This window comes from Streptomyces sp. NPDC031365 (assembly GCF_055569765.1).
The window spans coordinates 54869-111006 of record NZ_JBVIIM010000025.1; the positions used below are offsets into that span (position 1 = coordinate 54869).

The 56138-nt window shown below is 71.4% G+C and carries 49 protein-coding genes (2 of these 49 running past the window's edge); 23 read left to right on the plus strand and 26 right to left on the minus strand.

Annotated features, from left to right (window positions below; translation table 11 throughout):
• The 4 genes in view from ACZ5C2_RS29365 to ACZ5C2_RS29380 are tightly spaced (at most 8 nt apart) and all read left to right on the plus strand, a layout consistent with a single transcriptional unit that may run on beyond the window.
• Positions 1–631 carry the 3' portion of a hypothetical protein gene (locus ACZ5C2_RS29365; protein WP_468797954.1) on the plus strand. 446 nt of this gene lie to the left of the window's left edge, so only the last 631 of its 1077 coding nucleotides appear in the window; its start codon lies off the left edge, out of view; it ends in the stop codon at positions 629–631.
• Positions 632–639: 8 nt separating this feature from the next.
• Complete coding sequence (locus ACZ5C2_RS29370; RefSeq protein WP_468798111.1) at positions 640–1821, plus strand: toxic anion resistance protein; 1182 nt, start codon at positions 640–642, stop codon at positions 1819–1821.
• Positions 1818–3368, plus strand: coding sequence for a vWA domain-containing protein (locus ACZ5C2_RS29375; protein WP_468797957.1), 1551 nt, complete (start codon positions 1818–1820; stop codon positions 3366–3368). Before ACZ5C2_RS29370 ends, ACZ5C2_RS29375 begins: the two co-directional genes overlap by 4 nt.
• On the plus strand, positions 3355–3954 hold the full coding sequence (locus ACZ5C2_RS29380; RefSeq protein WP_468797960.1) for a hypothetical protein: 600 nt from the start codon (positions 3355–3357) through the stop codon (positions 3952–3954). The genes ACZ5C2_RS29375 and ACZ5C2_RS29380 overlap by 14 nt, the downstream gene beginning before the upstream one ends.
• A 67-nt stretch (positions 3955–4021) precedes the next feature.
• On the opposite strand, the gene ACZ5C2_RS29385 is transcribed toward ACZ5C2_RS29380, so the two are convergent.
• The gene (locus ACZ5C2_RS29385; protein ID WP_468797963.1) at positions 4022–4498 is read right to left on the minus strand and encodes an Lrp/AsnC family transcriptional regulator; all 477 of its coding nucleotides are present in this window, start codon (positions 4496–4498) and stop codon (positions 4022–4024) included.
• Positions 4499–4599: 101 nt separating this feature from the next.
• Between ACZ5C2_RS29385 and ACZ5C2_RS29390 the strand changes: the two genes are divergently transcribed.
• Positions 4600–5217 carry a YitT family protein gene (locus ACZ5C2_RS29390; RefSeq protein ID WP_468797966.1) on the plus strand — a complete coding sequence of 206 codons (618 nt, stop codon included), beginning with the start codon at positions 4600–4602 and terminating at the stop codon, positions 5215–5217.
• Between the two features lie 210 nt (positions 5218–5427).
• Here the strand turns inward: ACZ5C2_RS29390 and ACZ5C2_RS29395 are convergent, their stop codons facing one another.
• The 6 genes from ACZ5C2_RS29395 to ACZ5C2_RS29420 all read right to left on the minus strand — a co-directional run bounded on the left by ACZ5C2_RS29395 (position 5428) and on the right by ACZ5C2_RS29420 (position 13350).
• Complete coding sequence (locus tag ACZ5C2_RS29395; protein WP_468797969.1) at positions 5428–6561, minus strand: FAD-dependent monooxygenase; 1134 nt, start codon at positions 6559–6561, stop codon at positions 5428–5430.
• Positions 6562–6603: 42 nt separating this feature from the next.
• Complete coding sequence (locus ACZ5C2_RS29400; RefSeq protein WP_468797972.1) at positions 6604–7173, minus strand: GTP-binding protein; 570 nt, start codon at positions 7171–7173, stop codon at positions 6604–6606.
• Between the two features lie 5 nt (positions 7174–7178).
• Positions 7179–7535, minus strand: coding sequence for a DUF742 domain-containing protein (locus ACZ5C2_RS29405; protein ID WP_468798114.1), 357 nt, complete (start codon positions 7533–7535; stop codon positions 7179–7181).
• A gap of 47 nt (positions 7536–7582) precedes the next feature.
• Positions 7583–8020: a roadblock/LC7 domain-containing protein gene (locus ACZ5C2_RS29410; protein WP_468797975.1), complete on the minus strand. Its 438-nt coding sequence runs from the start codon at positions 8018–8020 to the stop codon at positions 7583–7585.
• Positions 8017–10947, minus strand: a complete 2931-nt coding sequence (locus tag ACZ5C2_RS29415; protein ID WP_468797978.1) for a sensor histidine kinase — start codon at positions 10945–10947, stop codon at positions 8017–8019. Before ACZ5C2_RS29415 ends, ACZ5C2_RS29410 begins: the two co-directional genes overlap by 4 nt.
• Before the next feature lie 570 nt (positions 10948–11517).
• On the minus strand, positions 11518–13350 hold the full coding sequence (locus ACZ5C2_RS29420) for a phosphoenolpyruvate carboxykinase (GTP) (protein WP_468797981.1): 1833 nt from the start codon (positions 13348–13350) through the stop codon (positions 11518–11520).
• Between the two features lie 328 nt (positions 13351–13678).
• On the opposite strand from ACZ5C2_RS29420, the gene trhA reads away from it, so the two are divergent.
• The 4 genes from trhA to ACZ5C2_RS29440 all read left to right on the plus strand — a co-directional run bounded on the left by trhA (position 13679) and on the right by ACZ5C2_RS29440 (position 17464).
• Entirely contained in the window at positions 13679–14383 is a 705-nt protein-coding gene (gene trhA / locus ACZ5C2_RS29425) for a PAQR family membrane homeostasis protein TrhA (protein ID WP_468797984.1), read from the plus strand.
• Between the two features lie 111 nt (positions 14384–14494).
• Positions 14495–16060: a DHA2 family efflux MFS transporter permease subunit gene (locus ACZ5C2_RS29430; protein WP_468797987.1), complete on the plus strand. Its 1566-nt coding sequence runs from the start codon at positions 14495–14497 to the stop codon at positions 16058–16060.
• Positions 16061–16065: 5 nt separating this feature from the next.
• Entirely contained in the window at positions 16066–16698 is a 633-nt protein-coding gene (locus tag ACZ5C2_RS29435; RefSeq protein ID WP_468797990.1) for a TetR/AcrR family transcriptional regulator, read from the plus strand.
• Positions 16699–16732: 34 nt separating this feature from the next.
• Entirely contained in the window at positions 16733–17464 is a 732-nt protein-coding gene (locus ACZ5C2_RS29440) for a Mut7-C RNAse domain-containing protein (RefSeq protein WP_468797993.1), read from the plus strand.
• Positions 17465–17525: 61 nt separating this feature from the next.
• On the opposite strand, the gene ACZ5C2_RS29445 is transcribed toward ACZ5C2_RS29440, so the two are convergent.
• On the minus strand, positions 17526–19559 hold the full coding sequence (locus ACZ5C2_RS29445; RefSeq protein ID WP_468797996.1) for a thioredoxin domain-containing protein: 2034 nt from the start codon (positions 19557–19559) through the stop codon (positions 17526–17528).
• 148 nt (positions 19560–19707) lie between these two features.
• On the opposite strand from ACZ5C2_RS29445, the gene ACZ5C2_RS29450 reads away from it, so the two are divergent.
• The gene (locus tag ACZ5C2_RS29450; RefSeq protein WP_468797999.1) at positions 19708–22908 is read left to right on the plus strand and encodes a tetratricopeptide repeat protein; all 3201 of its coding nucleotides are present in this window, start codon (positions 19708–19710) and stop codon (positions 22906–22908) included.
• Between the two features lie 288 nt (positions 22909–23196).
• On the opposite strand, the gene ACZ5C2_RS29455 is transcribed toward ACZ5C2_RS29450, so the two are convergent.
• The gene (locus ACZ5C2_RS29455; RefSeq protein ID WP_468798003.1) at positions 23197–23448 is read right to left on the minus strand and encodes a hypothetical protein; all 252 of its coding nucleotides are present in this window, start codon (positions 23446–23448) and stop codon (positions 23197–23199) included.
• Positions 23441–24322, minus strand: coding sequence for a mycothiol conjugate amidase Mca (gene mca / locus ACZ5C2_RS29460; protein ID WP_468798006.1), 882 nt, complete (start codon positions 24320–24322; stop codon positions 23441–23443). Before mca ends, ACZ5C2_RS29455 begins: the two co-directional genes overlap by 8 nt.
• Positions 24323–24470: 148 nt before the next feature.
• Here mca and ACZ5C2_RS29465 point away from each other — a divergent pair, with 148 nt between their 5' ends.
• Entirely contained in the window at positions 24471–24869 is a 399-nt protein-coding gene (locus ACZ5C2_RS29465; RefSeq protein WP_468798009.1) for a DUF4307 domain-containing protein, read from the plus strand.
• Positions 24870–25039: 170 nt separating this feature from the next.
• Complete coding sequence (gene greA / locus ACZ5C2_RS29470; RefSeq protein WP_468798012.1) at positions 25040–25537, plus strand: transcription elongation factor GreA; 498 nt, start codon at positions 25040–25042, stop codon at positions 25535–25537.
• Positions 25538–25594: 57 nt separating this feature from the next.
• Here the strand turns inward: greA and ACZ5C2_RS29475 are convergent, their stop codons facing one another.
• The 3 genes from ACZ5C2_RS29475 to ilvA all read right to left on the minus strand — a co-directional run bounded on the left by ACZ5C2_RS29475 (position 25595) and on the right by ilvA (position 28891).
• A complete protein-coding gene (locus ACZ5C2_RS29475) occupies positions 25595–26440 on the minus strand; it encodes an ABC transporter permease (protein WP_468798015.1) in 846 nt (281 codons plus the stop codon).
• Entirely contained in the window at positions 26437–27474 is a 1038-nt protein-coding gene (locus tag ACZ5C2_RS29480; protein WP_468798018.1) for an ATP-binding cassette domain-containing protein, read from the minus strand. The genes ACZ5C2_RS29475 and ACZ5C2_RS29480 overlap by 4 nt, the downstream gene beginning before the upstream one ends.
• A gap of 187 nt (positions 27475–27661) precedes the next feature.
• Positions 27662–28891: a threonine ammonia-lyase gene (gene ilvA / locus ACZ5C2_RS29485; protein WP_468798021.1), complete on the minus strand. Its 1230-nt coding sequence runs from the start codon at positions 28889–28891 to the stop codon at positions 27662–27664.
• Between the two features lie 164 nt (positions 28892–29055).
• On the opposite strand from ilvA, the gene ACZ5C2_RS29490 reads away from it, so the two are divergent.
• The 3 genes from ACZ5C2_RS29490 to ACZ5C2_RS29500 all read left to right on the plus strand — a co-directional run bounded on the left by ACZ5C2_RS29490 (position 29056) and on the right by ACZ5C2_RS29500 (position 30551).
• On the plus strand, positions 29056–29556 hold the full coding sequence (locus ACZ5C2_RS29490) for a MarR family winged helix-turn-helix transcriptional regulator (RefSeq protein WP_468798117.1): 501 nt from the start codon (positions 29056–29058) through the stop codon (positions 29554–29556).
• 197 nt (positions 29557–29753) lie between these two features.
• Positions 29754–30257, plus strand: a complete 504-nt coding sequence (locus tag ACZ5C2_RS29495) for a sigma factor-like helix-turn-helix DNA-binding protein (RefSeq protein WP_468798024.1) — start codon at positions 29754–29756, stop codon at positions 30255–30257.
• A 45-nt stretch (positions 30258–30302) separates the two neighbouring features.
• Positions 30303–30551: a hypothetical protein gene (locus ACZ5C2_RS29500; protein WP_468798027.1), complete on the plus strand. Its 249-nt coding sequence runs from the start codon at positions 30303–30305 to the stop codon at positions 30549–30551.
• Between the two features lie 32 nt (positions 30552–30583).
• Here ACZ5C2_RS29500 and ACZ5C2_RS29505 read toward each other — a convergent pair whose 3' ends face one another.
• Positions 30584–31741 (minus strand): cystathionine gamma-synthase, encoded by a 1158-nt coding sequence (locus ACZ5C2_RS29505; protein WP_468798030.1) that lies wholly within the window; start codon positions 31739–31741, stop codon positions 30584–30586.
• Positions 31742–31872: 131 nt separating this feature from the next.
• Between ACZ5C2_RS29505 and ACZ5C2_RS29510 the strand changes: the two genes are divergently transcribed.
• Positions 31873–32991, plus strand: a complete 1119-nt coding sequence (locus ACZ5C2_RS29510) for a hypothetical protein (RefSeq protein ID WP_468798033.1) — start codon at positions 31873–31875, stop codon at positions 32989–32991.
• Positions 32992–33154: 163 nt separating this feature from the next.
• On the opposite strand, the gene ACZ5C2_RS29515 is transcribed toward ACZ5C2_RS29510, so the two are convergent.
• Complete coding sequence (locus ACZ5C2_RS29515) at positions 33155–34195, minus strand: NAD(P)-dependent alcohol dehydrogenase (protein WP_468798036.1); 1041 nt, start codon at positions 34193–34195, stop codon at positions 33155–33157.
• 175 nt (positions 34196–34370) lie between these two features.
• On the opposite strand from ACZ5C2_RS29515, the gene ACZ5C2_RS29520 reads away from it, so the two are divergent.
• Positions 34371–35288: a helix-turn-helix domain-containing protein gene (locus ACZ5C2_RS29520; protein WP_468798039.1), complete on the plus strand. Its 918-nt coding sequence runs from the start codon at positions 34371–34373 to the stop codon at positions 35286–35288.
• A 73-nt stretch (positions 35289–35361) separates the two neighbouring features.
• On the opposite strand, the gene ACZ5C2_RS29525 is transcribed toward ACZ5C2_RS29520, so the two are convergent.
• From ACZ5C2_RS29525 to ACZ5C2_RS29535, 3 genes are all read right to left on the minus strand, one after another.
• Positions 35362–38619, minus strand: coding sequence for a S8 family peptidase (locus ACZ5C2_RS29525; RefSeq protein WP_468798120.1), 3258 nt, complete (start codon positions 38617–38619; stop codon positions 35362–35364).
• Between the two features lie 435 nt (positions 38620–39054).
• Positions 39055–40305, minus strand: a complete 1251-nt coding sequence (locus tag ACZ5C2_RS29530) for a L,D-transpeptidase (RefSeq protein ID WP_468798042.1) — start codon at positions 40303–40305, stop codon at positions 39055–39057.
• Positions 40306–40541: 236 nt separating this feature from the next.
• Positions 40542–40898, minus strand: coding sequence for a hypothetical protein (locus tag ACZ5C2_RS29535; RefSeq protein ID WP_468798045.1), 357 nt, complete (start codon positions 40896–40898; stop codon positions 40542–40544).
• Positions 40899–41007: 109 nt separating this feature from the next.
• Between ACZ5C2_RS29535 and ACZ5C2_RS29540 the strand changes: the two genes are divergently transcribed.
• On the plus strand, positions 41008–41334 hold the full coding sequence (locus ACZ5C2_RS29540) for an LPXTG cell wall anchor domain-containing protein (protein ID WP_468798048.1): 327 nt from the start codon (positions 41008–41010) through the stop codon (positions 41332–41334).
• A 58-nt stretch (positions 41335–41392) separates the two neighbouring features.
• Here ACZ5C2_RS29540 and hutH read toward each other — a convergent pair whose 3' ends face one another.
• From hutH to ACZ5C2_RS29565, 5 genes are all read right to left on the minus strand, one after another.
• Positions 41393–42946 (minus strand): histidine ammonia-lyase, encoded by a 1554-nt coding sequence (gene hutH / locus ACZ5C2_RS29545; protein WP_468798123.1) that lies wholly within the window; start codon positions 42944–42946, stop codon positions 41393–41395.
• A gap of 75 nt (positions 42947–43021) precedes the next feature.
• Positions 43022–44170, minus strand: coding sequence for a GGDEF domain-containing protein (locus tag ACZ5C2_RS29550; protein WP_468798051.1), 1149 nt, complete (start codon positions 44168–44170; stop codon positions 43022–43024).
• Between the two features lie 65 nt (positions 44171–44235).
• A complete protein-coding gene (locus ACZ5C2_RS29555; RefSeq protein WP_468798054.1) occupies positions 44236–45036 on the minus strand; it encodes an enoyl-CoA hydratase/isomerase family protein in 801 nt (266 codons plus the stop codon).
• A gap of 816 nt (positions 45037–45852) precedes the next feature.
• Positions 45853–46983 (minus strand): adenylate/guanylate cyclase domain-containing protein, encoded by a 1131-nt coding sequence (locus ACZ5C2_RS29560; protein WP_468798057.1) that lies wholly within the window; start codon positions 46981–46983, stop codon positions 45853–45855.
• A 371-nt stretch (positions 46984–47354) separates the two neighbouring features.
• Positions 47355–48263, minus strand: a complete 909-nt coding sequence (locus tag ACZ5C2_RS29565) for a biotin--[acetyl-CoA-carboxylase] ligase (RefSeq protein ID WP_468798060.1) — start codon at positions 48261–48263, stop codon at positions 47355–47357.
• A gap of 110 nt (positions 48264–48373) precedes the next feature.
• Between ACZ5C2_RS29565 and ACZ5C2_RS29570 the strand changes: the two genes are divergently transcribed.
• From ACZ5C2_RS29570 to ACZ5C2_RS29585, 4 genes are all read left to right on the plus strand, one after another.
• Positions 48374–49963 carry an acyl-CoA carboxylase subunit beta gene (locus tag ACZ5C2_RS29570; protein ID WP_468798063.1) on the plus strand — a complete coding sequence of 530 codons (1590 nt, stop codon included), beginning with the start codon at positions 48374–48376 and terminating at the stop codon, positions 49961–49963.
• A 20-nt stretch (positions 49964–49983) separates the two neighbouring features.
• The gene (locus ACZ5C2_RS29575; RefSeq protein WP_468798066.1) at positions 49984–50190 is read left to right on the plus strand and encodes an acyl-CoA carboxylase epsilon subunit; all 207 of its coding nucleotides are present in this window, start codon (positions 49984–49986) and stop codon (positions 50188–50190) included.
• A 135-nt stretch (positions 50191–50325) separates the two neighbouring features.
• Positions 50326–50454, plus strand: coding sequence for a morphogenic membrane protein MmpB (gene mmpB / locus ACZ5C2_RS29580; RefSeq protein ID WP_468798069.1), 129 nt, complete (start codon positions 50326–50328; stop codon positions 50452–50454).
• 32 nt (positions 50455–50486) lie between these two features.
• The gene (locus tag ACZ5C2_RS29585; protein ID WP_468798072.1) at positions 50487–51107 is read left to right on the plus strand and encodes a Maf family protein; all 621 of its coding nucleotides are present in this window, start codon (positions 50487–50489) and stop codon (positions 51105–51107) included.
• On the opposite strand, the gene ACZ5C2_RS29590 is transcribed toward ACZ5C2_RS29585, so the two are convergent.
• Positions 51076–51606, minus strand: coding sequence for a hypothetical protein (locus tag ACZ5C2_RS29590; protein WP_468798075.1), 531 nt, complete (start codon positions 51604–51606; stop codon positions 51076–51078). The two genes, ACZ5C2_RS29585 and ACZ5C2_RS29590, sit on opposite strands and share 32 nt — an antisense overlap.
• A 364-nt stretch (positions 51607–51970) precedes the next feature.
• Here ACZ5C2_RS29590 and ACZ5C2_RS29595 point away from each other — a divergent pair, with 364 nt between their 5' ends.
• Positions 51971–53743 carry an acetyl/propionyl/methylcrotonyl-CoA carboxylase subunit alpha gene (locus tag ACZ5C2_RS29595; RefSeq protein ID WP_468798078.1) on the plus strand — a complete coding sequence of 591 codons (1773 nt, stop codon included), beginning with the start codon at positions 51971–51973 and terminating at the stop codon, positions 53741–53743.
• Positions 53744–54214: 471 nt separating this feature from the next.
• Here the strand turns inward: ACZ5C2_RS29595 and ACZ5C2_RS29600 are convergent, their stop codons facing one another.
• Positions 54215–55150: a DeoR/GlpR family DNA-binding transcription regulator gene (locus ACZ5C2_RS29600; protein WP_468798126.1), complete on the minus strand. Its 936-nt coding sequence runs from the start codon at positions 55148–55150 to the stop codon at positions 54215–54217.
• 182 nt (positions 55151–55332) lie between these two features.
• Positions 55333–56138, minus strand: the 3' portion of a protein-coding gene (locus ACZ5C2_RS29605) for an NAD(P)H-quinone dehydrogenase (RefSeq protein WP_468798081.1). It continues 643 nt past the right edge of the window; the window shows 806 of its 1449 coding nt (coding positions 644–1449); the start codon falls outside the window, past its right edge; its stop codon occupies positions 55333–55335.

The window sequence follows — 56138 nt, forward strand, 5'->3', positions numbered from 1 at the left end:
CGACGCTGCCGGGCGCGACCGCACCTGGCAGCAACTCGACGGGGCCGAGCGGCACGGGGAGCTGACCGGCACCCTCTACATCTCCAGCACCGACCCGGAGAGCTCCAACTCGGGGGCGCTGTACCTGGCCGCCGCCTCCCATGTGGCCAACGGCGGCAAGGTGGTCGCGAGCGACGCCGAGACCGAGCGCGTCGCCCCGCTGCTCGGCAAGCTGGTCCGCGTCCAGGGCGCCCAGCAGAGCAGCACGGACGCGGTGTTCCGGGACTTCGTCAGCGGGGCCGGCAACCCGCTCGTCCTCGTGTACGAGTCCCAGGTGGTCACGCTCCTCGACGAGTCGCAGAGGGCGGACGACCTCGTCGTCCTCTACCCCGACACCACGGTCAACAGCGACCACACCGCCGTGCCGCTCACCGAGAACGGCCGGGCAGTCGCCGACCTCCTCGGCAGCGACCGGACGTTGCGCAAGCTGGCCGTCCGGCACGGTTTCCGCCCGCAGGGCGACACCACCGAGTTCGCGGCGGCCACCGTGGGCCGCACCACCTATCTCAAGCCACGACTGACCGGCGTCCGCCAGGCACCCGTGCCCACCTCCGCGGTGCTGCGCGAACTGGCCCGACAGGCGCGCGGATAAAAGGGGGAATCCAAGTGAGCAGCACTGAAGGCGACTTCGTACTCACACCACCCGAGGCCGTCACACCCGTGCCGCGGGAGAAGGCCGGCGGTCTGGTGCCCGTGAACGACAGCGTGCGCGCCGACATGACGGCCAAGGCCGCCGCGTACGTCGAAGGGCTGGCCGCCCTGGACGCCCGCTCCCCCGAGTTCGCCGGCAAGGTGAGCGAGATCACCGCACTGGGCGCCGGCGAGATGCGCGGCGCGACCGCCCAGTCCAACCGCATGCTGGAGCGGACGGTACGCAGCCTGCCCGACCGGGGCGGGGACGCCCAGTCCATGGTGGCGGGGTCCCTCGTCGAGCTGCGGCGCGTGGTCGAGGACCTGGACCCGCGGGACCTTCCGGCGGCCAAGGGGCGCAAGTTCCTCTCCCGGCTGCCCGGCGGCAACAAGCTGCGCGACCACGTCGCCAAGTACGCCTCCGCGCAGGGCACCCTGAACAGGATCGTGGGATCGCTCAGGGGAGGGCAGGACGAACTGCGCCGTGACAACGCCGCGTTGCAGACCGAACGGGTACGGCTGTGGGAGACCATGGGCAAGCTCCAGGAGTACGTCGTACTCACGGAGGCCCTGGACACCGCGGTCGAGGAGCACATCGCGGGGGTGGAGGCCGCCGACCCCGCGCAGGCCGACTCGCTGCGTGCCGACGTCCTCTTCCCCGTCCGGCAGAAGCACCAGGACCTGCTCACGCAGCTGGCGGTGTGCGCACAGGGCTACCTCGCCATGGACGTCGTACGCCGCAACAACGACGAGCTGATCAAGGGGGTGGACCGGGCGGCCACCACGACCGTGTCGGCTCTGCGGATCTCCGTGATGCTGGCGTCCGCTCTGGACCACCAGAAGAAGGTGGTCGAGCAGGTCAACGCCCTGCGCGGCACCACCGAGGACCTGATCCGGGGCAACGCGGAGATGCTGGCGACCCAGAGCGGGGAGATCCAGCGCATCGCCGCCGACCCCGCGGTCGGGGCGGAGACCCTGCGGTCCGCGTTCCAGCAGATCTACCGCACCCTGGACGCCATCGACACCTACAAGGTGCAGGCGACCGAGGCGATGGCGGCGACGGTGGAGAACCTCACCTCCGAGTTGCATCACGCGAGCACGTACCTGGAGCGCAGCCGGGCGCAGGGCGCGCTGGAAGGGGGCCTCGGATGAGGCGGCGGGCACCGGCCGCGCTGATCGCCGCCGTCGCCGTGCTGCTGAGCGCCTGCACGGCCGGCCCGGAGTCCCGTGAGGACGCGGACACGGGCCCGCACACCGCCGAGCCGGGCACGCTGCGGGTCCTCGCCTCCAGCGAACTCAGCGACATGACACCGGTGTTCGAGCGGATCGAGAAGGACACCGGGGTCACGCTCCGCCCGACCTGGATCGGCACGCTCGACGCCGTGGACCTGCTGGCCTCGGGGAAGACGGACGGCAGGTACGACGCCGTGTGGCTGTCCTCCAACGACTATCTGCGGCTGCGCCCGGAAGCGGCGGAGAAGGTCGTCTCGGAGACACCCGTCATGTCCAGTCCGGTCGCCATCGGCGTCCGGCCGGCCACCGTGGAGAAGCTGGGCTGGAAGCCGGAGGAGGTCACCTGGTCCGCGGTCGAGCGGGCTGTGCGGGACGGCGAGCTCACCTACGGTATGACCGACCCGGCACGCTCCAATTCGGGCTTCTCCACCCTGGTCTCGGTCGCCTCGGCGCTCTCGGGAGCCCAGTCCGCGCTCAGCGACGCGGACGTGGTGAAGGCCGGTCCGCGGATGAAGGAGTTCTTCCGGGGACAGGAGCTGACGTCGGGTTCCTCCGGCTGGCTGGCTGGCGCGTACGCCCGGCGGGGGGACGTCGACGCGCTCCTCAACTACGAGTCCGTCCTGAAGGGGTTCGAGGACCTCACGGTGATCCGTCCGAAGGACGGTGTCGTCACCGCCGACTATCCGCTGTCCTCCCTCGCCGCCACCGGCACCGCCACCCGTGAGACCGTGCGCCGCGTCGCCGAGGCACTGCGCACGGACTCCGTCCAACGGCTCATCACCGACCGCACGCACCGCCGTCCGGTCGTCGCCTCGGTCCCACCCGCCTCCGGCCTGGACCCGGAACGACGGCGCGAACTGCCCTTCCCGGGCAGCCGCTCCGTCGCCGACGGTCTGCTGGACGCGTACGAGAACGAGCTGCGCCGCCCCTCCCGGACGGTGTACGTCCTGGACACGTCCGGCTCGATGGAGGGCGAGCGCCTGAGCCGGCTGAAGAAGGCCCTCACCGGACTCACCAGCGACTTCCGTGAGCGCGAGGAGGTCACCCTGATGCCGTTCGGTTCGCGGGTGAAGCGTGTGCGCACGCACGTCGTCAGCCCCGCCCAACCGGGGGCGGGGGTGTCCGCGATCCGCCGTGACACCGCGCGGCTGGTGGCGGAGGGCGAGACCGCGATCTACACGTCCCTTCGGAAGGCCTACGACCACTTGGCCACCGGCGAGGACGCGTTCACCTCGGTCGTGCTGATGACGGACGGCGAGAACACCGCGGGCGACGAGGCCGCCGACTTCGAGGACTTCTACCGCGGGCTGACCGGTGACCGGCGGAACACCCCTGTCTTCCCGATCCTGTTCGGCGACTCCGACCGTACGGAGCTGGAGCACATCGCGGAGCTGACCGGTGGCCGGCTCTTCGACGGTCGGGGCTCGCTCGACGACGCGTTCGAGGAGATCCGTGGCTACCAGTAGGGCGCTGGCGTATCTGGAGTCCCGGAAGAACCTCGTCGGGAGCGCGGGCGGGGTCGCGGGGCTGCTGCTGACGTTCACGGGCGTGGCGGGACCGTACTGGCCGGTCGTGGTGGCGGGGCTGTACGGGGCGGGCGCGCTGATCGCCCCGCCGGAGCGTCCCGCGCTGCCCGACTTCCCGGACCCGTCCGCGCAGCTCGACGAGGTACGGGCGGACTTCGAGCGGCTCCGGGACTATCTCGCGGACGCCGAGCTGCCGCCCGCCGCCCGGGGCCGGCTCACCGGGCTGACGGAGCTGCTGGAGGCGTTGCTGGACCCGGGGTGGGTGACGGAGATCGCCCATGACCCGGACGCCGTGCACGTCCTGTCCCGGGCCGTGCGGCGGGACGTGCCGGAAGCCGTCGACGCCTACGTGCGGACCCGCTGGTGGACGCGGCTGGCACCCGGGCAGGAACCTCCGGAGCAGCACCTGGTGCGTCAGCTGGAACTGCTGCACGCGGAGGCGGAGCGGCTGGCGCAGGGCCTGCGGGAGACGGAGGCACGGCGCCAGGAGTCCCACACCCGGTACCTGGAGGACCGGTCGCCGTGAGCCCTGCGGGGGCGGGCGGCCCTACGGGCCCGGCGCGGGAGCACGATGACGCCGGCCCGCACCGCGCTCAGGTGTCGCCGTGTGCGACGGATTCGAGGAGGGCACGGGTCCGGTTGGGCATCGTCTGCCACAGGGAGATGGCCGTGCTGGAGCGGACCATGCCGTCGAGGCCGAGAATGGACGTGGTGATGCGGTGCAGGTCCGCGGGGTCCCGCGCCACGACCTTGACGAGCAGATCGGCCTCGCCGGTGGTGGCGTGGACCTCGATGACCTCCGGGATGGTCTGCAACTGGTCCAGCGCGGCGGTCCCCTCGCTCTGGCTGATCGCGAGCGACACGAAGGCGACGAGGTCGTATCCCATGACCGCGGGCGGGACGCGCTGGCTGAAGCCGAGCAGTACGCCGTCCCGGTCCATGCGCTGGAGTCGGGCGTGCACCGTGTTGCGGGAGACGCCGAGGACCTTCGCCAGGTGCAGGATCGTCGCGTCGGGGCTGTCGTCGAGCGCCAGCAGGATGCGGGCGTCGAGGGCGTCGATGGACTTCATGCTGGGCATTCTGACGCAGATCCGGGGCAGTGGTGTGCATCCGTCCCAGTCGAATGGCGCCAGGTTGTAATTCCGTCCGTCGTGCTTCGACCATCGCTGCCATGACCAGTGCAGCCGTGTCCGTCGTCCCGAAGCATGGTGTGGCCGAGGATCTGCTGGCGATCCTCACCGGAACCTTCGTCGCCTCCCTCGGGCTCTTCCTCGTCCAGACCAGCGGGACCGTCACGGGCGGCACCGCCGGTCTCGCCCTGCTGATCGGGTACGCGGTCGGCCTTCCGTTCGGGCTGATCTTCGCCCTCGTCAACCTGCCCTTCTTCGTGCTCGCCGTGGCGAAGAAGGGGTGGGACTTCATGCTCCGCACCGGGGTGGCGATCGGGATCTTCTCGCTGCTGGTCTCGCTGCATCCCGTAGAGATCTCCGAGATCGCCATCGACCCGGTCTACGCCGCGCTCACCGGCAACCTGCTCGCCGGGATGGGGCTTCTCGTCCTGTTCCGGCACCGGTCCAGCCTCGGCGGCTTCAACATCTTCGCCCTCGTCATGCAGGAACGTCTGGGCCTGCGCGCGGGATACGTCCAGATGGCACTCGACGTCGTCATCGTGGCCGCGTCCTTCACGGTCGTCTCCGGCCCCGGCGTGCTGCTGTCGGCCGCCGGCGCCGTCGTCGTCAATCTCGTCCTGGCCTTCAACCACCGGCCGGGGCGCTACACGGGCACCTGAGACGGGCGCATGGCCCGGCCGGCGGCGTGCCGACCGGGCCACGGGTGCGGGCACCGCGGGTGCGGGCACCACCGGTGCGGGCACCACCGGTGCGGGTGCCACCGGTGCGGGCACCACCGGTGCGGGTGCCACCGGTGCGGGCACCACCGGTGCGGGTGCCACCGGTGCGGGTGCCACCGGTGCGGGCACCACCGGTGCGGGTGCCGCGGGTCAGTAAGGCTGGACCAGGGCGTGGGCGGCGCCCGGGATGCCGATCTTCAGGAGCGCGTCCTCCTCGGGGGTGGTCTCGCCGCCCGTCTCCTGCTTGAGCACCGCGCGGGACAGGGCCTGGACCCACAGGGCGCGGGGCCGGCGCCGCTCCTCCCACGCGGTGAGCGCCGCCGGGACGTCGGCGTGCGCGTCCAGGGACTCCGCGAGCACGATCGCGTCCTCGACGGCCATCGCCGCGCCCTGTGCCAGCTGCGGGGCGCTCGCGTGGGCCGCGTCACCGGCCAGCACCACCCGGCCCACGTGCCACGGCGCGTCCACCGTCACCTGGGAGATCCGGGAGTACACCACGGCCGCCGGGTCGGTCACGCCGGCGAGCGCCTCGGCGACCGGGCCGGAGAACATCGCCAGCCGCTCGGCGAGCTGCTCGTGTGCCCGCTCGGGGTCGGGCCGGAAGTCCTCGGTCTCCGCGAAGACCGCGCCCAGGTACATCGTGTCGTCCGTGATCGGCGTGAGCAGCGCCTTGGCCTCCGGGCCGGCGGTGGCCATCAGCACGCCGTCCAGACCCGGCAGGCGCGGCAGCGTGACCCGCCAGTTGGCGAAGCCGGTGTACTCGGGGCTGTAGCGGTCGCCGTACAGGCGGGTGCGCAGCGGGGAGCCGATGCCGTCGAAGCCGACGACCAGGTCCCATCGGGCCGACGAGCCGTCCGAGAGGGTGACGTCCACACCCGAGCCGTCGTCGGTGAGTTCCGTGACGGTGGCGGAGAACCGGATCTTCGCGCCGGCTGCCACGGCGGCGGTACCGAGCACCCGTGCCAGCGCGGGGCGCGGGATGCCGTTGTTCGGGGGCACGTCGCCCATCCGCGGCTGCGGGATGCGGGCCAGGGCGTTGCCCGCCGGGTCGGCGATGGTGAGGAACTCCCATTCGGAACCGGCCGCCAGGCACTCCTCGAGCACGCCGATCTCCCGCATGACGTGCAGCGCATTGGAGGGCTGGATGATGCCCACGCCGAGGGCCTCCAGCTCACCGCGGACCTCGGCGATCTCCACGGTGTGGCCGCGCCGGGCCAGCGCGGTGGCGAGGGTGAGTCCGCCGATGCCGCCGCCGTGAACGAGTACGCGCAACTGTGGGGCCATGCCAGTGTCTCCGGGGGAGTGTCGGGAAGGGTGGCCTGGGGGTCAGGCGACCGGGGCGTTCAGGCGGGCCAGGAGGTCGACCAGGGCGAGGAGCGTCTCCTTGCCGTACGCGCGCTCCCTGGCGTCGCCGAGGAGCAGCGGCACGTGCGGGTCCAGGTCGAGGGCGGCCCTGATCTCGTCGGGGGTCCGGGTGTTGTGGCCGTGGAAGCAGTTGATGGCCACCACGAACGGGATGCCCCGGCTCTCGAAGAAGTCGATCGAGGCGAAACTGCTGTCCAGGCGCCGGGTGTCGGCGATGACCACGCCGCCGAGCGCGCCGTGGACCAGGTCGTTCCACATGAACCAGAAGCGTTCCTGGCCCGGGGTGCCGAAGAGGTACACCACCACGTCGTCGTTGATGGTGATGCGCCCGAAGTCCAGGGCCACGGTGGTGGTCGCCTTGGCGCCGACTCCGGCGAGGTCGTCGACGCCGACGCTGGCGTCCGTCATGTACTCCTCGGTGTGCAGCGGGGCGACCTCGCTGACCGCACCCACCAGGGTGGTCTTGCCGACGCCGAATCCGCCCGCGACGAGGATCTTGAGGGCGGCGGGCGCCGCCTGACTGGTGATCATGTTTTCTACAGTCTCCGGAGTCCGTCACGAACGGCGGCCAGCAGGTTCGGGTCGATGCCGCCCGCCGCCCGGGCCACCGTGATCGGTGCGCGCGCGGCGAGCAGGCCCTGGCCGACGAGGTCGGCCAGCAGGATCTTGGTCACCGACACGGCGAGGTCGAGCTCGGCGGCGACCTCGGCGACGGCGGCGGGCCGCCGGCAGCGCTGCAGGATCCTGCGGTGCTCCGGCTGGAGCCTGCCCGGCCGGACGGGCGTTCCCTGCTCGTCGCGCGGGTCCTCGACGGTGGCGAGCACGGTGATGAGGGTGAGGTCGTCTCGAGCGGGAGCGGTACGGCCGCGGGTGATGGTGTACGGGCGCACCATGCTGTCCGCGCCGTCCTCGCCCGCGTCGTCGTACTCCCAACCCGGGTTCACGCGCCGGTTCCCTGCCCCGCGCCGAAGGCGTCGAACTCACCGCGGACCGCCGTCCCGAGCCGCTGCCCGACCTGCAGCACCAGGTTGTGCATGGCCAGCGACATCACCTCCGCGTCGACCTCCTGGGAGGCGACCACGGCCAGGTGGGTGCCCTCTCCGGCGGCGATGATGAACAGCCACAGGTCGGCGAGTTCGACGATCACCTGGTGGACGACACCGCCGTCGAAGATCTGCCCCACGCCGCGGGCCAGGCTCTGCTGGCCGGTGCAGATCGCGGCCAGCCGCTCGGCGTCGGCGCGCGCGATGCTCTGCGAGTGGCTCACGACCAGTCCGTCGTCGGACAGCAGAACCGCGTTCCTGGTCTCGGCGACCGAGTCCACGAGGCCGTCCAGCAGCCAGTCCAGGTCCTGGTGAGTCGCGGTGGTACGTGTCATGACTGTTCTTCTTCTCTCATCGGGGGGCGCGGGGCGGTGGATTCGGGCGCCGTCGGGGCCCGGCCCTCACGTGCGGCGCGCGACCGGCGCTGGAACGCGCCGATCGTCGCCCCGGCCCGGCGCGGTACGGGGCGCAGCATCGGATCGTCCTGCCAACGGGGAGGCCTCCTGGTCTGCGGGCTTTCGGCCGTGGGGCCGACGCGCAGTTCGTCGGCCAGGCTGGCCTGCCGCACCCGCCGCGGCAGCGGGGCGCCGTCCTCGGTCAGGGGGGAGCCACCGGCCTCGGCACGGGGACGCGGTCCCACGTCGCCCTCGCCCCCACCGAGGGCGGAGGCCGGGTGCGGGTGGGGCGCGGGCCCGGTTCCGTGGAGGGCGTGGCCCGGGTCGTGGGGCCGGTCCGTGCCGTACGCGGTGTCGCCCGGAGGGTGGCCGGTCCCGTACGGGACGACATCCGTGCCGTGGGGCCGGTCCGTGCCGTACGGGGCGTCGCCCGGTCCGTGCGGCCGGCCGGTCCCGTACGGGGTGGCGTCGTGCGGCGTCCGGTCGTCCGGTGGCACGGGGATGCCGGCGGTGTCGTGGGCGGGCATGGCCGGGTGGGTGCCGTGCGGGGCCTCGGACGGCCGGGGAACGCCGTGGCCGTACGGCATGGGGGCGACGTGCCCCTGCCCGCTCCCGTACGACGCCGGATCAGCGTGCCCGTACGACGCCGGATCAGCGTGCCCGTACGACGCCGCATCAGCGTGCCCGTACGACGCCGCATCACCGTCCTCGTACGACGCGTCCGGTGCCGGGGCGCCCGTCGAGGGCCAGAGGGTCTCGACGCTGTGCGGCTGGGCGGGGTGCGGGTGCTGCGACTCGTGGGACCCGGCCGGGATCAGCGGCGTGACGTCGGCCAGCGCCCGTCCCTGTACCCGTGTGGGCAGCGGCCCGTCGGCGCCGTGGGCGGGAGCGGCCGGGGCGTACGCGTCCTCGAGGGCGGAACCGGGGGCGGGCACCGCCACCGGGCCCCGCGGCGGCGCCGGGACGGTGAGTTCGGCCGGGACGAGGACGACCACCCGGGTGCCTCCGAAGGCGGAGGCGCGGAACTCCACCCGCAGTCCGTACTGGTGTGTCAGGCGCGCGACCACGTGCAGGCCCAGACGTACGTCGTCGGACTGGGCCAGCACGTCGAGCCGGTGCGGACGGGCCATCAGTTCGTTCGCCTCGGCCAGGGCGTCGGCGTCCATGCCCAGTCCCCGGTCCTCGACCTCGATGGCCAGGCCACGGCCCACCTCGGCCGCCCGGACCTCGACCGGGCTCGCCGGAGGGGAGAACGTGAGGGCGTTCTCGACGAGTTCGGCCAGCACGTGCGCGACCGGACCGACGGCCCGCGCCGCGAGCCAGGAACCGCTCTCCTCGTCCAGGAGCACCCGCCGGTAGTCCTGCACCTCGCCCTGTGCCGAGCGCATCACGTCCAGCAGGGCGACCGGCTTGCGCCACCGCCGGTGCGGGGTGCCACCGGAGAGGATGACCAGGTTCTCCTCGTAGCGGCGCAGGCGGGCGGTGAGGTGGTCGAGGTCGAAGAGGCCGTCGAGGACCTCGGCGTCCTCGTGGCGGCGCTCCATCTCGTCGAGCTTCTTCAACTGCTGCCCGATCAACTGCTGGGTGCGCCGGGCGATGCGCTGCAGCAGCTTCTCGAATCCGCGGTGCTGGTCGGCCTGTCGGACGGCGGCCTGGATCGCGCTGGCGCGGGCGAGGTTGAGCGCGGAGCCGAGCCGGCCCAGTTCGTCGTCCTCGCGGCCGTACGGGTCGCTCGGAATGGCCTTCGCATCGGCCTCGACGTCGATCCGCTCGCCCCGCGCGAGCCGTTCGACGACGTCGGGGAGCGCCGCTTCCAGCATCTCGGCCCGTTCCTGGAGGCCTCCGATACGCCGGCGGAGGCCCCGGGTGAGGCGCCAGGTCGTCCAGATGACGGCGAGGACGGCCGCGAGACCGACGGCGGTGGTGAGCACCATCCTGGAGAGCAGCGCCATCACACTGGCCTTGCCCTCCTCCGTCACCAACGCGGTGCGGTGCTCGAGGAGTTCCTCGAGCTCGGGGGTGAGGGTGTCGATCGCGCCGCGCCAGGCCCTCCGGTCGGCGTCCAGGGTGACCCTGTCGCCCGCGGCGGGCTCGCCCGCGTCCAGCACGGTCCGCTCCACACCGGTCTTGCTCTTCCAGGCGTCGCTGCCGGTGATCCGCCGCCACATGGCGCGTTCGTCGGCGGGAAGTTCGGGTGCGACCTTGACCGTGGCGAGGAACGACTGCGCCTCGACCGCCTCACGGACCTGCCGCAGCTCCTCGGCGGTCAGTCCGCCCGCCCCCCATCCGCGGGTCAGCAGCGCGTCCGAACGGGAGATCATCTCCTTGGTCCAGAAGAGGTCGACGAGCGGCTGGGAGAGCAGCGTGATCCGGCCGTTGTCCACCTGGCTGAGCGAGGTGAACAACTCGAGGTCGACGGCGATCAGTTCGGTGTAGTACCGGTAGACCGCGCGCTGCTGGTCCTCGTCCCCGCTGTCGACCAGGGACCGCTGTGCGGGCAACCCGTCGATCGCCGCGCGTGCCTCGCCGACGGCGTCCCTGACCTGCCGGGGCGCCTCCCCGGCCGAGGACAGGTCGTCCGACAGCGTCCTGAACTTCTCCACCGCCTTGTCGGTCTCGGCCCGTTGGCGCGCCAGCGCCGGGGCCGCACCGTCCTGGCCGGCGAGCACCTCGGCGCTGAGACGGCGTTCCTCCTGGAGGTTGTAGTACACGATGTTCGACGGCTGGCCGGCCTTCTCCGCCAGCAGACCCTGGTCGGCCTGCCGCTGGAAGTCCAGAAAGGTCTGGCCACTGCTGACGGCCCACAGCGCGATCAGCGCGACACCGGGGATGAAGGCCAGGACGAGAAGTGCCGTCCGCAGCGACATGTTTCTCGCAATGGGCTTTCTTGCTCGCGAGCGCAGGGGTAACTCCCTAGGGCGGACCGGGCTGCTCGACCGGCCGGACGTGAACACGATGACACCGGGCGGCATATTAGTCACACTGCGCGTTCGATTATCCACGCGCAGCGACCGGCAACCATCCGGAATCACACACTCCGGGCATCACCGACCGGAACGATCAGTTCCGCAGCAAGGCGACATCCATCGGACACTGCCGGTTCACCTGGGAGAACACCCGGACGTACCGTCGGCGCGAGGCCGCACGGGCGGCAGACGACGGAGCGCTCCAGCCGCCCGGAAAAAGGCGGCTGGAGCGCTCCGTCGTCCCTCGGCACGTTCGTGAGCCCCCTTGGGGGCCGCGCCGAGGGGGCGGGGTGGGACCGCCGACGCCGGGTTCCGTCGGGGCGGACGGAGAGGGCGACGACGGACCCGGAAACCCCGTACGCCGTTGTACGGGGCCCCGCCGGTCCGTTCCGCGGCCGGCCGTGGCGTGACGATCGCTGGTCAGGGCATCCTCATACCGAGTACCGACCGGCCGCGGGGTCCGTGCGGGCGTCAGCCCAGGCGCTTCACCAGCGCGTGGTACTGGTCCCACAGCTCCTTGGGCGTGTGGTCGCCGAAGGTGTTGAGGTGGTCGGGGACCAGGGCGGCCTCCTCGCGCCACACGTCCTTGTCGACCGTGAGCAGGAAGTCCAGGTCGGACTCGGACAGCTCCAGGCCGTCGGTGTCCAGCGCGGCCTTCGCCGGCAGCACGCCGATCGGGGTCTCGACGCCCTCCGCCTTGCCCTCCAGACGCTCCACGATCCACTTCAGGACGCGGGAGTTCTCGCCGAAGCCGGGCCAGACGAACTTGCCGTCGTTGTTCTTGCGGAACCAGTTGACGTAGTAGATCTTCGGCAGCTTGGACTGGTCCCCCCTTTGCGAGGCGGACTTGCCCACATCGATCCAGTGCGCCATGTAGTCGCCCATGTTGTAGCCGCAGAACGGCAGCATGGCGAACGGGTCGCGGCGCAGCTCGCCGACCTTGCCCTCGGCGGCGGCGGTCTTCTCGGAGGCCACGTTGGCGCCGAGGAAGACGCCGTGGTTCCAGTCGAAGGACTCCGTCACCAGCGGTACTGCGCTGGCGCGGCGGCCGCCGAAGAGGATCGCGGAGATCGGCACGCCCTTGGGGTCCTCCCACTCCGGCGCGATGATCGGGCACTGCGCGGCGGGGGTGGTGAAGCGGGCGTTGGGGTGGGCGGCGGGCGTACCGGACTCGGGGGTCCAGTCGTTGCCCTTCCAGTCCGTGAGGTGGCCCGGGGTCTCCTCGGTCATGCCCTCCCACCAGACGTCGCCGTCATCGGTGAGGGCGACGTTGGTGAAGACGGAGTTGCCCCACAGGGTCTTCATCGCGTTGGCGTTGGTGTGCTCGCCGGTGCCGGGGGCTACGCCGAAGAAGCCGGCCTCCGGGTTGATGGCGTACAGGCGGCCGTCCTCACCGAAGCGCATCCAGGCGATGTCGTCGCCGATCGTCTCGACCGTCCATCCGGAGACCGTGGGCTCCAGCATGGCGAGGTTGGTCTTGCCGCAGGCGGACGGGAAGGCGGCGGCGACGTACTTGGACTCACCGGTGGGAGGGGTGAGCTTGAGGATGAGCATGTGCTCGGCCAGCCAGCCCTCGTCGCGGGCCATGACGGAGGCGATGCGCAGGGCGTAGCACTTCTTGCCGAGCAGGGCGTTGCCGCCGTAGCCGGAGCCGTAGGACCAGATCTCGCGGTCCTCGGGGAAGTGGGAGATGTACTTCGTGCTGTTGCAGGGCCAGGGGACGTCCTCCTGGCCGGGTTCCAGCGGGGCGCCGACCGAGTGCACGGCCTTGACGAAGAAGCCGTCGGTGCCGAGCTCGTCGAGGACCGGCCGGCCCATGCGGGTCATGGTGCGCATGGAGACGGCGACGTACGCGGAGTCGGTGATCTCGACACCGATGGCGGACAGCGGCGAGCCGAGGGGGCCCATGCAGAAGGGCACGACGTACATCGTGCGGCCCTTCATCGAGCCGCGGAAGACGCCCTTCTCGCCCTGGAAGATGTCCCGCATCTCGGCGGGGGCCTTCCAGTGGTTGGTGGGGCCGGCGTCCTGCTCCTTCTCGGAGCAGATGAACGTCCGGTCCTCGACGCGGGCGACGTCGGTGGGGTCGGAAGCCGCGTAGTAGGAGTTGGGGCGCTTGATCGGGTCGAGTTTCCGGAAGGTGCCCTTGGCCACGAGCTCCTCGCACAGTCGCTCGTACTCGGCCTCTGAACCGTCGCACCAGACCACGTTGTCCGGCTGGGTCAGCTCTGCGATCTCGTTGACCCAGGAGACCAGTCCCTGGTGGGTGGTGGGGACGCCGGGTTCCGCGATGTCGTGCGCCACGTTTGCTCCTAAATGAGGGGGTTTTTTGTTGGGAGGCCCCGTGGGGGCTGCGACCCGGACGCTTCACGGTGGTGCGTGGGGCGCTCATCCGGTGTCGACCGCACTCATTTGATCATCCGACGAGAGTGCCCATCTGTCCAGAGGGCCGCACAAGTGAGCAACGTGACGCTGACCACGGTTTTCGGCGGGGTTTTACCGCCACCTTGGGGAGACGTGACGGATTCTTTGCGTGACCCGTCCGCGGGGTGACGTGAGACGATGGCCACCTCGCGGAGCCAATGCGGTACGGGAATCCATAACTTACGGTTGCGTAGGTACGATGTAGAGCATGACTGCGTTCGTCCCCGACGCCCCCGCGGACCCGCCGGCCGACGGCCCGGGCCCGGTGGCGACCTCCCTGCCGCACCCCGTCAAGCCCAAGCTCCGCGGCTGGCTGCACCTCGGCATGTTCCCCGCCGCCCTGGTCGCCGGTCTGGTCCTCACCGCCTTCGCCGACTCGCCCCGCGGGCGCCTGGCCTGCGGGGTCTACGCCCTGACGGCCTGCCTGCTGTTCGGCGTGAGCGCGCTCTACCACCGGGGCGACTGGAGTCCCCGCATGGACGGGGTGCTGCGCCGCCTCGACCACGCCAACATCTTCCTGATCATCGCGGGTACGTACACCCCGCTGACCATCCTGCTGCTGCCCGGGTCCAAGGGACGCTGGCTACTGTGGGGCATCTGGGCGGCGGCCGCGGCCGGGATAATCTTCCGGGTCTTCTGGGTCGGCGCCCCCCGCTGGCTCTACACGCCCTGCTACATCGCGATGGGCTGGGCGGCCGTCTTCTTCCTCCCGGACTTCATGCGCGCCGGCGGCATCGCCGTGCTCGTCCTGGTGATCGTGGGCGGCCTGCTCTACAGCGCCGGCGGGATCATCTACGGCCTCAAGAAGCCCAACCCCTCACCCCGCTGGTTCGGCTTCCACGAGGTCTTCCACTCGTTCACACTGGCCGCCTTCATCGCCCACTACGTGGGGATCTCCCTGGTGGCGTACTAACCCCCACAGAGCTCACCCACCCCTTGAGAAGGCCGCGGCATCCGTGCCGCGGCCTTTCTCATGCCTGCGCAATGTTGACAGTCAAGCGTTTTTGATAGTTACTCTCATTTCATGGCCACTGTCACTTCACGGGATCCCGCGCACACCGACCCCCGCCGCTGGTGGGCCCTGGCCGCGCTGGTCGCGAGCATGCTCACCCTCGGTTTCGACCTCACGATCCTCAACGTGGCGCTGCCGACCATGGCCGCGCGGCTGGAGGCGAGCACCGGTCAGCTCCAGTGGATCGTGGACTCCTACATCGTGGTGTTCGCGGCACTGATGCTGCCCGCCGGCCTGCTGGGCGACCGGTTCGGGCGGCGCCGCATGCTGGTGGCGGGGCTCTGTGTGTTCCTCGCCGGGTCCCTGGCCGGCGCGCTGTCCGGCACACCGGAACTCGTCATCGCGTCCCGCTCGGTGATGGGTCTCGGGGCCGCGCTGGTCATTCCGCTGGGACTGTCCGTACTGCCGTCGATGTTCGGCGAGGAGGAGCGCGGCAAGGCGGTCGCCGCGGTCACCGCCTCCATGGCCGCCGGAATGCCGCTCGGCCCCCTCGTCGGCGGACTGTTGCTGGACCACTACTGGTGGGGCTCGATCTTCCTGATCAACATCCCGATGGCCGCCGTCGGCATCACCGCCTGTCTGTTCCTGCTGCCGGAATCCCGCGACCCCTCCTCGCCCGGGGTCGGCGCGCTGTCCACGGTGCTCAGCGCGTCCGGACTCGGCGCACTGGTCTTCGGCATTATCGAAGGACCCGTGCACGGCTGGAGCAGTGGCCGGGTGCTCGGTTCGTTCGCCCTGTCCGTACTGCTCCTGGCCGGGCTCGTGATGCGCGAGCGTCGTGCGGCGCGGCCCATGCTCGACCTCGCGCTGCTCGGGCGGCGCGTCTTCCTGTTCAACGTCCTGTCCGCCACGCTCGGCACGTTCGTCTTCGCCGGGCTGCTGTTCCTGCTGCCGACGTATCTGCAGCAGATCGGCGGCAGCGACGCGTTCGGCACCGGGCTGCGGCTGGTGCCGATGATGGGCGGTCTGATGGTCTCCGCGCGGGTGAGCACGGCCCTGGTGCGGCGGTTCGGGCCGCGCCCGGTGGTCGCCGTGGGACTGGTGGTGCTGTGCTTCGCCGCGCTGCTCGGCTCCCGGACCGAGCCGGGCAGCGGCTACGGATTCACCGCCACCTGGCTGACGATCGCGGGCCTGGGCTTCGGCCTGGCGATGGTGCCCGCGATGGACGCGGCGATCGGCGGCATCCCCGCCGACGCGGCGGGCAGCGGATCCGCGCTGCTGATGACATTGCGCCAGGTGGGCGGCGCGGTCGGCATCGCCCTGCTCGGCAGCCTCGTCGCCGACGCCTACTCCGGCCGGCTCGACACCACCGGGCTGCCCGAACCCGCCGCCGAGGCCGCCCGGGAATCGCTGAGCGGGGCCCACACCGTCGCCGACCGGCTCGGCCTGCCCGCCCTCGCCCGCTCCGCCGACGCGGCGTACGTGGACGGGATGTCGCTGGCGCTCGTCGTCTGCGGGTTCGCGGCGCTGGGGGCCGCGCTCCTGGTGGCGGCGTTCCTGCCGAACACCCGGTCCGCCGTCGCCCAGGGGACCGTGGACGGCGGCATGGCCGCCGTGGAGGCCGATGGCCGACAATGACCGGCATGAAGGCCGCACGTTCTCCCCTCGCCCCCGCCGACCCGCCCCGCCCGGGGCTTCGTGAGCGGAAGAAGATCAAGACCCGCGAGGCGATCCGCGCGGCCACCTACGGACTGATCGAGGAGCAGGGCTACGACGCGACGACGGTCGAGCAGATCGCCGGGCGCGCCGAGGTGTCGCCGTCGACCGTCTTCCGGTACTTCCCCACCAAGGAGGACATCGTCCTCACCGACGAGTACGACGAGCCGCTGCTCGCGGAACTCGCGGCGCGGCCCGACGACGAACCCTGGATGGACTCGGTCCGGTACGTGATGCACAAGGCCATCGGCCTGACGATGGCCGAGCAGCCGGACGTGCTCCTGCTGCGGGCACGGCTGATGACCGAGGTGCCCGCGATGCGCTCCCGGATGCTGGAAGGACTGTCGGCCACCGGCCGCCTGCTCGCCGAGGCGATCGCCGCGCGCACCGGGCTCGACCCGGACGGCCTGGAGGTGCGGGTCTTCGCGATGGCCCTGGCCGGCGGCGTGCTGGAGGCCATGCGCTACTGGGTCGAACACGGTCACACCGACGACCTCACCGACCTCGTCGACCGGACCCTCGACGTCTTCGAGCACGGCCTGACCACCCCGAAATCCTGAGGCCCCGGGCCCCGGACATGACATCCTTGACCGGGTGAACGGTCCCGAGATCCACGTCGAGTTCGACTCCGAGCTGCTGCTCTTCGTGCCCCAGGCACGACCCACGGGCGCGATGAAGGCCGCCACCGACGGCATCTCCAGCCTCGGGCATGTGGTGGAGTCCCTCGGTGTGCCGCTGACCGAGGTGGGCACGCTGCTCGTGGACGGACGCGAGGTGCCGGCCCGGCATGTCCCGACGGCGGGCGAGTCGGTGACCGTGCGGACCGTCGCCCATCCCCAGCGGGTGCCGGGAGCACCCCTGCGGTTCCTGCTCGACGTGCATCTGGGCACCCTCGCCCGCCGGCTGCGGCTGCTGGGTGTGGACACCGCGTACGAGTCGACGGACATCGGTGATCCGGCGCTGGCCGCGCGGTCCGCGGCGGAGCGGCGGGTCATGCTCAGCCGCGACCGAGGGCTGCTGCGGCGGCGGGAGCTGTGGGCAGGGGCGTTCGTGTACAGCACACGGCCGGAGGAACAACTCCCCTACGTGCTGGACCGCTTCGACCCCGAGCTGCGGCCGTGGACGCGGTGCACCGCCTGCAACGGGCTGCTGCGCAGGGCCAGCAAGGAGGACGTCGCCGACCAGTTGAAGGGCGGTACGCACCGTACGTACGACGTGTTCGCGCAGTGCTGCGACTGCGGGCGCGCGTACTGGAAGGGCGCGCATCATGAGCAACTGGTGGCGATCGTGGAACGGGCGGTTGCCTCGCGCTCCGAGCGGGGTTGACGTGGGTGGCTCCGCATGACGACGCTGATCGAAGCCCAACCCGTCCGGCACGTCCGGCTGTTCATCCATCCAGTGCCGTACGCAACCGGTCAGGGTCGGTCGTCGGTGCGTCGCAGGTGAAGTTACGGCAGACATAGGCGGCCGGTTCACCGCCGACGAGAGGACGGCCGGCGAGCAGCGGGAACTCGTCACTCTCCGGAGTCCCGACCGCGACCACAGCGCCGGGCGCGACGCCCAGAAGTGCCGTACGGTGCAGCCCGGTTGTCGCCGGGTCGTCGAGCGCCGGGCCGACCACGGCCACCTCACGCGGACCGTCCAGCACGGCCTCGGCGACCGCGAGCCCCCACCCGATGAACCGGGGAACCCGCGGCCCGAGTGCCTTCACCACGCCCAAGGCCCTCTCGGCAGCGGTGCGATGAGGCTCCGAGCCGGTGTGCGCCGCATAGCTCACCAGTGCGCCCGCCGCGGCCGTCCAGCCGGACGGGGCCGCGTTGTCGGTCGGATCCTGCGGACGCCGGATCAGCCGCTCCGCGTCGGACGCCGTGTCGTACAGCGCACCCGAGGCGTCGTCGGTGAAGCGGGCCAGGACGTGGTCGACCAGCAGCCCGGCGAACTCCAGCCACACGCCCTCACCGGTCACCGCCGCGAGCGCCAGGAACCCCTCGGCGACATCGGCGTAGTCCTCCAGCACGCCCGCGTTGGCGCCGATGCGGCCGTCCTTGCTGGTGCGGGCGATACGGGCCTGCTCGTCGAGGTGCAGCCGGATCAGCAGGTCACCCGCGGCGACGGCGGCCTCCGTCAGGTCCGGCCGGTCGAAGTAGGCCCCGGTCTCGGCGAGCGCGGCGATCGCCAGCCCGTTCCAGGCGGCGACCACCTTGTCGTCCCGGCCGGGGGCGGGCCGCGCGGAGCGCGCCGCGAGCAGCCGCTCCCTGATGCCGTCGATCCGCCCGGCGTCGAACACCTCGTCCCGCTGCGGCAGTTGCAGCACCGAGGCGCCCTCCTCGAAGGTGCCCTCCTCGGTCACCCCGAAGTACCGCGCGGCCAGTTCGGCGTCGTCCTCCCCGAGGACCTCCCGGAGCCGGTCGGGCGTCCACACGTAGTACGCGCCCTCGACGTGCTTTCCCGTGCCGTCGTCGCTGTCGGCGTCCAGCGCGGACGCGAACCCGCCCTCCGGCGTGCGCAGTTCGCGGACCATGAAGTCCGCGGTCTCCAGCGCCACCCGGCGCGCGAGCTCCGAACCGGTGCTCCGCCACAGGTGCGCGTACACCCGGCACAGCAGCGCGTTGTCATAGAGCATCTTCTCGAAGTGCGGCACCACCCAGTCCCGGTCCACGGAGTACCGCGCGAAACCGCCGCCCAGCTGGTCGTAGATCCCGCCGCGCGCCATCCGCTCGCACGTGTCCCGCGCCATTTGCAGCGCGCCCTCGGCGCCGGTGCGGGCGTGGTGCCGCAGCAGGAACTCGATCACCATGGACGGCGGGAACTTCGGCGCCCCGCCGAACCCGCCGCGCTGCGGGTCGTACTCGCGGGTCAGCCCCAGCAGCGCCCCCGCCTGCTCCTGCTCACCGGGCAGCTGGTCGTCGCCGTAGGAGATCACCCGGTCGGCCAGGTCCCGCGTGATCTTCCCCGCGACCTCGTCGACCTCGCCCCGCCGCTCGTCCCAGGCCTGGTGGACGCCCTGGAGCACCTGCCGGAAGGACGGCATGCCGTGCCGGGGCGCGGGCGGGAAGTACGTACCGAAGTAGAACGGCTCGGCGTCCGGCGTGAGGAACACGGTCATGGGCCATCCGCCGTGCCCGGTCGCCGCCTGCACCGCCTCCATGTAGACGGCGTCGACGTCGGGGCGCTCCTCGCGGTCGACCTTGATGCTGACGAAGTGCGCGTTCATGTCGTCGGCGGTGCCCTGGTCCTCGAAGGACTCGTGCGCCATGACATGGCACCAGTGGCAGCTCGAATAGCCGACGCTCAGCAGCACCGGTACCTGCCGCCGTCGCGCCTCCTCGAACGCCCCCTCGGACCACGGCCACCAGTCGACCGGGTTGTCGGCGTGCTGCAGCAGGTACGGGGACGTCTCATGGGCCAGTCGGTTCGGCATGGTGTCCATCCTGCCGCAGTACCCGCCCCGGAGCCCGGCAGCACACAGCCGGTGATCCGGCCCTCTCCACACGACGGCCCCCGCACGACACACTTGTGACCAAGGAACGCGGCCGGGACCGGCCGACGCCGCCGGAGGGGGACAAGACATGCGGGACAGTCAGCGGGCGGATGCCGAGCGGCTGTTGGCGCGGGCCGTGGAGGAGGAGGTGCGCCGGTCGGGCGGGCGCACGGACGGGAAGGTGCTCCTGGCGCGGGCCCGCGGGGCACTGGACGCGATGGCGCGGACGGCGGCCGAGGAGTACGAGGCGTACACACGCGCCCTGGACGAGGCGGCGGCCGGGCAGCTCACCTTCCGGCAGCGCTACGCCCGCGAGGGTGCCGGGACTCCGTTGCTGGTGGCCGGCGTGGCGGGGGTCGCGGCCGCCGTCGCGGACATGGCGCTCGGGACCGGAACCGGGACCGCGCTGGGCGCGGGTGTGGCCGTCGGGGTCGTCGGCGCGGCGGCGACCGTGGTGAAGGTGGCCGGCACGCATGTGCCCGCCGCCCATCACCGGGCCGGTGCGGTGAGCCAGCCGGGCGGACCGGACCAGCTGCGGCTGCAGTGGCTGACGGCGCTGGAGGTGCGCGGCATCCGCCCGTTCCTGGATCAGCAGCGGGTGCTGGCCGCGTCCACCGGACCGAAGAAGTCGGGGCCGCGCCTGCGCGGCGCGGACAAGAGCGCGGCGGCCCGCGGACGCAGTGTGCTGGAGCAGTCGTTCGGCCAACTCCCGGAGCCGCTCGGTCCGTTCGCGGGCCGGCGGCAGGAGATGGCACGGATACGGCAGTGGGTGCAGGCGGCCCGCGCCAGTACGGAGACACAGCCGACGGTGGTGGTGCTGCACGGGACGCCCGGCAGCGGCCGCACGACGCTCGCGATGCGCGCCACGCACGAGCTCAGGGACTACTTCCGTGGTGCCTGTGTCGTCGATCTGCGGGGCGACAGCCCGGGTGAGCCTCCGCTGCCCACCCGGGACGCGCTGCTGCATCTGCTGAACCGGCTCGGGGCGCCGCGCGAACAGCTGCTGTTCCGTGAGCGCTCCTCCCCGGACCAGCAGGTCAAACGGCTGAGCGAGCTGTACCACCAGCATCTGACCGGAATGCCGGTCACCGTGGTGCTGGACGACGCCTCCGATCCGCAGCAGGTGCGCACGCTGATCCCGGAGCGGTCCGACAGCCTGGTCCTCGTCACCGCGCGTGCGCCGCTCGGGCTGCCGGACGATCTGCCGGCCCGGGTGTACCAGCTGGCGGTGGAGCCGCTCGACGCGGCGGGTGCGGAGGAGCTCCTCGGGGCCGCCGCGCAGGACACCTCGGGGCCGTACGACGCCGAGTCCGCCGAGCGGGTCCGGGAGCTGTGCGGGGGTCTGCCGCTGGCATTGCGGATCGCCGGTGCGGCCCTGGGACCGCGTTCACCCCTCGCCCTGGCCGATGGGCTGGACGCGTACGGGCCGGTCGATCCCGTCGAGCGGGTGCTGTGGCTGCGCTACACCGACCAGCCGGAGACCGTACGGCGGCTGCTGCGGCGCCTCGCGCTCGCCGGACGGGCCTCGCTGGGCGCCGCGGCCGCGGCGGCGCTCCTCGCCACGGACGAGGCCGAGGCGACCCGGCATCTGACCGTGCTGAACCGCGCCGGGCTGATCGACCGGGTACGGCACAGCCGCTACCGGCTGCACGACCTCGTCCGCGCCTTCGCGCTGGCCCGGCTCCTCGACGAGGAGGAACCGGCCGAGCGCACGGCGGCACAGGAGCGGCTGATCGTGAACTACGCCGAGCTGGCCGACTCGGTGCTCCGGCTGGTCGACGGCAACATGTCGACCCGCTCGGACCGCTTCAGCCCGTACGGCTTCACCTCGCTGGACGAGGCGCTGCGCTGGCTGGACGACGAGTCGAGCTTCATCACGGCGGCGCTGCGGCACGCGGAGGGCGTGGACCGGGGCGCGGTGCTGAATCTGCTCGGCGCGCTGTGCGACTACTGCCTGCTGCGCGGCGATCTGTACCGGCTCGGTGAGATCAACGAGCTGGCGCAGGCCGTGGACGAGGGTCTGCTGGTGCGCTCGGTGCAGTGGCGCACGGGTATCGCGGCACGGCAGCTGGGCGAGCTGGACAAGGCGCGGGCCACGCTGACGTCGGTGGTGGACCTCTACCGGGAGGCGCAGCACGACGCGGGCGCGGCGCGGGCTCTGACCTCGCTCGGCATCACGCTGCACCACCAGGGCAATCTGACGGAGGCGTCGGCGAGGTTGCGGGAGGCGCTGGATCTGCAGGCGGCGCCCGAGCTGGCCACGGACCGCGCCTGGACGATGCACGCGCTCGCGGCGGTGGAGCGGGACCGGGCCCGGCTGGCCGAGGCGCTGGACCTGCTCACCGAGTCGTTGGTGCTGCACCGGGCGGGCGAGTCCGTGCACGGGCAGGCGTGGGCGCACTTCCAGCTGGGGCAGCTGAACCTGCGGATGGGCGACGTGCCGCGTGCGGAGAGCGAGCTGCGTACGGCCCTGGAGTTGTACGGCCGCACCCGCGACGCCCGTGGTGAGGCGTGGGCGCTGACCGAGCTGGCACGGGCCCGGCTGGTGGACGGTGACGCCTCACCGGCGGTCGAGGACCTGCGCCGGGCCGCCGCCCGGCACCGCGACAACGAGGACGCGCGGGGCGAGGCGTGGACGCTCTACTACCTGGGCCAGGCGCTGGAGGAGACCGGGGACCTGGACCGCGCGGTGCGCGAGCTGGAACGCGCCCGCACCATGTTCTCCCGGATGCGGGACGTGTACGGCCTGGCCTGCGCCCGGCACCACTCGGCACGGGTGACCCGGGACCAGCGGGCGGCCCAGACCGGCTCGCTGCGCAACTCCGGGTTCGCCCGCCAGCTCCTGGTGGACGCGCGCGCCGACTTCCAGCGGATCGGGGTGGCGCACGGCGAGGCGTGGACATGCCTGGAGCTGGCGGTCGTCGACGCGGGCAACGCACGCACGCAGGCGGCGCTGGCGCTGTGCGACGACGCGGTGACGCTGTTCGTGTCGTACGGCGACCGGCGTGGCGAGGACTGGGCGCGCTTCCTGCGCTGCACTCTGCTGCCGTACGCGGCGCCGGGCGGCACGGAGGTCGGTACGGCGGTGGCCCAGGAGGAACTCTCCCAGCTGGCCCGCGCCACCCACGCCGCCCGCGACGGCAAACTGACCGACTGCGTGGACGCCTACCAGCTCCTCCTGGAGCGGGGCGTCACCCTGGAGACCGGCTGGCAGGCCTGGCACCTCGGCCTCGTCCCCAGCCGCCACGCCCGCGAGGTCATGGGGGTAACGGTCGCCTCCAGGACCTAGGCACGGCACTCACCGCGAGCGAGACGCGCCCCTGCCGACAACCGACCACCCGGCGCCCGCACGGGCACAGGCACCATCCCACCGCCCGCCGCGACCATCGCGCCGCTGCCCGCAGCCGACCGCGGGCAGTCGTGCCGCAGGGCCATGGGGTCCCCCCGCTCGAGCGAAGCCGAGAGCGGGGGGAGAAGCCGAGAGCGGGGGGAGAAGCCGAGAGCGGGGGGAGAAGCCGAGAGCGGGGGGTGGGCGCGACGCCACCCCGCCCAGCGGTCAGCGGTCAGCGGTCAGCGGTCAGCCACGCTTCGTACCACCTTCGGCCACAGCCACATCCTCCGCACCGGCCCCAGGATCCTCGGACTCCACGAAGTCCACCCGACCCATGTGCCGGTTCATGGACTTCATCAGCCCCCACACGGCCAGGGCCATCACCGCGAACACGATGAACCCGAGAACACCGGGGGTCACCTTGTCCTCGTCGAGTTCCTTGGCGAGAGGCACCAGGTGGGTCATTGCCAGGCTTGCGCTTGCGCTCATGTCAGACATTGTCCCGGATGCCCGCGAAGAGGTCGTCCTCGGGGAGGGATGTATCCACGAGCGACTTCGCGAGCTCGTACTCCTCCGTCGGCCAGATCTTCCTCTGGAGCTCCATCGGCACCCGGAACCAGCCCCCGTCGGGGTCGATCTGCGTGGCGTGCGCGAGCAGCGCCTTGTCCCGGATCTCGAAGAAGTCGCCGCACGGCACGTGCGTGGTCAGCGTGCGCTCCTTGCGCTCGAACTCGCTCCAGCGCTTGAGCCAGTCCCCGTACGGCGACTCCAGGCCACTGTCCAGCATCGCCTGGTGCAGCGCCTCGGTGCGGGGGCGGTTGAAGCCCTGGTTGTAGTACACCTTCATCGGCTGGTACCCCGGGCCGAACTCGTCTTCCGGGTACTTCGCGGTGTCCGCCGCCCCTTCGAACGCCACCATCGTGATCTTGTGGGTCATGATGTGGTCGGGGTGCGGGTAGCCGCCGTTCTCGTCATAGGTGGTGATCACCTGGGGACGGAAGGCACGGATCCTGCGCACCAGTTCGCCGGCCGCCTTGTCGACGTCCTCCAGGGCGAAGCAGCCCTCCGGCAGCGGCGGCAGCGGGTCGCCCTCGGGCAGGCCGGAGTCGACGAAGCCGAGCCACTCCTGCTTCACGCCCAGAATTTCCCGGGCCTCGTCCATCTCCTTCTTGCGTACCTCGTGGATGTTCTCCTCGATGTACGCGTCGCCCTGCAGTTTCGGGTTGAGGATGGAGCCGCGCTCCCCGCCGGTGCAGGTCACCACCAGCACGTCCACCCCCTCGGACACGTACTTCGCCATGGTGGCCGCGCCCTTGCTCGACTCGTCGTCGGGGTGGGCGTGCACGGCCATCAGTCGCAGCTGGTCAGTCAAGACTCAATCCTCAAGTCGTTGGGCGCCCTGTGTGCGCCGTCGCCGTCGCAGGCTTCTATAGTGACCGAATCGGGGGACGAATAATTCCGGGATCCCGCTCCGGGAAGCTGTCAGGGGACAGCGGTCCCTTCCTGCCGAGGAGACGATCATGAGTACGTCGAGCACGCGGCTGCCCGAGGGCCGATACGGCCGCTCCTCGGACGAGCGTGCCGACCGCACCCTCAGGATCGTCGGCGCCGTGCTGTCGGTGCTGCTGCTCGGCCTGATCGGCTGGTTCGGCTACTCCTACGTCGTCCAGAACGAGATCAGCGCCGAGATGATCGGCTTCGAGGTCTCCGACGACTCGGTGAAGGTGCACCTGGAGGTGCGCAAGGACGCGGGCGTCGCCGGTTACTGCACGGTGCGTTCGCAGGCCGAGAGCGGCGCAGAAGTGGGCCGCGCGGATTTCCGCTTCGACAAGGACGCCACGCGTATCGACGAGGTCGTCACGCTGCGCACTACCTCCCCGGGTACGAGCGCCGAGCTGCTCGGCTGCCACGCGGAGTGATGTGGCGGGGAATACCTGACCGGTGACCTGCGCCGACATGAGTCTGGTGGCTTATGTCCTCCCCCTGCGGGCACTCAATTGTTAGGCTCGTGGTTTCGCCCACCCCTGGAGGACCATCCTTCCGGGTAGGGCGTTGCTTTGTATTTTCCCAGTACCTACGAGGAGCACCTGTGACCCAGACCAGCGAGAACGTCACCTGGCTGACCCAGGAGGCGTACAACAAGCTCAAGGACGAGCTTGCGTACCTTACTGGTCCCGCGCGCACGGAGATCGCCGCCAAGATCGCCGCGGCGCGCGAGGAGGGGGACCTGCGGGAGAACGGCGGGTACCACGCGGCCAAGGAGGAGCAGGGCAAGCAGGAGCTCCGTGTGCGCCAGCTCACTCAGCTCCTCGAGAACGCCAAGGTGGGCGAGGCCCCGGCGGCCAACGGCGCCGTGGCTCCCGGCATGGTCGTGACGATCGCCTTCGACGGCGACGAGGACGACACGCTGACCTTCCTGCTCGCCTCGCGCGAGTACGCGAGTTCCGACGTGGAGACGTACTCGCCGCAGTCCCCGCTCGGCTCCGGCGTGATGGGCCACAAGGTCGGCGAGGACGCGGAGTACGAACTGCCGAACGGCAAGAAGGCCGCGGTGAAGATCATCAAGGCCGAGCCGTACAGCGGCTGACCCGCCCCGCGGGTCCCCGGCGGGCCCCCGGCACCCTGAGTGGCGCCGGGGGCTTCGTCATGCCGCGGCCGAGCGGTACTTGCGCACGGCAAGGGTGCGGAAGATCGCGATGATCAGGACCGAGTAGATCAGCGAGGCCCAGACCGGGTGCTGCATGGGCCAGGCGTCCGAGGGGGAGACTCCCGGGTTGCCGAAGAGCTCGCGGCAGGCCTGGACGGTGGCGCTGAACGGGTTCCAGTCGGCGATGTGGCGCAGCCACGGTGTCATGTTGCTGGAATCCACGAACGCGTTCGACACGAAGGTGACCGGGAAGAGCCAGACCAGGCCGCCGGAGGTGGCCGCCTCCGGTGTGCGGACCGACAGGCCGATCACCGCGCCGATCCAGGTGAACGCGTACCCGGTCAGAAGCAGCAGCCCGAACGCGCCGAGCACCTCACCGATACCGGTGTGGGTGCGCCAGCCGACCAGGAGGGCGACCACGGCGAGTACGAGCAGGGTGAGCGCCGTCTGCACCAGGTCGGCGAGGGTGCGGCCGGTGAGCACCGCGCCGCGCGCCATGGGCAGGGAGCGGAAGCGGTCGATGAGCCCCTTGTGCATGTCCTCGGCGATGCCCGCGCCGGCTCCGGCGGTGGCGAAGGTGACGGTCTGGGCGAAGATGCCGGCCATGAGGAACTCGCGGTAGACCTGCGGGCTGGTGCTGCCGCCGATGTCCATGGAGCCGCCGAACACGTAGGAGAACAGCACCACGAACATGATCGGCTGGATGAGGCCGAAGATGACCACTTCGGGGATCCGGGCCATGCGGATCAGGTTGCGTTTGGCGACGACCAGGGAGTCCCGGATCGACTGGCCGACGGGGTTGCCGGGGGCCGCGACCCGCACGGCGTCGGTGACGGCACTCATTTCGCGGCCTCCTTGCCGGGGCGGTGTCCCCTGCTCTGTTCCTTGCCGTCCGGCGCGCCGTCGTGGTCCTCGGCCTTGGCTTCCGCGACATGTCCGGTGAGGGAGAGGAAGACGTCGTCGAGGGTGGGGCGGCGCAGGCCGATGTCGTCGATCTCGATGCCGTCGGCGTCGAGCTCGCGGATGATCTCGGCGAGGAGCTTCGCTCCGCCGGAGACCGGTGTGGTGATCTTGCGCATGTGGTCCTCGACGGTGGTGTCGCCCTTGCCGAGGCCGCGCAGGCTGTACTTGTCGAGGAGGGCGGAGGCGGCCGCGATGTGCTCACGCTCGTGCACCACGACCTCGACGCGCTCGCCGCCGGTGCGGGCCTTGAGCTGGTCGGAGGTGCCCTGGGCGATGACCCGGCCGTGGTCGACGACCGCGATGTCGTGCGCCAGGTGGTCGGCCTCCTCCAGGTACTGGGTGGTGAGCAGCAGGGTCGTCCCTCCGGAGACGAGCTGTTTGATCACCTCCCACAACTGCTGGCGGTTGCGCGGGTCGAGGCCCGTCGTCGGCTCGTCCATGAACATCACCGGCGGTGACACGACCAGGGCAGCCGCGAGGTCGAGCCGGCGGCGCATGCCTCCGGAGTAGGTCTTCGCGGTGCGGTCGGCGGCGTCCGCGAGGTGGAACTGCTCCAGCAGTTCGTCCGCGCGGGCCTTCGCGGCCTTCGCTCTCATCTGGTAGAGCTGCCCGACCATCTGCAGGTTCTCGCGGCCGGTCAGATACTCGTCGACGGCCGCGAACTGGCCGGACAGGCCGATGGAGCGGCGCACGGCGTCGGGCTGCTTGAGCACGTCGAGGCCGGCGACGACGGCCTTGCCGCTGTCGGGCCGCAGCAGGGTGGTGAGGCAGCGGACGGTGGTGGTCTTGCCCGCGCCGTTCGGCCCGAGCAGACCGAGGACGGTTCCCTCGGGGACCTCGAGGTCGACGCCGTCCAGTGCCTTTACGTCTCCGAAGGTCTTGACCAGACCTTCGGCATAGATGGCGCCTGGCATATGAGTCTCCACGTCGTCGTGATTCTTCGGAAAGCCTAGGTGTGCGCGCATGGGTGTGCTGAGCATTTTTCGCCCGGCACGGGGCGGCGGGACGCGGGCGACCGCGCAGTGGCGTGAGACACACCATAACGCGATGTATCGCGTGTCTCAACGGGATTGACGCGATGGAGTGACACCGCCCCCGGCGTCAGTCCATGACCGTGTAACCCGCCTCGCGCAACGCCTGTTCGACCTCGGCGCAGTGCGCGGGGCCCTTGGTCTCCAGGTGCAGCTCGACCTCCGCCTCCGTGAGCCCGAGCCGCGGATCGGTCCGTACATGGCCCACATCGAGGACGTTAGCGTCGACCACTGACAACGCCCCGAGAAGCGAGGCCAGAGCACCCGGCCGGTCCGTCAGACGCAGCCGGACGGCCAGGTAGCGGCCCTGCGCCGCCATGCCGTGCCGCAGCACCCGCTCCATCAGCACGGGATCCACATTGCCGCCGGACAGCACCGCGACAACCGGCCCCCCGAACGCGCCGGGACGGCTCATCAGCGCCGCGACCGGGCTCGCCCCCGCCGGTTCGACGACCAGTTTGGCCCGCTCCAGACACAGCAGCAGCGCGGCCGACAGCTCGTCCTCGGTGACCGTGCACACCTCGTCCACCAGCTCACGGACGATCCCGAACGGCACATCACCGGGCCGCCCCACCTTGATCCCGTCGGCCATCGTCGCCGGGTTGTCCACCGACACCGGACGTCCGGCCGCCAGCGAGGGCGGATACGCCGCCGCGCCCGCCGCCTGCACACCGACGATCCGCACATCGGGCCGCAGCGCCTTCACCGCGACCGCTATCCCGGCGGCCAGCCCGCCGCCGCCGACACCGACGACGATGGTGCGCACCTCGGGGCACTGCTCCAGGATCTCCAGGCCCACCGTGCCCTGGCCCGCGATGACGTCCGGGTGGTCGAAGGGGTGAATGAGCACCGCCCCCGTCTCCTGCGCGTAAGCGGTCGCCGCGGCCAGCGTCTCGTCGACCACCTGACCGTGCAGGCGCACCTCGGCGCCGTACTCCCGGGTCGCGCTGATCTTCGGCAGCGGGGCGCCCTTCGGCATGAACACCGTGGACCGCACCCCGAGCAGCGACGACGCCAGTGCCACACCCTGCGCGTGGTTGCCCGCGCTCGCCGCGACGACACCGGCGGCCCGCTCCTCGGGCAGCAGCCCGGCGATCCGGACGTACGCGCCGCGCAGCTTGAACGACCCCGTCCGCTGGAGGTTCTCGCACTTCAGATGCACCGGTGCGCCCACCCGCCGGGACAGATGCCGGCTGCCCTCCATCGCGGTGGTCCGTGCCACGCCCGAGAGCATCTTCTGGGCGCCGCGCACATCGTCGAGGGTGACGGTCCGCGAGGAGTGGGCCGTGCTGTAGCTCATGACTCCAGCATCGCAGTTCACCGGTGACGACGGCCGGTGTGACCAACCCGCGGACCCCGGGCTTTGCTCGGCGCCGGTACGGCCCGCCGCCCGGCGGCGTACCCTGTCCCCCAATGAGCAGCCCTCCACGAAGTGAGCCTCCGGCCATGCCCACAACACCTGAAATGTCGATGGACATGACGACGGCCCCGACGGCCGTCGGCGACACCGGTCTTCTCGACACGCTGCAGCACGAAGTGGCACTGTTCGCCCGCCGCGCGGAACAGACGCGGCTCGGCGGGGTCGGCCAGGTACGCAACTCGATGGACCGCGCCGCGTATCTGCTGCTCAACCGCCTGGACAAAGAAGGCCCGATGGGCGTCAAGGCGCTCGCCGCGAGCATGGGCATCGACTCCTCGACGGTCACCCGTCAGGTGGCCCCGCTCGTGGACACCGGCCTGGTCAAGCGGACCTCGCACCCCGAGGACGGGCGTGCGGTCGTGCTCCAACTGTCCCCGCGCGGACAGGCGCGGCTGGAGGAAGTGCGCTCCTCACGGCGGCAGTTGATGGCCGAACTGACCGACGACTGGTCGCCGGAGGAGCGCGAGGCGTTCTGCGCGCTCCTGACGCGCTTCAACGGCGCGCTGTCCTCCCGGATGTCGGTACAGGATCGCCCGGACTCCTGAGCCCCTGGGTGTCCGCCGCCGCCCCTTCCCGCCCCCGAACCTGGGGCCCCGCCCCGGACCGGGCGGCGGGGGCGAAGGAATCCGCGAGCCCTCGCGCGTGCGCGGCTCTTGACCCCGGGGCGCGCACTGGCCTGATATGAGAGAGGGTCCCGTCACACCCACCCGGGCCCGGTTCTCTCAGGCGACGGGAGGCGGGATTGCACCCACGGCAAGCGTCCGACGACATCCACCGCGCCCGCGAGTTCGAGGCCTACGTCGCCGGCGCGGGCGGCCGACTGCTGCACACCGCGACCCTGCTCACCGCGGAGGCACGGGACGACAACCCGCGCGCGCGGCACCTGCTCACCCTGGCGCTGGCCCAGACGTACGCCTGCTGGGACCGGCTGCACGGCGAGGACCCCTACGACCACACCCGCCAGCACCTGACGGCCCGGTTCGCGCGCGGCACCTGGCACCGGCACGGCGGACTGCTCCGCTCCCGCCCCCGCCCCGTCGGTCCCCTCGCCGGGCTCACCCCCCAGGAACGTCTGGTCCTGGTGATGCGCCTGTACGAGGGCGTCGACGGGGAACAGACGGCGGCACTGCTCGGCCTGCCCGTGGAGCGCGTACGGGCCATTTTCAACCGTGCGATGGCGACCGTGCTGCGCCCGGCCCGCCCACCGGCCCCGGCCCTGGGCGGCGTCGAGGCGGTGCCGTCATGACGGCACCCACCCCCAGGAGCCGCACGCGCGCGACGGGAGGCGGACATGAGCAGGATCACCCGTGAGGCGACCGTCCGGCGGATGCTGGAGCGGACGCCACCGCCCGTGCCACCGGACCTGTACGCCAACGCCATGCGGCGCGGGGCCCGCATGCTGCGGCGCAGGACGCTCGCCCGCCGCGCCATGTGGCTGCTGTTGCTGGCGGTGGCCGTGGCGTTCGTGGTGTGGGCGGTGACGGTCCGCCCCTGGGTGGAGCCGCCGTCGGAGACGACCCCACCCCTGACGGGCTGGTGAACCCCGGCCGGGGTCCACCAGTGCCCAGGGCCCTACCGGCCGAGGGCCTGCTGGAGGTCCTCGAGCAGGTCGTCGGCGTTCTCGATACCCACGGACAGACGCACCAGGTCGGCGGGGACCTCGAGCGCGGATCCGGCCACCGACGCGTGCGTCATCCGCCCCGGGTGCTCGATCAGGGACTCGACACCGCCCAGGGACTCACCGAGGGTGAACACCCTGGCGCGGTTGCAGACCTCGACCGCCGCCTCCTCGCCGCCCTCCACACGGAAGGAGACCATGCCGCCGAAGGCCCGCATCTGCTTGGCGGCGATCTCGTGACCGGGGTGGTCCGGCAGCCCCGGGTACAGGACGCTCGTCACGCGCGCGTGACGGCTGAGCATGTCAGCGACCTTCGTCGCGTTCTCGCTGTGCCGGTCCATGCGGACCGACAGCGTCTTGGTGCCGCGCAGCACCAGCCAGGAGTCGAAGGGACCGGCGACCGCGCCCATCGCGTTCTGATGGAAGGCCAGCTCCTCGCCCAGCTCCGCGTCACCGGTGATCAGGGCGCCGCCCACGACGTCCGAGTGACCGCCCATGTACTTGGTCAGGGAGTGCACGACGACGTCCGCGCCGAGTGCGAGCGGCTGCTGGAGGTACGGCGTGGCGAAGGTGTTGTCGACCACGAGCCGGGCGCCCGCGTCCCGGGCCACCTGGGCGACGGCCGCGATGTCGGTGATGCCGAGCAGCGGGTTGGAGGGGGTCTCCACCCATACGGCCTTGGTCTTCGGCGTGATCGCGGCCCGGACGGCAGCGGGGTCGCTGGTGTCGGCGACCGACCACTCCACGCCCCAGCGGGCGACGACCTTGGCGAAGAGGCGGAACGTGCCGCCGTACGCGTCGTTCGGGATCACCACGTGGTCGCCCGGGCTGAGCAGCGTACGCAACAGGCAGTCCTCGGCCGCCAGTCCGGACGCGAACGCGAGGCCGCGACGGCCGCCCTCCAGGGCGGCGAGGTTCTCCTCCAGCGCGGTCCTGGTCGGATTCGCGCTGCGGCTGTACTCGTAGCCGCCGCGCAGGCCGCCGACGCCGTCCTGCTTGTAGGTGGACACCTGATAGATCGGCGGTACGACCGCGCCCGTCAGGGGGTCGGCGGTGTTGCCCGCGTGGATCGCGAGCGTCTCGAAGTGCTGACTGATGTGCCTGTCGCTCATGGGCACCGAGGGTAGTGCGCGCACGGTGCCGATGACGGACGCGGAGCCGACTGAGGCCGGGCGACGGTCGATTTCCACAGGTTCGGGCACCGGGTTGGCCAATCGTCGGCGTGGTCTGGTTCGCTTGTGACATGGAGATTCTCTGGGTCCTGATCGCGCTCGTCATGCTCGGCTTCGTGGTGTTGCCGTTCCTCAGGCGCCGGCGCGGTGCGGTGGGGCTGGTCCCGCCCGGCCACCCGGACGGGGCGGACCCCGCGAACTACGGCTTCGCCCTCGAGGAGGAGCTGGACATCCGCATGCCCGGCCCCGACCAGGACCTGCTGGACGTGCTGGATCTGGTGCAGCGCACACAGGACTACCGCGCGGCGCAGCAGCTGCTGGCCGGCACGGCCGCGGAGGGCGAGCTGCGCTGGCAGCGCGTCCAGGCCTTCGCGGGCGCGGCCTCCCTGGAGCTGGCTCAGCGGCCCGGCGGGGTGAGCGAGGCGCCGGGCGGGCAGTGGCTGCGGGTGTGGCGGACCGAGGCGCCCAAGGACGCGGGGGGCGCCGCCGTGCACGCCGAGTTCCTCGTGCAGCAGGCGTGGCGTACGGCGGCGCCCGGTACGGACGAGTTCCGGATCATCATGGAAGAGGCGAAGGCGGCGTGCGGCGAGGCGGCGCTGCTGGCTCCGGGCGACCCGGTTCCCTGCATCGTGGAGCTCTCGGTGGCCCGCGGTCTCGGTTACTCGCAGCAGGACTTCGAGCAGATCTGGCTGAAGATCCTGGACCGTGCCCCGGCCCACATGGGTGCGCATCTCGCCGCGCTGCACTACTGGTGCGAGAAGTGGCACGGCTCACGCCAGCAGGCGTACGCGTTCGCGGAGGCCGCGGCGGCGCGGGCGCCCCAGGGCTCCCTGCTCTCCGCCATGCCGCTCTTCGCGGTGTTCGAGCACCTGCCCGAGGTGAACCTGGTCGCCGGTTTCTACCGGAGCGAGATCGTCAGCAAGGCGATGCACGGCGCGCTGCACGCGGTGCACTCGGCCCGTCCCGACGACCCGATGACGGCGCACGTGCGGCATCTGCTGGTCTTCTTCCTGGTCCGCGGGGAGCGCTGGGCGGAGGCCATGAGCCAGCTCATACACATCGACGGCCACGTGGGCGCCCTCCCCTGGACCCTGTCCCCCGACCCCGCCGCCGAGTTCGCGGTCTACCGCGCCCTGGCGGTCGCCGGCTACGAGGCGAACGGCGGCAGCCCGGCGACGCTGCCGCACTGACCGGAAGGGGGGCCCGCTGCCTCCGTCGTCGCGCGCGGCCGCCCCGGCCCGGGACGGCGAGCTCGTGCGCGGATCCGCGTTCCGGTGTGCGGTGGCCGCCGGCTCGGGGCCCGCCACGCGTCCCCCGGCCGCGGTCGCCGCGCCGGGGCAGGCCGTTCGGCTGTCAGATCGTCGACGCGTCGATCACGAAGCGGTAGCGGACGTCGCTGTCCAGGACGCGTTCGTACGCCTCGTTGATGCCGTCCGCGCCGATCAGTTCGATCTCGGCGCCGATGCCGTGTGCGGCGCAGAAGTCCAGCATCTCCTGGGTCTCGGCGATGCCGCCGATCATCGAACCGGCGAGGGTCCTGCCGCCGCCGATCACGGAGAAGAGGTTGAGGGAGACCGGCTCCTCGGGTGCCCCCACGTTGGCGAGCGTGCCCTCCGTCCTCAGCAGGGACAGGTAGGCGTCGAGGTCCAGCGGGGCGGACACGGTCGACACGATCAGATCGAAGGTGCCCCGCAGTTCCTCGAAGGTCTTCGGGTCGGCGGTCGCGCGGTAGTCGCCGGCGCCCAGCCTCAGGCCGTCGTCCCGCTTGCGCAGGGACTGCGACAGCACCGTCACCTCGGCACCCAGCGCGTGCGCGATCTTGACTCCCATGTGGCCGAGACCGCCCATGCCGAGGATCGCGACCTTCTTGCCGGGGCCGGCGCCCCAGCGCTTCAGCGGGGAGTACGTGGTGATGCCGGCGCACAGCAGGGGCGCGGCGACGTCAAGGGCCAGGCCGTCGGGGATGCGGAGAACGTAGTTCTCGTCGACGACGATCTTCTGCGCGTAGCCGCCGTAGGTGGGCTCGCCGTTCCTGTCCAGGGCGTTGTAGGTGCCGGTCATGCCGCGGGTGCAGTACTGCTCCCGGCCTGCCCCGCAGTTGTCGCACTCACGGCAGGAGTCGACCATGCAGCCGACGCCGACGCGGTCGCCGACCGCGTACTTCGTGACGCCGGGGCCGACCTCGGACACCACACCGGCGATCTCGTGGCCGGGGACCATCGGGAAGATGGCTTCGCCCCAGCCCTCACGGACCTGGTGGATGTCGGAGTGGCAGATGCCGGCGAACTTGATGTCGATCAGGACGTCGTGCTCGCCCACCTCGCGCCGCTCGATGGCCGTCCGCTCGAGCGGAGCCTTCGCAGCGGGCGCGGCGTACGCGGCAACAGTGCTCATGCCGGGGTTCTCCTCGTGGGGTCGTGGGCCCCGCCGCCTTCTGTACGGCCGGGGCACGGCCTCCAGCCTGCGACAACCGCCACGGCTCACCCAGCCCACGGCTCTGCCTACGTTGGCTGTGCGTATCACCGGCGGGGACAGGTTGCCGTGCGTACGACCGGGAATACTGGACGGCATGGACGAGCAGCACACCGACCCGGCCGGCCCCGCGAACGGCGGGCTCGACCCGCGAGCGGGGCTCAGCGAGTTCCTGCGGACCCGGCGGGCCCGGCTGAAGCCGGAGGACGTGGGTCTGCCGGACTTCGGACGCCACCGCCGGGTTCCGGGGCTGCGCCGCGAGGAGCTGGCCCAGCTCGCCGGGGTGTCCGTGGCGTACTACACGCGTCTGGAACAGGGCAACGGGCGGAACGTGTCGGCGGAGGTACTGGGCTCGATCGCGCGGGCCCTGCGCCTCTCCGACGCCGAGCAGGCCCATCTCACCCATCTGGCGAAGCCGAGGCGGCAACGGAAGAAGCAGGCGCCCCGCACCCAGCAGGTACGCCCGGCGCTGCGGCAACTGCTGGAGTCGATGGACACCGTCCCGGCGTACGCCGTGGGCCGCCGCTCGGAGATCCTCGCCTGGAACCGGACGGCGGCGGCGCTCTTCGGGGACTGGGGCCGGCTGCCGGCACACGAGCGGAACTGGGCGCGGCTGGTGTTCCTGAACCCGGACTACCGGGACCTGTTCATCGAGTGGGAGCAGAAGGCGTCCGACATGGTCGCCTATCTGCGCATGGACGCGGGTCGCCATCCGGAGGACCCCCAGCTGTCCGCCCTGGTCGGCGAGCTCTCCGTCAAGAGCGAGGAGTTCAGGACGCTGTGGGCCGCGCACAACGTCAAGGAGAAGAGCCACGGCGTGAAGCGCGTGCGGCATCCGCTGGTGGGTGAGCTCACGCTGCTGTGGGAGTCGTTCTCCCCGGTCGGCGAGGACTCCGGCCAGTCACTGGTCACGTACTTCGCGGAGCCGGGTTCGCCGTCGGCGGAGGCACTGCGGCTGCTGGCCGGCTGGGGCGCCGACGCGCGGCAGTCGGCGGCACATGTGACGGCTCCGTGAGACGGGATGCCCCCAGGGGGCTCGACGGCCTGCCGGAAGCGGTGCTTCCGGCAGGCCGTCCGCGCAGGGGCGGCTACTTCCCGTAGTACGCGTTGTAGATCGAGATCGTCGACTTGTTGCCCTTCTTGTCGGCGATCTTGGCGTGGAAGGAGATGGCCTTCCCCTTCGCCGGGTTCTTGAAGGTGATCTTCCCCTTCTTGACCGTGGTCTTCTTCCAGGTCTTGCCGTAGTCGTAGGACACGTACACCGAGAGGGACTTGAGGTTCTTGCCCTTGGCGGCGCCCTCCACGGTGACCGGGACGGTGACCTTCGTGCCGGCCTTCACCTTGCTGTCCAGCCCCGTGACCGCGTGGAAGCGGGCCGTGGAGACGGGCAGTTGCCTGAGCTCTGCGGTCTTCTTGGAGCGGAAGGTCCAGCTCGCGTCGATCCGCGTGGACGCGGCGGCGACCTTGACACTGCGCTTGACCGAGGTGGTCAGCCGGTACGCGGCGTCCCCGGAGGGAACCGTGAACTCCTTGTCACCGAACAGCGGGTCGTCGTGCGAGCCGACCTTCTTGCCGTTGCGGTAGAGGCTGGTGTTGACCGAGGTGAACAGCGAGGAGCCGGCGTGGCCCTTGCCGTCGGCGAACAGCGGGACCAGCCCTGAGATGGTGTTGCCGTCCCGGAAGAGGCCGTAGTCGGGGCCGAGGGTCGGGCCGAAGACGGCCGTGTTCACGGTCTCCTTGTACGTCCTGCCGGCCTTGTAGGCCTTCTGGGTGCCGATGAGGTACCCGGCGTCGATGACCGGCCAGCCCTCCTCGTCGACACCGCCGTACTGCTCGAAGTCGAGATCCCACGTCGCCCCGCCCACGGCGGTCAGGTGCAGTGTGCGGGTGCCGGGCAGGGTCTGCGGGAGACCGGCCGAGGAGCCACCGCTGCTGCCGGGCAGCAGGCCGAAGGCGCTGACGATCCCCTTCTTGCCACTCGCCGCCGCGCCCATGCCGACCTTCACCGTGGCGAGTTCGCCCGCCTTGTGGTGCCGGGTGTAGCCGGTGGCGAGCTTCTTCACCTTGCTGCCGGTGATGGTGGCGTACTGATCCTTGGCACCGTCGCTGAAGTGGGCGTCCCACTGCTGGTACAGCGAGCCGTCGGTGATCTGCGGACCGAGGTGCAGGGAACGGAAGTTGTCGTACGACTCCAGCCACCAGCCGAAGCCCATGGCACTGTCCTTCGTCTCGACGCTGTAGTCGGCCGAGGCGAACTCCGGCTTGGCCGACTTGGCCGGGACGGTGATGTTCACCGGCTTGGCCTTACGGGCGTCCAGCGTGATCGTCGTGTTCTTGGTGACGTTCAGCTTCGGCTGGGCGATCCAGTCGGCGCCCTCCCACTTCTCCGGGTCGGAGCCGACGAGGATCCCGGTGTCCAGGATGTAACCGCCCTTGGGCACACGGACGGTGACGGTGCCGTCGGCGTCGTAGGGCTGGTACCACGCGTCGGCACCCAGACCGGACATGCCGGCCAGGCCGGTGACGTAGTTGGCGGTCGGCTTGCCCGCACGGTCGAGGACCTTCAGCGTCACGTCGTACGACTGGACCTCACGCTGCACCGCGGCAGCCGTACGCACGGTCTGACCGCCGCCCGTCGCGACCACGTACGCCGAGTACGCACCGTCGACCGAGCCGCCGAGCCGGGTGTCGGCCGTGAGGCCCACGGACGCCTTGCCGCCGGCCGGGACCGTGACCGTCGTGGCGCCGAGCTCGAAGAAGCCGGCCGGGGCCGCCTTGCCCTTGGGGTTCTTGGCGGTCGACGTCAGCTTCAGCGTGACGTCCTTGGTGCCGAGGTTGCGGTAGGTCACCCGCTTGGTGACCGGCTTGTCGTCGGTGTGCGGCCACTGCTGGATGCCGAAGCTCAGCGACACCGGTTCGGCGATCACGGTCTGCTTGACGGCCTTGTCGACCTGGATCCGGCCCGAACCCTGTTCGAACGGCGTGTACGCGCCGCCCTTGGTGGAACCGGTGAGCGCGCCCTTCAGCTCCGCGGAGGTCCACTCCGGATGCTGCTGCTTCAGGATCGCCGCCGCGCCCGCGACGTGGGGGGTGGCCATCGACGTACCGGAGATGGTCATGTAGCCGGCCGGCTTCTCGCCGACCTCCTTGGCGATGTCGTTGCCCTTGGCCGAGGCAGCCGTGATGTCGACACCCGGAGCGGTGACGTCCGGCTTGATGGCGCCGTCGCCGACGCGGGGGCCGGTGGAGGAGAATTCGGCGAGCAGGTCCTTGTCGTCGACCGCGCCGACGGTGAGGGCGGCTTCCGCGCTGCCGGGCGAACCGATCGACTGCGGACCCTCGTTGCCGGCCGCGATGGCGAACAGGATGCCCTTCTCGGCGGAGAGCTTGTTGACCGCCGCCTCCATCGGGTCGATCTCGGGCGTGTCCATGCCGCCCAGACTCAGGTTGACGACGTCGGCGCCCTGCGCGGCCGCCCACTCCATGCCGGCCAGGATGCCGGAGTCGTCACCGAAGCCCGCGTCGTCGAGGACCTTGCCGTTGAGGACCTTCGCCCCGGGCGCGACGCCCTTGTACGTGCCCTTGGACTTCGCACCGGTACCGGCCGCGATCGACGCGACATGGGTGCCGTGACCGACCTTGTCGCCGGTGGTGGGCGCGGAGGTGAAGTTCTTGGACGCGGTCACCTGGCCCTTGAGGTCCGGGTGGGTGGCGTCCACACCGGTGTCCAGGACGGCGATGGTGACGCCCTTGCCGTCGTAACCGGCCGCCCAGGCCTTGGGGGTGCCGATCTGCGCCACGGACGTGTCGAGGGAGGCCTTGCGGACTCCGTCGAGCCAGACGTGGGCGATACCGGAGGCGGCCTCGTCCCCGTTGGTGACGGCGTCCCACAGCTGGGGCGCGTCCTCGTGCGGGGTCTGCACCGCTTCCGCGTTCAGGGACTTCAGCGTGCGGCGGACCGTGCCCGCGTCACGGACGTCCGCCTTGGCGCTCGCCGCGCCGCCCTTGTAGCCGACGATGACCTTCAGGCCCCGCTTCTGGGAGCCGCGGGTCGTGGCCTTGTTCAACTCGGTGATGTCGAAGAGCCGCTGGTCCAGCTTGCCGCTCGCGACCATCCTGGCCGCGTCCACCGGCAGCACGAGGGTGTGGCCGTCGGCCTTGCGGACCTGGACGGGTATGTGCTCCCGCCCCTTCGCCCGCTCCAGTCCGACGACGCGGCCCCTGGCGTCCACGGCGACCCGGTCCCCCGTGATCAGCGTGATCCGGTGCTTGGCCTTCGACACGGACGCCGCCGACGCCGCACCGGCGTCCGTGCGTTCCCCGTCCGCCGACGCCGGGCCGGCCATGCCCGCCGCGAGCGCCACGGCCGTCGCCGTGGCGACCGTGGCCGCGCACGCCCTCTTCACTTGTCTGCGCAAGGTTCCCCCTAGCGAAGTCGCCGGGCGAGAAAGAGTCACCCGGTCGGGGGTGGTCTCGTACGCATGCGCGCACCCCCCGGATCCCGCAGTATGCCGAGAGGTGATCAAGCGGCTCAACCACTACGGGAGGGGGTGCCGAAGTCGCCGGGTGACTGTAACCGCACCGCCGGAACTCCGTTACAGAACCGCATGGTTGACGCCCGGCGCCCGGCCCGGCACGCGTCCGGCCCGGCACGCGTCCGGGCCGAGCTCCGCGGGCGGCCTCACAGGGGCGGGAACGACCGGTGCCCCCGTCCGCTCCCGGAGGAGGGACGGGGGCACCGGTCACGTGGAGTCAGGTTTCCTCCGTGTCCGGAGGGGGCGTCAGAGCGCCGAACCCGCCTTCCACTGCTCCCAGCTCATGTTCCAGCCGTTGTAGCCGTTGTCCGGGGCGATGGTCTTGTCACCGGTGTTCTGGACGACGACCACGTCACCGACGATCGAGTTGTCGTAGAACCAGGACCCGGGCGTGTTCGGGTCACCGGCGCCCTTGGCGTCGGCGAGGCCGATGCAGCCGTGGCTGGTGTTGACGCTGCCGAAGATGGACTTGGCGCCCCAGTAGTTGCCGTGGATGAAGGTGCCGGAGGTGCTCAGGCGCATGGCGTGCGGCACGTCCTTGATGTCGTACTCGCCCTTGCCGTCGTCGTCGGTGAAGCCGACGGTCGCGCCGTTCATCCGGGTCTCCTTGAACTTCTCGGAGATCACCATCTGGCCCTCGTACGTCTTGTTCTCGGGCGCCCCGGCGGAGATCGGGATGGTGCGGACGGTCTTGCCGTCCTGCGTGACCTTCATCTGCTTGGTCTTGGCGTCGACGTAGGAGACCTGGTTGCGGCCGATCTTGAAGTTGACCGTCTTCTGCTGGACGCCGAAGACGCCTTCGGCGCCCTCGACTCCGTCGAGCGCCAGCTTCAGGGTGACCGTGGCGCCCTCCTGCCAGTACTCGTCGGGCCGGCAGTCCATGCGGTTGGCGTTGAACCAGTGGCAGGCGACCTCCTGGCCACTGGTGGTGGAGACGGTGACGCCCTTCTGGACGGCGGCCTTGTCGGTGATCGCCTTGTCGAAGTTGACCGACACCGGCATACCGACGCCGACCGTGGTGCCGTCGTCCGGGGTGAAGTTGCCGATGAAGCTGTTGGCCTGGGAGACCGTGGTGAACGACGCGTTCTCGTGGGCGGCGAGGCCCTCGGAGTCCTCGGCGGTGGCCGCCACCTTGTAGGTGGTGGCGCGCTCCAGCTGGGCGCTGGGCTTCCAGCTCTTCTTGTCGGCGGATATCTCACCCGCGACGGCGGTGCCGTCGGAGGTGGTCATCTTGACCTGGGTCAGCGTGCCCTTGCTCACGGTCACGGCCGCGGAGTTGTTGATGGAGGCGTTGCTCGAGCCATCCTTCGGCGTGATCTTGATCTGCGCCTCGGAGGACTTCTTCGCCGCCGCCTCGTCGACCTGCGCCTGCGAGGTGTCCTTGCCGTCACCGCCGGAGGCACCACCGTCACCGCCGGAACACGCCGAGAGCACCAGCACTCCGCCGAGCAGAGCGGACGCGGCCGCCAGACCCCTGCGCCGCTTACCGTCCGTCATCACACGCTTCTCCATCGTTGCCGAATCCCAACCCCACGAGTCCCCGGCGCGAAGCCGAGACCCCGTCCACCATCTTCAACGCTACGACCGGGTGATCCGGTTCCCCATGGCCCGCGGGTGTGGGGCTCACCACGTCCGCCGGAACGGACGGTGAGTACGGCGGTCAGTGCTCCACGTGAGACGTCGTGAGCCCGGCGGCGGTTGCCGCGCGGGACCACGTTTTTCCCCGAGCCGTCTCAGCCGGCCCGCCCCGCCCCGTCTTCCTCGTCGTAGGACTCGTCGCCATCATCCTCGTCGAGGTCCCATTCCGGCGAGTCCGGGTCGTAGTCGATCTGTTCGCTGCTCCAGGAGGCCTGCAGGAGCCCGACTCCCGGAACCTCGCTGACCAGGCTGAACGGATCCACCAGATACGCCAGGGCCTCCGCGGTGTCCTCCGTCACAGCGCTCTCTGCGTGTACCCGCTCCCCGTCCGGACCATCACCCTCTTCCGAGATCCTGCGCAGCGCGGCCCCGGTCACCGCTTTCTCGTCGTCGACTTCGAGGACGAGTTCCACGCGAAGCCGTACAAACCGTGATGTCTCTGGAGTGCTCATGCCCGGAGCGTACGACTACGGGCTCCCGTGACTTTCCTGTGACCCGCGCCTTTCACTAACATCGCCTCACACGGCCAATTCGCCAGCGCCACAAGGGGATCGATATTCCGTGTCATCCGCGCTCCGTCCGTTGCTGACCACCACCGCCGCGGGCACCCTGCTGTGCGCCCTGTGGTTCGTCCCCTCCGCCAACGCGTCGTCGGACACCCCGGCGGGGGACGCACCGCCGGCACGTCCGTCTCCGCAGGTCACCGAGCAGGCGAGAGCCGTGTCCGGAACCATGTCGGCCTCGTTGGAGGGCACCGGCCAGGAGGTCCGCCTCGCGGACACCGGCAGTTTCGACAGCACCCCGTACATCATCGGCGGGACGGGCAGCCTCGCCCTCGGCGCCGGCTTCGTCGTCTATTCGGTACGCCGGGAACGGCTCGACCTCTAGGGTCTGATCCGCCCCGGGACCGGCCCCGGGGCGGTCCCGCCCGCGGGGCCCGGCCGGGTCAGCGCAGCGGCCCGGTGACCGTCTCGACGGCCGCGACCAGCCGGCCGTCACGCACGAACGCGTCCGCCGCCGCGAGATCGGGCGCCAGATACCGGTCCGGTCCCGGCCCGCCCACACCCGCTTCCCGTACGGCACGGATGACCGCCCGCGTGGCCGGAGCCGGCGTCAGCCCCTCCCGCAGTTCGACGGCCCGCGTGGCGGCGTACAGCTCCACGGCGACGACCCGGGTGAGATTGTCGACGGCCGTGCGCAGTTTGCGCGCCGCCGACCAGCCCATGGAGACATGGTCCTCCTGCATCGCGGAGGACGGGATCGAGTCCGCCGACGCCGGCACGGCAAGCCGCTTCAACTCGCTGACCAGAGCGGCCTGCGTGTACTGAGCGATCATCAGCCCGGAGTCGACACCGGGGTCGTCCGCGAGGAACGGCGGCAGACCGTGGCTGCGGTTCTTGTCCAGCAGCCGGTCGGTGCGGCGCTCGGCGATGGAGGCGAGGTCGGCGACGGCGATGGCGAGGAAGTCCAGGACGTAGGCGACCGGCGCCCCGTGGAAGTTGCCGTTGGACTCCACCCTCCCTTCCCCGGGGCCGAAAGCCGGCAGCACGACCGGATTGTCGACGGCGGCGGCGAGTTCGCGCTCGGCGACCAGCCGGGCGTGGGCCAGGGTGTCCCGTCCGGCCCCGGCGACCTGTGGGGCGCAGCGCACGGAGTAGGCGTCCTGGACCCGGGGCGCGTCGTCCTGATGATGCCCCGTCAGTCCCGAGTCCTTCAGTACGGCGAGCATGTTGGCGGCACTGGCGGCCTGTCCCGGGTGCGGGCGGATGGCGTGCAGTTCGGGGGCGAGCACCTTGTCGGTGCCCAGCAGTGCCTCCAGGCTCAGGGCGGCCGTGACGTCGGCGGACTTGTAGAGCAGGTCGAGGTCGGCGAGTGCCATGACCAGCATGCCGAGCATGCCGTCGGTGCCGTTGAGGAGGGCGAGCCCTTCCTTCTCGCGCAGTTCGACGGGCCGGATGCCGTGCTCGGCGAGAAGTTCACCGGCCGGCCGCACGGTCCCGTCGGGGCCTTCCGCCTCCCCTTCGCCCATGAGGGTGAGGGCGCAGTGGGACAGCGGGGCCAGGTCCCCGGAGCAGCCGAGGGAGCCGTACTCGTGGACGACCGGGGTGACCCCGGCGTTCAGCACGTCGGCCATGGTCTGCGCGACCTCCGGCCGGACGCCGGTGCGCCCGGAGCAGACGGTCTTCAGCCGCAGGAACATCAGCGCGCGGACGACCTCCCGCTCCACGCTGGGCCCCATGCCGGCGGCGTGCGAGCGGACGATGTTGCGCTGCAGCCGGGCGCGCAGCTCCGGGCTGATGTGCCGGGTCGCCAGGGCGCCGAAGCCGGTACTCACCCCGTACACGGGGTCGGGCTTGGCGGCCAGGGCGTCCACGATCTCGCGGGACGCGGCGAGGGCGGCCACCGCCTCCGCGGACAGTTCGATACGGGCACCGCCGCGCGCCACGGCGAGCACGTCGGACGCGGTCACGCCGGACGTCCCCACCACCACAGTGTGCATATTCATATTCAGGAGCGTACGCAGTGAATTCGATGATGTCACCCCTGGAAACCGACCGCGCCCCTTACCGACGCACTACGGCGAATGCCGCCCCCGGAACCGGCGCCGCTCCCCGTCCGGCGCCCGCGACGGCTCGTCCGCGAGCCGTACGACGGGATCACCCGGCCCTCCCCGCCCGGCCACCACGGGATGAGCGGCCCGCTCGGCCTTGGCCCGGTACTGCGCCGCGTCGGCCAGCCGGAACAGCCGCCTGGCGGAGTGCACCGGTCCGACAGGGTCCTCGGTGGACGCCACGCCGCAGGCGACACCGTCCCCGATCCCCAGCTCCACGGCGCGCCGGCACACCTCGTCGGCGGCCTTGACGACCTCGTCCGCCGACGGTCCCACCGCCAGCAGACAGAACTCGTCCCCGCCCAGCCGCGCCGCCAGGGCGCCGGGCAGCATGGCACCGCACAGCGACAGCACGGTCCCGAACCGCTCCAGCAGCCGGTCGCCCACGGCATGCCCCAGCGTGTCATTGACCCGCTTCAGCCCGTTCAGATCGCACACCACCAGGCTGACGACGGCCCCGTCCCGCCGGTGCCGCTCGATCGCCTCGTCGAGTCGGGTGTCCACGGCACGCCGGTTGGCCAGCCCGGTCAGCGAATCCGTGAAGGCCAGCCGCCGGGCCTCCTCCAGGCGCTCGGTCTGCGCGATCCCCGCCGCCACCACGGCCGCCAGAACGGTCGCGAAATCGGCGTCGCCCCGCCCGAAGGCGGGCACACCCACCGGCCGGGCCACGTACAGCTCACCCCACGCCCGCCCGTGCAGCACGATCGGCGCGACCACACAGCACCCGCGCCCCCGCCGCCTGAGCGCCGCGACCCGCTGATGGCGGTAGCCCGCCCGCCCCGCCGACGGCCCCTCGGCGGTCTCCACCCAGGCATCGGGCTCACCGCCACCCGCCCACCGCTCATGCAGGAACTCGGTGATCTCGGCGAACTGATGCACCGGATAGGACTCGTCCTCCGGGAACTCCTCCTCCCCCGCGGCCAGCTCCCCGACGTTCACCAACACCCGCAGCCGCCCGAGCTCCCGCTCCCAGACCGACAGCGCGGCGAAACTCCCGCCCAGCGCCCGGCAGGCCCCGCCGGCCGCGGCCCGCCAGGCCTCCCTCGAACTGTGCGCGGCGGCCATGCCCTGAGCCAGCGCCACCACGGCCGCCAGCCGGCTCTCCTCACCCATCCCCCCAGACTAGGGAGATTCCCTACGAACCGGGACATCGAGAAAGCGAGACGAGGAGTGCCCGGCTACTCCCCGGGCCACTGCGGCCTGCGCTTCTCGTTGAAGGCGGCCACCCCCTCCGCCCGGTCCCCCGAGAACGCCACGGACCGCCAGGCGGCATCCTCGACCTCGAGCCCGGCGGGCAGATCCAGACCGTGTCCGAGCCGCAGCGCCCGCTTGGCCGCCCGCAGCCCCACCGGTGAGTTCGCGGCGATCCGAGACGCCATGGCCAGCGCCTCCTCCCGGTCCCGCCCCTCGTCCACCAGCTGGTCGACCAGCCCCAGCTCCCGGGCCTCGGCGGCCTCCACCCGCCGCGCCGTGAAGATCAGCTCGGCAGCCCGCGCCGCCCCCACCCTCCGTGGCAGCAACTGCGTACCACCCCCGCCCGGGATCACCCCGACGGACACCTCGGGCAGCCCCATGACGGCCGTACGGTCGGCCACGATCACATCGCACGACAGGGCCAGCTCGAAGCCACCCCCCAGCGCGAAGCCGTGAACGGCCGCCACCGCCGGTACCGGCAGGTCGAGCACGCCGGTGTACGCCCCGCGCGCCACGGGTCGCTGACGCACCAGATCGGCGTCGCTGAAGGAATTGCGCTCCTTCAGATCGGCCCCCACGCAGAACGCCCGCTCGTGCGACGAGGTCAGCACCACCGCCCGTACGGCACGGTCCCCACCCAGCGCCGCACAGGCACCGGCGATCGACCGGGCCATCTCGGTCGACACGGCGTTCATGGCCTTGGGGCGGTCGAGGACGAGCTCCGCGACATGCCCCTGCTCGTGCCGGCGCACCAGCACGAACTCCCCGAACCGTTCCTCACTCATGACACCCTCCGGTTAACGCGGGTTAACATCGCTCGCCCCGATCATCGCAGCCGACACCTCCCGGGGAAAAGGGCGCACGGCCGGTTCCCTCGTCACCCCCGCCCACCCGTTCGAGTGACATCCTGCCGACTCCGGCCCCACCCCCACACGGGAGCGCATAGCGTGCGCACACCGCGGCGCGTCGGGGGTGCGCGGCAGGGGAGGGACAGCGATGACACCGAAAAGACCGCCGGCACCACACACCGCCGAGCCACCGCCCCGGACCGCCGGTCGCCTTTCCCTCATCCGGGGTCGCCACCGCAAGCCCCGCCCTCGCAAGGCACTGCTGGCCGCAGGCGGCCTGGCCCTGGCCGCAGGCGCCGTGACGCTGATCCGCCTGACCGCCGCGCCCGAGGGCGGACCGGGCATCGCGGTGGAGGCGGCCCCCAGCCCTGTCCCGCACACGGGTGCCGGCACACCCGCCGACGCACCCCCCGCGACCACGGCCACCGCACCGGCCCCGCAGGCAAGCCCGTCGTCCCCCCAGGCCCTGGGCGGCAAGGACACCACGTCAGTCACCACCCCACTCACCACACCCGAGCCGCCGCCCCGGACCCGAGCACCGATCCCCTCGACGATCCCGGCATCGGCGAACCCCCCGCCGCCCGCATCCCCGAAGGACCACGTCACCGAAACCCCCCGCACTTCTTCCGACCCTCCACCACCCGTCCACAGGGAACCGCCCCCGCGCCGACCGGCCCCCACACCCGAACCGGATCCCACCCCCGGGCTCTGCGTACCGATCATCGGCCTGTGCCTGGGCGGCGGAGAGCCGCACTAGACGGAGGTGCCAGGAAGAGGGGGAGAGGGAGGAGCCTCGTTCCGGCGGGTGAGCAGCCAGGGCTCCACCACACCGAGCCCACGCACCGGCCGCTGCCACATCGGCTGGAGCGCGAAGCGGTACGTCGGCGGCTCCTCGCCCTCCTTCTCCGCCGCGGCCACCGCCTCGGCGGCCGCCGCCTCACTGGCGGGAGCGTCACCGGTACGGATCAGCTCCTCGGCGAACGCGGTGTCGACGAGCACGGCGTCACGGGGAGCTATGGAGGTGAGCCGGGAGGCCAGGTTCACGGTCGTCCCGAACACATCGCCCATCCGGGTGGTCACCGTGCCGAACGCCATGCCGACCCGCAGCTCCGGCATGGTCTCGTCGTTCGCCATGGTCTCGATCAGGCGCATCGCGATCTCCGCGGCGGTACCCGCGTCGTCGGCGGCGTAGAGCACCTCGTCACCCAGCGTCTTGATGAGCCGCCCGCCCCGCGCCGCGACCAGGTCGGCGGCGGTGGTCTCGAAGGCCTCGACGAGCTCGCCGAGCTCCTCCTCCTCCATCCGCCGGGTCAGCCGCGTGAACCCCACGAGGTCCGCGAAGGCGACGGCCAGCCGCCGGTCGACCATCTCCTCGTCGTCGGCCCCCTGCACGACCCGCCCGGCGGAAGCGGCGAGCTGCCGCCGCCAGACGTACACCAGGAACTCCTCCAGCTCGGGCAGGAGCAGCTCGACGATCGGATACGTGACCTCCGTACGGGTCATTCCCGGCTCGGGCGGCTCGGTCAGCCCTTCCAGGAACGAGTCGATCTGCCATTCGGCCAGCCGCGCGGTGGTCTGCCCGGTGGACCGTGCCACCTGCACCGCCATGGCCTCGCTGAGCAGCCCCGCCTCCACCAGACCCGCGAGCCGGCGCAGCGCGAGGACGTCCGCCTCCGTGAGGGCCTTGGCCTGGCCGACGTCGGCGAAGCCCATGGCCCGCCAGAAACGGGTGGCCAGCTCCATGGTGACGCCGGCGCTGCGGGCCGCCTGAAACGGTGTGTAGCGGCGCTCGGCGCCCAGGATGAGCTGTTCGAGGCGCAGAGCAAGCGGATCCTCGCCGGCGCCCTGCGCGTCCGTACCGGAACCCGAGTCGTCGACGGTCACGCGTTGCTGCCCTTCCGATCTGCCACGGCCATGTATCGACCGCGCTCAACTCTACGGCAGGTGTGCGCCAGCTCACTCCGTCAGGTTGCGCCGGGGGTGCGGGTGATCGGCGGTCGCCCGGTGAGCGGGGCCGGGGCGGGCCAGGGGGTGAGACGAGCCGGCATTCTGTAGGCACCCGGGCCAGGGGGTGAGACGAGCCGGCATTCTGGAGGCACCCCGGCAACGGTGCGAACCAGGGCGGGCTGCCCGGCCCGGCCCGTGCGGGACGCTCACCGCGGCTGGTGCCGGGCGGGCCCCAACCCGTCCCACACCCAGCGGCCCCACGGACAAGGAACCCACACCCCACCCGGCCGAGATCCGCGCCGCAGGCGTCAGTGCGGGCCTCCCGCCGGCCGCAGGTGGACGATGTCACCCGCGCCCACCGGCTCCTGCATGCCCGCCCCCGTGGCCAGCACCAGCCGACCGTCCCCGTCCACCGCGACGGCCTCACCCACCCGTGTCCGATCCCCCGGCAGCTCCGCCCGCACCGTCCGTCCGAGCGTCGCGCACCCCGCCGCATACGTCTCCTGCAGACCGCACGCCCCCGCATCACCACCCGCCGCCCGCCAGCGTCGGTACCACTCCTCCAGCGCCCGCAGCATCCCCCGCAACAGCGGATCCCGGTCCGTACTCACCGCCCCCGCCAGCACCAGCGACCCCGCCGTCGGCACCGGCAGCTCATCCGCCCGCAGGCTGACGTTGATGCCGACCCCGACGACCACACCGCCCTCGCCGGCGCCCTCCGCGAGGATCCCCCCGGCCTTGCGCTCGGCGCCCCCCACCGTCACCAGCACGTCGTTCGGCCACTTCAGCGCCGTATCGACCCCCGCCGCCCGCGACAGACCCGTCGCCACCGCCACCCCCGTCAGCAACGGCAGCCACCCCCACCGGTCCACCGGCACCTCCCGCGGCGTGAGCAGCACGGAGAAGAACAACCCTGACCGGGCCGGCGCGCTCCACTGACGGTCGAGCCGCCCCCGTCCGGCCGTCTGCTCCTCGGCGACGAGGACGGCCCCCTCACCCGCCTCCCCCGACACGGCCCGCGCCACCAGATCGGAATTGGTCGACCCCGTCCGCTGCACCACGTCCACCTGGGACCACAGCGCCCCCTCCCGCACGAGCCCCCGCCTCAACGCGTTCACATTGAGCGGCGGCCGGTCCAGATCCGCCCAGCGGTTCCCGTTCCCGTTCCCGTTCCCGTTCCCGTTCCCGTACGGCTGTGATGCATCTCGCGGCGTCATGCAAGCCACCCTAGGTGTGGTAAACGCCGCACTGCCGAAGCGAACGCCCCCCACTACGCTACGGATGAGTAACCGTCCCCCCTTTTGAGCAGGCAGGGAGCCGCATCCCGATGTCCGAGCCGGAAGAGCACCAGCGCGACATTCACACGACCGCGGGCAAGCTCGCGGATCTTCAGCGTCGCATCGACGAGGCGACGCACGCCGGCTCCGCACGCGCCGTCGAAAAGCAGCACGCCAAGGGCAAGCTGACCGCACGTGAGCGGATCGACCTCCTGCTCGACGAGGGTTCCTTCGTCGAACTGGACGAGTTCGCCCGGCACCGCTCCACCAATTTCGGTCTCGACGCCAACCGCCCCTACGGCGACGGCGTCGTCACGGGCTACGGCACCGTCGACGGCCGCCCGGTCGCCGTCTTCTCCCAGGACTTCACCGTCTTCGGCGGCGCCCTCGGCGAGGTCTACGGCCAGAAGATCGTCAAGGTCATGGACTTCGCGCTGAAGACCGGCTGCCCGGTCATCGGCATCAACGACTCCGGCGGCGCCCGCATCCAGGAGGGCGTGGCCTCCCTCGGCGCGTACGGCGAGATCTTCCGCCGCAACACCCACGCCTCCGGCGTGATCCCGCAGATCAGTCTGGTCGTCGGCCCGTGCGCGGGCGGCGCGGTCTACTCCCCCGCGATCACCGACTTCACGGTCATGGTCGACCAGACCTCCCACATGTTCATCACCGGCCCGGACGTCATCAAGACGGTCACCGGCGAGGACGTCGGCTTCGAGGAGCTGGGCGGCGCCCGCACCCACAACGCCACGTCGGGCGTGGCCCACCACATGGCCGGCGACGAGAAGGACGCGATCGAGTACGTCAAGCAGCTCCTGTCGTACCTCCCGTCCAACAACCTCTCCGAGCCCCCGGCCTACCCGGAGGACGCGGACCTGACGATCACCGACGAGGACCGCGAACTCGACACGATCGTCCCGGACTCGGCGAACCAGCCGTACGACATGCACGCCGTCATCGAGCACGTCCTGGACGACGGCGAGTTCTTCGAGACCCAGCCCCTGTTCGCGCCGAACATCCTCACGGGTTACGGCCGCGTCGAGGGCCGTCCCGTCGGCATCGTCGCCAACCAGCCGATGCAGTTCGCCGGCTGCCTGGACATCACCGCGTCCGAGAAGGCGGCCCGCTTCGTGCGGACCTGCGACGCCTTCAACGTCCCGGTGATCACCTTCGTGGACGTCCCCGGCTTCCTGCCCGGCGTGGACCAGGAGCACGACGGCATCATCCGCCGCGGCGCCAAGCTGATCTTCGCCTACGCGGAGGCCACGGTCCCGCTGATCACCGTGATCACCCGCAAGGCGTTCGGCGGCGCGTACGACGTCATGGGCTCCAAGCACCTGGGTGCCGACCTCAACCTGGCCTGGCCGACGGCACAGATCGCGGTGATGGGCGCGCAGGGCGCCGTCAACATCCTGCACCGCCGCACCATCGCCGAGTCGGATGACCCGGACGAGGCCCGCGCCCGGCTGATGCGGGAGTACGAGGACGCCCTCCTCAACCCCTATGTCGCGGCCGAGCGCGGCTACGTCGACGCGGTGATCATGCCGTCCGACACCCGCCGCCACATCGTCCGCGGCCTGCGACAGCTGCGCACCAAGCGCGAGAGCCTGCCCCCGAAGAAGCACGGCAACATCCCCCTGTAGAACCGCCGTAAGGAGCCGCTGTGATCAAGGTCGTACGGGGCAACCCGACCCCGGAGGAGCTGGCCGCCGCACTGGCAGTGGTCCGGGCCCGCGCCGCGGCGGCGTCCGCCGTGCCGTCCGCCCCGCCGGCACCGCGCGACTCCTGGTCCGACCCGTCCCGCATCGCCGCCCACCGCCTGCCCCAGCCGGGGCCGGCGGCCTGGGGCCGCACCTACTGGCCGGGGTGAGACCGGCTTCTTCCGGTGCGCGGGGCCGTGCCCGTGTGCGGCTCCGCCACACACGGGCACGGTGACACGGCGCGGGGCGCCGATTTGAGTACGCCTACTCAGGCGCCCCGCCCTGCCGAGCCGCACGCTGGTGTCATGCTGTGGTCCGACCCCGAGAACGAACCGCCCGAAGAGCTGCGTGACATGCAGAACATGCTGCGGCGACTGAGCGTTCTCCTGGCCATGGCCATGGTGCTGGCGATGCTCGTGATCGGCGTGAGGTGATGCCGTCCGGCTCGGGTGACTAACCTGAGGCCATGACTGCTCAGCGCCGCAGGCGACTCGTGCTCGCCTCCCGGTCCCCCGCCCGGCTCGGACTGCTCCGCCAGGCCGGACTGGCCCCCGAGGTGATCGTCAGCGGGGTCGACGAGGACGCCGTCACCGCCCCCACACCCGCCGAACTGGCGCTCGCCCTGGCCGAGGCCAAGGCGTCCGTCGTCGCCGCGAGGCCCGAGGTCAAGGGCGCCCTGGTGATCGGCTGCGACTCGGTTCTGGAACTGGACGGCCAGGCCCTCGGCAAGCCGGCGGACACCGGGGAGGCCACCGCGCGCTGGAAGGCCATGCGGGGCCGCGCGGGCACCCTCCAGACCGGCCACTGCGTCTACGACACCCTCAGCGGCCGGTACACCTCCGCCACCGCCTCCACCGTCGTCCGCTTCGGTGACCCCACCGACGAGGAGGTCGCCGCCTACGTGGCCTCCGGCGAACCGCTGCACGTCGCCGGGGCGTTCACGCTGGACGGCCGCTCGGCCCCGTTCATCGACGGCATCGACGGCGACCACGGCAATGTGATCGGCATCAGCCTGCCCCTGGTACGCCGCCTGCTGGCCCAACTGGGCGTCGGCATCACGGAGCTGTGGGCGTCGCCGGAGGCGTGACCGGGGACGCGCCGACGCCCGCCGGGCCGCCGTCCTTGCCGGTGCCGTCAACGCCGTACGTGCCGCCGGTGCCGCCCTCGGGGGCGGTGCCGGCGGATTCGTCGTCCGCCCGGCCGTCGTACGACATCAGGAGCAGCACGATCAGCCCGAGTACGACCACCATGAACAGGAACGCGGTCCACCCGATCAGCCCCCAGGCGAAGGCGCCCAGCAGCCCGTGCACCACCGCGGCGCTGATCAGCAGCACCCTGCCGAAGCCGGCCGGTGCCCGGTCGCGCAGCGCGACCAGCAGGGCCACCAGGCCGCACAGGGCGAAGTAGAGCCCGAAGACGATCCCGCCGATCTTCGAGGACACCGACATCATGTGCGGGTCGAGACCCGCCAGCGACATGTCCTGCCGATCGACGACGACGCCCAGGAACCAGTTCACCGCCGCGATGCCGAGCGCCTCCGCGAAGAGCACAAGCGCCACGACCCACGCCACCGGTCTGCGCACCACCGGTCCCCACCCACTTTCGAGCACGACTGTGGTTACCCCGAGTGTGTTCGGGCCGACGCGAAGGCTACTAACGGGTAAACCTCGGTACAAGGGTTCCGGGGAGGGCAAAGAATCATTGGGCCATTCGTAGGGACTCCACAAAGAAACGGAGTGGGCCGCAGCACGCTCTCACAGAGACCTTGACCACACAGGGCGGCTAGGGTTTCCCGGAGGAGTCCTGCGTACCGAGGCGGGACAAGGGATTTCGCGGGTCGAGCGGGCCTCGTATCACGCTCCGTGTGGGCAAGCTCACCACTGGGGACGGGTCGTAGTGCCGTGTCGGCAGTCCCTAAACTCGGCTTGTTTCAAGGAGGGAGCCTCAATCGTGCGCAAGGTGCTCATCGCCAACCGTGGCGAAATCGCTGTCCGCGTGGCCCGGGCCTGCCGGGATGCCGGGATCGCGAGCGTTGCCGTCTACGCCGAACCGGACCGGGACGCTCTGCATGTCCGCGCCGCGGATGAGGCGTTCGCCCTGGGCGGTGACACTCCGGCCACCAGTTACCTCGACATGGACAAGGTCCTGAAGGCCGCGCGGGAGTCGGGTGCCGACGCCGTCCACCCGGGCTACGGCTTCCTCTCCGAGAACGCCGAATTCGCCCAGGCGGTGCTGGACGCGGGCCTCATCTGGATCGGCCCGCCGCCGCAGGCCATCCGCGACCTCGGTGACAAGGTCGCCGCCCGGCACATCGCGCAGCGCGCAGGTGCTCCGCTGGTCGCGGGTACGCCCGATCCGGTGAACGGTGCGGAGGAGGTCGTCGCCTTCGCCGAGCAGCACGGGCTGCCGATCGCCATCAAGGCCGCGTTCGGTGGTGGCGGGCGTGGGCTGAAGGTCGCCCGGACGCTGGAGGAAGTGCCGGAGCTGTACGACTCGGCCGTCCGTGAGGCCGTTGCCGCGTTCGGGCGGGGCGAGTGCTTCGTCGAGCGCTACCTGGACAAGCCGCGGCACGTGGAGACGCAGTGCCTGGCGGACCGTCACGGCAACGTGGTCGTCGTGTCCACGCGTGACTGCTCGCTTCAGCGCCGGCACCAGAAGCTGGTCGAGGAGGCTCCGGCGCCGTTCCTGTCGGAGGCCCAGGTCGCCGAGCTGTACTCCTCCTCCAAGGCCATCCTCAAGGAAGCCGGTTACGTCGGCGCGGGCACCGTGGAGTTCCTCGTCGGTCTCGACGGGACGATCTCGTTCCTCGAGGTCAACACGCGTCTGCAGGTGGAGCACCCGGTGACCGAGGAGGTCGCCGGCATCGACCTGGTGCGCGAGATGTTCCGCATCGCGGACGGTGAGGAGCTGGGGTACGACGACCCCGAGCTGCGGGGGCACTCCTTCGAGTTCCGCATCAACGGTGAGGACCCGGGCCGCAACTTCCTTCCCGCGCCCGGCACGGTCACGACGTTCGCCCCGCCGTCGGGTCCGGGTGTGCGGCTGGACGCGGGTGTCGAGTCCGGCTCGGTCATCGGTCCGGCGTGGGACTCACTGCTGGCCAAGCTGATCGTCACCGGTCGTACGCGTAAGGAGGCGCTGGAGCGGGCCGCCCGTGCCCTGGAGGAGTTCCAGGTCGAGGGCATGGCCACGGCGATCCCGTTCCACCGCGCGGTGGTGAGGGACCCGGCGTTCGCTCCCGAACTCACCGGTTCGGCGGATCCGTTCACGGTGCACACCCGGTGGATCGAGACGGAGTTCGTCAACGAGATCAAGCCGTTCGCTGCCGCCGTGGACGCGGAGGCCGAGGAGGACGCGGGCCGCGAGACGGTGGTCGTCGAGGTCGGCGGGAAGCGCCTCGAGGTCTCGCTGCCGGCGTCACTGGGGATGTCCCTGGCCCGTACGGGTCTGGCGGCGGGTGCCAAGCCGAAGCGGCGGGCGGCGAAGAAGTCCGGGCCGGTGGCTTCGGGCGACACCCTTGCCTCTCCGATGCAGGGCACGATCGTCAAGATCGCTGTGGAAGAGGGCCAGGAGGTCAAGGAGGGCGACCTGGTCGTCGTCCTGGAGGCCATGAAGATGGAGCAGCCCATCAACGCCCACCGGTCGGGCACGGTCAAGGGGCTGAGCGCGGAGGTGGGCGCGTCGGTGACGTCCGGCGCGGCGATCTGCGAGATCAAGGACTGACCCGCCCTCCCACCCGGCGGGCCGCATACGCACCCGCCGGGTAGGGGTGCGGGGCCGGGCGTGCCGGGTGCCGGCCGTCGGCCGTACGCCTGCGGCGCCACTGTCCGTTGGGTGGGGGTGCTGGAGCGCCTGTGGCCGGTAGGTGGGTCGGGGCCGGATCGGGGTACCCGTCCTCGCACTGGCGCGGAATCGGTTTCTCGGTGGGGCGAGGGCGTGGACGCGCCAGTCACTGCGGGCGGGCACCCCCGCCCCGTCCGCTTCCCGCCGCGGGCGACGGCCCCGGCCCACCCGGCATCCACACCGGGCGCCCTACGCGGCCAACACCTCTCGCCCCGATCTCGGCAGGCGGTCGTGCCACCCCACTGCCCTCACGGCAGGGGAGGTGCCGCTGGAGGGACACGGGCGAGCGTCACGACACCCCACAAGGCACCGGGCCCGGCGACCGACACGCCCCGCCCGCGCAGCGAACCCTCACCGCCTCCGCAGGTCCGCCACCCGCGCCGCCCGCTCGGCGCCCTGCCCAGGACCCTGCTCCGCCGCCGCTCCCAGCGCCACCGCCGCACGCAGTCCGGGCCCCTGCCGACGAGGACCGGGAAGCGGCACATCCCGGCGCTGGCGGGCCGACGGCGGGCCCTCACCCCCCGCGCCCGCGGAACCCCCCGGAGCCCCCGCCACAGCGATCTGCACACCCTGATCCGCAAGCGCCTGAAGCTCGGTCGCCGCACGGTCGTCGTGCGCGGGCGGCTCGTCCGTCACCAGCCGTGTGATCAGATCCGTCGGTACGGTCTGGAACATCGTGTCCGTACCGAGCTTCGTGTGGTCCGCGAGGACCACCACCTCCGCCGCGGCCTGCACCAGCGCCCGGTCGACGGACGCGGACAGCATGTTGGACGTGGAGAGCCCGCGCTCGGCGGTCAGACCGCTTCCGGAGAGGAAGGCCCTGGAGACCCGCAGGCCCTGCAGGGACTGTTCGGCCCCGCTGCCGACGAGGGCGTAGTTCGAACCGCGGAGCGTACCGCCGGTCATCACCACTTCCACCCGGTTGGCGTGGGCCAGGGCCTGGGCGACCAACAGGGAGTTGGTGACGACCGTCAGCCCGGGCACCCGGGCGAGCCGGCGGGCCAGCTCCTGCGTGGTGGTACCCGCACCGACCACAATGGCCTCGCCCTCTTCCACGAAGTTCGCGGCGAGGTCGGCGATGGCGGTCTTCTCGGCGGTCGCGAGATGAGATTTCTGCGGAAAACCGGACTCTCGCGTGAAACCGCCCGGAAGTACCGCACCGCCGTGCCGGCGGTCGAGGAGTCCTTCTGCCTCCAGCGCGCGCACGTCCCGCCGTACGGTCACTTCGGAGGTCTGGACGACGCGGGCGAGCTCACGGAGCGACACAGCCCCGTTCGCTCGCACCATTTCGAGGATCAATTGGCGACGTTCTGCAGCGAACACGAAACTGACAGTAACGCCGACGACCGTCTGCTTTCAGCAGTTTGCGCTGAATAGCAGAAGTTGTTCGCACCACCGCACCCCGAGTGGTATAGGACCCGTGCGTCAGCGGCGACACCCGTGACGACGGGGGTGCGTGGTTTCGGCCGTCAGGCCTCCCCGCCCGCCTTCCTCGTGTGCAACTGCCGTGCCACCTCGGCGATCGACCCCGACAGCGAGGGGTACACGGTGAAGGCTTTCGCGATCTGCTCGACGGTCAGATTGTTGTCGACCGCGATCGAGATGGGATGGATGAGTTCCGAGGCGCGCGGCGCCACGACCACGCCGCCCACCACGATACCGGTGCCCGGACGACAGAAGATCTTGACGAAGCCGTCGCGGATGCCCTGCATCTTCGCGCGAGGGTTGCGCAGCAGCGGCAGCTTGACCACCCGGGCGTCGATCTTGCCGGCGTCGACATCGGCCTGGGAGTACCCGACGGTGGCGATCTCGGGGTCGGTGAAGACGTTCGACGAGACGGTCTTGAGGTTCAGCGGCGCGACCGCGTCGCCCAGGAAGTGGTACATGGCGATACGGCCCTGCATCGCCGCTACCGAGGCGAGCGCGAAGACACCCGTGACGTCACCGGCGGCGTACACGCCGGGGGCCGTGGTCCGCGAGACCCTGTCGGTCCAGATGTGGCCCGAGTCCCGCAGCCTGACCCCGGCCTCCTCCAGGCCCATGCCCTCGGAGTTCGGAACGGCACCCACGGCCATCAGGCAGTGCGACCCGGTGATGACCCGTCCGTCGGCGAGGGCCACCTCCACCCGGTCCCCGACCCGCTTGGCGGACGCGGCGCGGGATCGTCCCATGACGTTCATGCCCCGGCGGCGGAAGACGTCCTCCAGCACGGCGGCCGCGTCCGGGTCCTCGCCCGGCAGCACCCGGTCGCGCGACGACACGAGTGTCACCTTCG

What these genes read in the sequence shown, in the direction of transcription:
- ACZ5C2_RS29385 (WP_468797963.1), bottom strand. Translation starts at nt 4,498, where the DNA reads ATGAAGTCCATCGACGCCCTCGACGCCCGCATCCTGCTGGCGCTCGAC.
- ACZ5C2_RS29390 (WP_468797966.1), top strand. Translation starts at nt 4,600, where the DNA reads ATGACCAGTGCAGCCGTGTCCGTCGTCCCGAAGCATGGTGTGGCCGAG.
- ilvA (WP_468798021.1), bottom strand. Translation starts at nt 28,891, where the DNA reads ATGAGCTACAGCACGGCCCACTCCTCGCGGACCGTCACCCTCGACGAT.
- ACZ5C2_RS29410 (WP_468797975.1), bottom strand. Translation starts at nt 8,020, where the DNA reads ATGACACGTACCACCGCGACTCACCAGGACCTGGACTGGCTGCTGGAC.
- ACZ5C2_RS29490 (WP_468798117.1), top strand. Translation starts at nt 29,056, where the DNA reads ATGTCGATGGACATGACGACGGCCCCGACGGCCGTCGGCGACACCGGT.
- ACZ5C2_RS29530 (WP_468798042.1), bottom strand. Translation starts at nt 40,305, where the DNA reads ATGACGGACGGTAAGCGGCGCAGGGGTCTGGCGGCCGCGTCCGCTCTG.
- ACZ5C2_RS29565 (WP_468798060.1), bottom strand. Translation starts at nt 48,263, where the DNA reads ATGACGCCGCGAGATGCATCACAGCCGTACGGGAACGGGAACGGGAAC.
- ACZ5C2_RS29375 (WP_468797957.1), top strand. Translation starts at nt 1,818, where the DNA reads ATGAGGCGGCGGGCACCGGCCGCGCTGATCGCCGCCGTCGCCGTGCTG.
- ACZ5C2_RS29450 (WP_468797999.1), top strand. Translation starts at nt 19,708, where the DNA reads ATGCGGGACAGTCAGCGGGCGGATGCCGAGCGGCTGTTGGCGCGGGCC.
- ACZ5C2_RS29430 (WP_468797987.1), top strand. Translation starts at nt 14,495, where the DNA reads ATGGCCACTGTCACTTCACGGGATCCCGCGCACACCGACCCCCGCCGC.
- ACZ5C2_RS29405 (WP_468798114.1), bottom strand. Translation starts at nt 7,535, where the DNA reads ATGGTGCGCCCGTACACCATCACCCGCGGCCGTACCGCTCCCGCTCGA.
- hutH (WP_468798123.1), bottom strand. Translation starts at nt 42,946, where the DNA reads ATGCACACTGTGGTGGTGGGGACGTCCGGCGTGACCGCGTCCGACGTG.
- ACZ5C2_RS29455 (WP_468798003.1), bottom strand. Translation starts at nt 23,448, where the DNA reads ATGTCTGACATGAGCGCAAGCGCAAGCCTGGCAATGACCCACCTGGTG.
- ACZ5C2_RS29480 (WP_468798018.1), bottom strand. Translation starts at nt 27,474, where the DNA reads ATGCCAGGCGCCATCTATGCCGAAGGTCTGGTCAAGACCTTCGGAGAC.
- ACZ5C2_RS29525 (WP_468798120.1), bottom strand. Translation starts at nt 38,619, where the DNA reads ATGGCCGGCCCGGCGTCGGCGGACGGGGAACGCACGGACGCCGGTGCG.
- ACZ5C2_RS29570 (WP_468798063.1), top strand. Translation starts at nt 48,374, where the DNA reads ATGTCCGAGCCGGAAGAGCACCAGCGCGACATTCACACGACCGCGGGC.
- ACZ5C2_RS29445 (WP_468797996.1), bottom strand. Translation starts at nt 19,559, where the DNA reads ATGCCGAACCGACTGGCCCATGAGACGTCCCCGTACCTGCTGCAGCAC.
- ACZ5C2_RS29415 (WP_468797978.1), bottom strand. Translation starts at nt 10,947, where the DNA reads ATGTCGCTGCGGACGGCACTTCTCGTCCTGGCCTTCATCCCCGGTGTC.
- ACZ5C2_RS29535 (WP_468798045.1), bottom strand. Translation starts at nt 40,898, where the DNA reads ATGAGCACTCCAGAGACATCACGGTTTGTACGGCTTCGCGTGGAACTC.
- ACZ5C2_RS29585 (WP_468798072.1), top strand. Translation starts at nt 50,487, where the DNA reads ATGACTGCTCAGCGCCGCAGGCGACTCGTGCTCGCCTCCCGGTCCCCC.
- ACZ5C2_RS29435 (WP_468797990.1), top strand. Translation starts at nt 16,066, where the DNA reads ATGAAGGCCGCACGTTCTCCCCTCGCCCCCGCCGACCCGCCCCGCCCG.
- ACZ5C2_RS29520 (WP_468798039.1), top strand. Translation starts at nt 34,371, where the DNA reads ATGGACGAGCAGCACACCGACCCGGCCGGCCCCGCGAACGGCGGGCTC.
- trhA (WP_468797984.1), top strand. Translation starts at nt 13,679, where the DNA reads ATGACTGCGTTCGTCCCCGACGCCCCCGCGGACCCGCCGGCCGACGGC.
- ACZ5C2_RS29515 (WP_468798036.1), bottom strand. Translation starts at nt 34,195, where the DNA reads ATGAGCACTGTTGCCGCGTACGCCGCGCCCGCTGCGAAGGCTCCGCTC.
- ACZ5C2_RS29395 (WP_468797969.1), bottom strand. Translation starts at nt 6,561, where the DNA reads ATGGCCCCACAGTTGCGCGTACTCGTTCACGGCGGCGGCATCGGCGGA.
- ACZ5C2_RS29465 (WP_468798009.1), top strand. Translation starts at nt 24,471, where the DNA reads ATGAGTACGTCGAGCACGCGGCTGCCCGAGGGCCGATACGGCCGCTCC.
- ACZ5C2_RS29510 (WP_468798033.1), top strand. Translation starts at nt 31,873, where the DNA reads ATGGAGATTCTCTGGGTCCTGATCGCGCTCGTCATGCTCGGCTTCGTG.
- ACZ5C2_RS29555 (WP_468798054.1), bottom strand. Translation starts at nt 45,036, where the DNA reads ATGAGTGAGGAACGGTTCGGGGAGTTCGTGCTGGTGCGCCGGCACGAG.
- ACZ5C2_RS29400 (WP_468797972.1), bottom strand. Translation starts at nt 7,173, where the DNA reads ATGATCACCAGTCAGGCGGCGCCCGCCGCCCTCAAGATCCTCGTCGCG.
- mmpB (WP_468798069.1), top strand. Translation starts at nt 50,326, where the DNA reads ATGCTGTGGTCCGACCCCGAGAACGAACCGCCCGAAGAGCTGCGTGAC.
- ACZ5C2_RS29600 (WP_468798126.1), bottom strand. Translation starts at nt 55,150, where the DNA reads ATGGTGCGAGCGAACGGGGCTGTGTCGCTCCGTGAGCTCGCCCGCGTC.
- ACZ5C2_RS29505 (WP_468798030.1), bottom strand. Translation starts at nt 31,741, where the DNA reads ATGAGCGACAGGCACATCAGTCAGCACTTCGAGACGCTCGCGATCCAC.
- ACZ5C2_RS29550 (WP_468798051.1), bottom strand. Translation starts at nt 44,170, where the DNA reads ATGGGTGAGGAGAGCCGGCTGGCGGCCGTGGTGGCGCTGGCTCAGGGC.
- ACZ5C2_RS29500 (WP_468798027.1), top strand. Translation starts at nt 30,303, where the DNA reads ATGAGCAGGATCACCCGTGAGGCGACCGTCCGGCGGATGCTGGAGCGG.
- ACZ5C2_RS29475 (WP_468798015.1), bottom strand. Translation starts at nt 26,440, where the DNA reads ATGAGTGCCGTCACCGACGCCGTGCGGGTCGCGGCCCCCGGCAACCCC.